Source organism: Nonomuraea turkmeniaca (assembly GCF_005889735.1).
GTDB classification, from domain to species: domain Bacteria; phylum Actinomycetota; class Actinomycetes; order Streptosporangiales; family Streptosporangiaceae; genus Nonomuraea; species Nonomuraea turkmeniaca.
The window spans coordinates 1-56,802 of record NZ_VCKY01000017.1 but is presented as its reverse complement, the minus strand read 5'-3'; the positions used below and the strand labels follow the sequence as shown (position 1 = coordinate 56,802).

Here is a 56,802-nt window from a genome sequence, read left to right as displayed (position 1 = left end):
TCATCCGCGAGGCCGTGGCGAACGAGCTCGGGGTGTCGCCCGAAAAGCTGTGACACCACTCTTCCCGAGTTATTGGACGCTTCGTACAATTGCTTGGCGAGGAGAGGAGTGCACGCGATGACACCTGCACCGAGCTCTACCGACGCCAGGGAAGGCGACCACCGGGTCGCCGGCCGCAGCGCCTACGAAGCGGTCATCGAACGCCTCTCGAAGGCGTCGGTCGACAAACACTGGGAGCCCTACCGGGACATCCCGTGGGACGACCCGGAGTTCCTGGTGGATCCGGCCGATCCGCGGTGGGAACTGCCCGAGGTGGACAAGCTGGGCGGCCATCCCTGGTACCGCAGCCGTCCCCCCGAGGTGCGCGCCGCGATCGGGTTGTGGCGAGTGGCCACCGCCATGAAGGTCGGGCTGCAGTTCGAGAACCTGCTCAAGCGCGGCCTGCTCAACTACGCCTACCGGCTGCCGAACGGCTCGCCGGAGTTCCGGTACGTCTACCACGAGACCATCGAAGAGGGACATCACGGGATGATGTTCCAGGAGTTCGTGAACCGTACCGGCATGCCGATCCGCGGCATGCCCGGGCCGCTGTCGGCGGTCGCCCAGGTCGCGCCGTGGATCCCGCTGATCTCGACCGAGCTGTTCTTCGTGTTCGTGCTGGGCGGCGAGGACCCGATCGACCACGTGCAGCGCAAGGTGCTGAAGGACGAGCGGGCGCACCACCCGCTGGAAGAGACGATCATGCGCATCCACATCGCCGAGGAGGCCAGGCACATCTCGTTCGCCCGGCACTACCTGCGTGACCGGGTGCCCAGGATGCCCGTGCACCGGCGTCTCATGCTCGGGTTCGCCGCGCCGATCATTCTCGGGGTGATGGCGCGCATCATGTTGGCACCACCACTGGCGATGATCAAGCACTTCAGGATTCCGTCGAACGTGGTGTCCGAGGTCTACCTGCGGAACACGGCCGCGAAGAACGAGATCCGCGACTCGGTCGGGAGGACGCGGGAGCTCTGTGCCGAGCTCGGGCTGGTCAACGCACTCACCCGGCGGATCTGGCGGGCCATGGGCATCTGGGCGGAACCGCGCTGACCGGCCTCAGGCGGGGGCGCGCCGGGCGATCAGGACCTCGGTCACCGTCACGTGCTCCCACCTGCCCGAGGGGTTGCTCGCCAGCAACGCGCTCCTGGCCGCCTGGACGAACGCCTCCAGCCGGTCGCCGAGGCGGGCCGGGGCGGTGTAGGAGTAGGACAGCTGCAGCCCGATGACGGCGTCCAAGTCGTAGGTGAGACGGCGTTCGTACAGGGTCGAGTCCAGGTCGGAGAAGGGCGAGGTCGCCAGCACGTCCTGGTGGTGCTCGCCGGTCGCCTGGAAGGAGTTCGTGGCCGTCATCGGGCCCATGGCGAACTCCTCGCGTACGCGCTGCATCGCTGATTCCCCCGGCTCCTCGGCGCCGTGGCGGCCGGGGCCGATGAGCGCCACGACGCCGTCGGGCGGGAGCAGCTCGTCCAGCTCGGCCAGCACCGTGCGGCGGTCCATCCAGTGGAACGACCTCCCCATGACGACGTGGTCGAACGGCGGGAACGTGCGCAGCATCGTGGAGTCGCCGCGCAACCAGCGGATGTTGGGGACATTCGCGGCCAGCTGCCTGCCCTCCGCCAGCATCTCCTCGTCCGGGTCGACGGCCGTGACCTCGCGGACGTGGCGGGCCAGCGGGATCGCCACCGTTCCCGGGCCGCAGCCGAGGTCGAGCACGCTGCTGCCCCGGCCGAACGTGGTGGCCAGGTGGTCGATGGCCTGGTCGCCGTGGTCCGGCCGGTATCTGGCGTAGTACGGCGCCGCGCCGCCGAACAGGTCCTTCATGAGTGGGACCATATACGGGTTCGGGACATGTCCTATGTCCTTGACGTTCGGATGTTCGTTCGATGGAAGGCTTCGAGGTTTTGAGGCGGCTACTTACGGTCCTGCTGCTCGCTTGCGCCGCGGTGGGGGTCCTCCCGCCGGCGGCGCAGGCACACAACGTGCTGATCGGCAGCGATCCCAAGGACGGGGCCACGCTGTCGGCCTCGCCCGAGCGGGTGACGCTGGTGTTCGACCAGGCGGTGCGGCAAGGGTACGCGCAGGTGGGGGTGACGGGGGCGGACGGGTCGTCGTGGGCCGACGGGGCGGCCGTGGTCGCCGCCGAGCGGGTGTCGGTGAAGGTCAAGCCGTTGCGGGCCGGGGGGTCGTACGTGGTGGGGTACCGCATCCTGTCGGCCGACGGACATCCGGTGACCGGGAAGATCACCTTCGGGCTGGCCGCAGACGCCTCCGGGGTCGCGGCCGGTCGGCCGGGTGCCGATGCCCCCGGAGCCGCCGCCGGGGAGACCGCCCAAGGCTCCAGCGCGGAGGCCGCCGAGGCGGCGGCGAACGGCGGGGCCGGGATGGCGGTGGTGTGGATCGTGGGCGCGCTGCTGGTGCTGGCCGCCGGCACGGCCGTGGCCCTCCGCCGCTCCGCCCCGGCCGGCGGACTCGGCGCGGCGGCCGACGTCCATGTGCCCGGGGATGAAAGGACGCGGTCGTGACGGTCAGCGCTCCGCCGCTCCCCCGGCAGCGCGTCGGCGGGCGGCTCGTGGCCGGCGCGTTCGGTGTGTGCGCGGTGGTCGCGGCCGTGGCGGCGAGCTCGTTCACGGGTCAGGAGCCGGTGCCCGGCATCCCCATGCCGAGCCCCATCGTGTCCGCCGGGCTGCCGATCGTGCGGGTGCTGCTGGACGTGGCCGCGGTGGCGGTGGTCGGGCTGAGTCTGCTGCCCAAGCTGCTCGGGTTCGACGATCCCGAGCGTACGGAACCGGTGCTGATCAGGGTGCGGCAGCTGGCCGTGACGGCCGCCTGGGCGTGGGCGATCTGCGCGTTGCTGACGATCGTGTTCCAGGCGGCCGAGCTGAACCCCGGCGGCGTGCCGACGTTCGGGATGATCGCCGCGTATGTCAGCGACGTCGGCACGGGTCAGGGGCTGCTGTTCAGCGCGGCGTGCGCGTTGGCGGCGGCCGGCATCGGGCTGATGGCGGTGCGGTTCGGCGAGAAGGTGCCGGCCGAGCTGCGGGTGATCGTGGCGTTGTTCGGGCTGCTGCCGATCCCGGTCACCGGGCACGCCGTCAACTCCGTCTGGCACGACCCCCTCATGGTCTCGATGGAGATCCACGTGATAGGCGCGGCGGCGTGGACGGGCGGGCTGGTGGCGACGGCCGTGTTCGTGGCGCCGCACAGGGAGCTCCTGGCCGTGGTCCTGCCGAAGTTCTCCAGGATGGCGACGGTGTGCCTGCTCATGGTGGGCCTGTCGGGTCTGATCACCGGGCTGGGCACGATGGCGCTGACGCCGGGCGTGACATTGCCCGGCGCGATCGTGACCAGCCCATACGGGGTGCTGCTCGTGGTCAAGACGCTGCTGATGGCGTCGCTGGTGCCGCTGGCCGCGCACATCCGCTTCCGTCTGCTGCCCGCCGTACGCCAGGGGCGGGCCACCGCCCTGGTGGGGTGGGCGGCGGCCGAGGTGGCCGTGATGGGCCTGGCCTACGGGGTGGCGGTGGCGATCACGCGGGCCTCGATCGGCTGAAGGTCGCGTTTCCCGGCGAGCCACTCGACGGCCAGCCAGACGGCCAGCAGGCCCAGCCCTGCCCAGAGGGCGGACGACGTGGCCAGGGGCGGCGCGCCCAGCAGCCCCTCCTGGCCCTTGATGGCGCCGTACACCGGGCCCATGATCGTGCTCTGCGCCACCAGCGTGCCGTAGGCGGCGGCGGTGGCGCCGGCGGCCCCCAGCACGGCGCGCGCCGCCGGCATCCGCACCAGGAACGCGACGTCCACCAGCAGCCCGGCCACGACCAGGAAGAACGGCACCGCCGACGGCGGGAACCCGGTGAACGTCAGCAGCGGCCAGATCAGCGTCCTGAACCCCACGTAACCGGCGGCGACGAGGGTGGCCGCGCCGAATCTGCCGATCAGTAACCGCGCCACCACCAGCACCGACAGCCCGGCCACCACCGCGTAGACCGGGTAGAGGAAGTCCGGGACGGGCAGGGCGAACCCGGTCATCATCGTCCGGTCCACCGGCCGCCCCATCTGGTCGGCGGCGAACTGGAGCAGGATCTGCTCGGCGTAGACGGCCTTGTTGTCCCAGGCGCCGATCGACAGGATCCCGTATTCCTGGTGCTGCTCGGGGAAATGCACGTTCTCCAGGAAGAACGCGAAGAACGCGCCCAGCACGACCGTGCGTTCCCGGCCCGGCCGCGCCCCTATGAACCAGCCGCGGATCACGCCGGCGATCATGAAGAACGTTCCAACATACAACATGATGTGCGACGGGCTCCACGAAGTGATGTCGAGCCCGTTGACGCGGTGGTTGATCAGGTCGAGCGGGACCGCGACGAGGAAGATCCCGGTGCCCCACTGGATCGTCCTGAGCGCCGCCTTGTCGACGCCGTAGCCGGTGTAGCCGTGGATGATCGTCAGCGCGAGGGCGAGGACCGTGCCGGCGGAGTTGAGCAGGTGCGGCGGGGCGAGGTCGTCGCGCAGCCACTTGAAGTGCCACGAGACGTCCCAGGCCGAGCCGAGCACCTTGAGCGTGAACGCCGCCAGCCAGCCGAGGTAGAGCACCCTGAACAGATCCTGCGGCGTCTCACGCCCCGCCGGGCCTCTGGTCCAGTACGGCAGGGCCCAGTCCGCGGCCTTCTTGAAAGATGCTGGAGACTTCACGGGAAGGAATCTTACGGTCATCGCCGGGGTCGCTACGCGCCCCCGCGTCATGCGGGGGCGGCCGCTCGCAACGAGTACATCAGAGGGATCTTGGGCGCCCCTTCCGGCAGGCGGTAGCCGGTGCCGTCGTCGGACAGGGTGGCGAAGCGGCGGAAGAGCGTGTGGTCGTGCTCGTGCACGAACTCCACCCGCAGGCCGGCCCCCGCCACCGCGCTGACGACCTCGCCGATGCCGTGCTGGAACTGCACGGAGGTGCGGTGCTCGGTCAGCTCGCCGCCGGTGTAGGTGTACGGCTCCTCCCAGACGTGCGGGCCGCGGGCGAAGTAGTCGTGGGTGACCGTGGTGCCGGTCTTGTCGTCCAGGATGTCGGCGAACGGGTGGAATTCGGCGAGGTAAAGGAATCCGCCCGGGTTGAGCAGCGCGGCGACCGCTTCGGCCCACCGGGTGAGGTCGGGCAGCCACACGAGGGCGCCGATGCCGGTGTAGACGATGTCGTACGTCTCGCCGAGCGCCTCGGCCGCGTCGTACACGTCGGCGGTGACGAACCTGGCCCGGATGCCGCAGCCGGCCGCGATCTCCCTGGCCTGCCGGATCGCGGCGGCCGAGAAGTCGAGCCCGGTCACTTCGGCGCCGAGCCTGGCCCAGGAGAGCGTGTCGAGGCCGATGTGGCACTGCAGATGCGCCAGGCTACGGCCGGACACCTCGCCCATCTCCGCCACCTCGAACGGCCTCACCACGCTCCGGCCGCTCGTCCTGAAGCCGTCGACGTCGTAGAAGTCGCTGCTGACGTGGAGGGGGACGCGTGCGTTCCAGTTGGCCCTGTTCGTCTCCAGGTAGTCCATGGCGGGTGATCGTAGAGGAGGCGTGGATCGGGGCGCCTCCGGTTTTTTGCCGGGGTCGCAGCCGTACGGGGAGGTGTTCGCGCCCGTTCTGGAAGTTGGACGTCAGGCGGCGTGGCGTGCCCGCGAGCTCGACGTCCCAGGAGAGCAGCTCCTTGAAGATCGCGCGGAACTGGGCGCGAGCCAGGTGGGCACTCAGGCAGAAGTGCGGACCGAAGCCGAAGCTGACGTGGTCGTTCGGGGCGCGGGCGATGTCCAAGCGGTCGGACCGTTTCCACGCGCCTCGCCCGGGCGGTCGGGCGTGCATGATGAGCGCGTGACTCCCGAAGACGTAGAGGCGATACTCCAGGACTACTTCGCCCCCTGGATCCAGCGGCTCGGACTCCGGGTGGAGGAGGTGGGCGAGCGCCATACGGTCGTGCGGCTGCCATGGTCCGACGACCTGGCCCGAGAGGGTGGCGGGTTGTCCGGTCAGGCGATGATGGCGGCCGCCGACACGGCCACGGCGCTCGCCATCTCCGCGGCTCGTGGCGGGTTCGTGCCGATGACCACGGTTCAGCAGTCCACGACGTTCCAGCGGCCGGTGGTGGGCAAGGACGTGCTGATCGACGTCCGCATCACGAAACTGGGCCGCACGCTGGCCTTCTCGGAGATCACACTCACGGCCGAGGGCGGCGCGGAGGCGGCCGCCCAGGCCACGACGGTCTACGCCATCCTCGGCTGAGATTCTTTGATCTCCGTGATTGCGCAGCTCAACGGCATCTTGCAGCACGCGGGCGATCCGGCGGTGCCCGCCGTCTCAGGGATCTCTCAGGTGCGGAAAGTAGGCTCCTCGTCATGAAGCGTGTGGCCGCGCTGGTGGCGGCACTCGCACTCATCGGGGTGACGACGTGGCTGGTGTGGCCGTCGGCTCCGAAGGTGCGGGCCCAGGACCAGAAGATAACCGTCGTCGATGGACCATCCGACGACCAACGGGTGGAGCTCGATACGACGTTCTTCCCGCCACCAGGGGGCGGGAAGGCCCCTGCCGTGCTGATCGGCCACGGTTTCGGCGGCAGCAAGCAGAGCGTGAGGCAGCAGGCGATCCGTGTCGCACAGGACGGCTACGCGGTGCTGACCTGGTCGGCGCGCGGCTTCGGCCGCTCGACCGGCGAGATCGCGCTCAACTCGCCGGACTACGAGGTCAAGGACGTCAAGCAGCTGATCGACTGGCTGGCCAAGCGTCCAGAGGTCCTGCTGGACGCCTCGGGCGACCCGCGCGTGGGCATCGTGGGCGGCTCGTACGGCGGCTCCATCGCCCTGATGACGGCGGCCCACGACCAGCGGGTCGACGCGATCGTGCCGCAGATCACCTGGTCCGACCTGGCCGACGCGCTCTTCCCCAACGCGGCCACCCAGACCCCGTCGGCGCCCACCACGGCGAGCCAGGGGACCGGCGCCTCTGACCAGGGCGGCGAGACCGCGACCGCGGCCTCCACCGGCGAAGGGGCGGGCGGCACGTCGTCCACCGCCGCCGGCCAGGAGACGGCGGGCGCCGGATTGGGCCAGCCTGAGAGCGGCGTGTTCAAGCGCATGTGGGCAGGCATCTTCTTCGGTCAGGGCGTCTCGCTGGAGAGCTTCGCGCTGCAGGGCCAGGGGCAGCAGCAGGCGGCCGAGCCGCTCACGCCGCAGCAGGCGCGCTGCGGCAGGTTCCTGCCCGCGATCTGCGACATCTACCAGCAGGTCGCCGAGGACGGTAAGGCCACGCCGGAGGCCGTCGCCCTGCTGCGCAAATCGAGCCCGATCACCGTGGCCGGCCAGATCAAGGCGCCCACCCTGCTCCTGCAGGGCCAGCGCGACTCGTTGTTCCCGCTCAGCCACGCCGACGCCAACGCCAAGGCGATCGCCGCCGCCGGCACCCCGGTCAGCCTGGCGTGGTTCGACGGCGGGCACGACGGCGGCAACGGCGAGGCCGACTGGCTCTTCGAGCAGTCCTCCGCCTGGTTCGCCCGCTACCTGAAGGGCGACGGCGCGGCTCAGACGGCACCGCCGGTCAGCGCGTTCACGGTGACGCGCGACGGCGGGCGCGACCCGGGCACCCGCCAGCGCATCCGCCTGCACCCCGAAGCCGCCTCCTACCCCGGCCTCGCGGGCACCGACACCACGACCGTGCAGCTGAGCGGTCCGGAGCAGAGCGTCGTCAACCCGCCCGGCGGCGCCCCCGCCTCCCTCTCGACGGTGCCGGGCATCGGCGGCCTGCTGGGCGGCCAGAACACCGCCGGAGTGTCGATCGACATGCCCGGCCAGAGCGCCGCGTTCGAGTCGCGGCCTTTGACGGCCCCGCTCCAGCTCACGGGCAGCACCACCGCCAAGATCAAGGTGACCGGCACGGGCGAGGCGACGCTGTTCGCGAAGCTCTACGACGTGGCCGACAACATGCAGCCGCCGGCCTTGCCAGCCGGGCTGGTGGCGCCGATCCGGGTGACGATCCCGGAGGGCGCGGGCAGCGTGGAGGCCACGATCACCCTGCCCGCCGTGGACCACCGCTTCGCCGTCGGTCACCGGCTGCGTCTGGTGGTGACCACGACGGACATGGGGTTCGCGACCGCCGCCGAGCCGGCCACGTACCAGGTGTCGCTCGCCTCCCCCACCCTGGCCGTCCCGACGGTGCGCACGCTCGCGGCGCCGCCGTCCGGGGTCGCGTGGTGGGTGTGGGCGATGCCGCTGGCCGCCGTGGTGATCGCCGCCGCCCTGCTGGCGACCGGCCGCACCTCGTCCCTCGCCCCGGCGGGTTCCAGGGTGCGGCGCCGGGCCGTGCCCACGGTGGCGGGCAACGGCGCGGCGCACGACGCGGCGGCAGCCGTACAGAGCGCTCACGATGCCTCGCCCGAGCAGGGCGGCAAGCCGGTGCCGCTGGAGATCAGGGGGCTGACGAAGGCGTACCGGAACGGGGAGCTGGCCGTCGACGGGCTGTCGTTCCGGGTCGAGCAGGGCCAGGTGCTGGGCCTGCTCGGGCCGAACGGCGCAGGCAAGACGACCACGATGCGGATGATGATGGGGCTCATCCGGCCGGACGACGGCGAGATCCGGATCTTCGGCGACCGCGTGACGCCCGGGGCGCCGGTGCTCTCCAGGCTCGGGTCCTTCGTCGAGGGCCCCGGTTTCCTGCCGCACCTGTCCGGCCGGGACAACATCGAGCTCTACTGGGCCGCCACCGGCCGCCCGGCCGCCGACGCCCACTTCGACGAGGCGCTGGAGATCGCGGGCCTGGGCAAGGCGCTGGAACGTGCCGTACGCACCTACTCCCAGGGCATGCGGCAGCGACTGGCGATCGCGCAGGCCATGCTGGGGCTGCCGGACCTGCTCGTGCTCGACGAGCCCACGAACGGTCTCGACCCACCCCAGATCAGGGAGATGCGCGAGGTGCTCAAGCGCTACGCGCGCGACGGCCGTACCGTGATCGTCTCCAGTCACATGCTCGCCGAGGTGGAGCAGACCTGCAGCCACGTCGTGGTGATGCATCGCGGCCGGCTGGTCTCCGCCGGGCCGGTGTCGCGGCTGCTCACGTCGGAGTCCGCTGGGGCCTCCACGGGCAACGGGCACGGACTGCGGCTGGAAGACGTGTTCCTCGACCTCATTGGAGACAAGTCATGACCGCCGCGCCGGGCTACGCGCCCCGCCGCACGCTGCCGCTGCGGGTGGAGATCATCAGGCAGTTCAAGCGGCGGCGGACGATGGTCATGTTCGGGCTGCTGCTGGCGCTGCCGTGGATCCTGGTGATCGCGTTCCAGTTCGGGCCGCAGTCCAGCGGGCCGCAGCAGGCGTCGCTGCGCATCTCCGACCTGGCGACCGAGAGCGGACTGAACTTCGCGGCGTTCGCCCTGTCGGTGTCGGCGACCTTCCTGCTGGTGGTGGCGGTCGCCCTGTTCTGCGGCGACACCGTGGCCAGCGAGGCCAACTGGTCGTCGCTGCGTTATCTGCTGGCCGCCCCGATCCCCCGGGACCGGCTGCTGCGGCAGAAGCTGGTCGTGGCGCTGGGCTACTCGGCGGCGGCGGTGATCTGCCTGCCGCTGATGGCGCTGCTGGCGGGCACGCTGGCTTTCGGGTGGAACGACATCCAGGTGCCCGGCACGGGTGAGACGATCCCGGCGTTCGACGTGCTGCCGCGCTTCGGCATCGTGATCGGGTACGCCCTGGTCAGCCAGCTCGTCGTCGCGGCGCTGGCGTTCTTCATCTCGACCGTCACCGACTCACCGCTGGGCGCGGTCGGCGGGGCGGTCGGGCTCTGGATCGTCTGCAACATCCTGCAGGCGGTCGAGGCGCTCGGGGTGCTGCGCGAGTTCCTGCCCACGTTCTGGAACAACGCCTGGGTCGATGCCCTGGCGCCGGAGCTGGACTGGAGCGGCATGGCCAAGGGAGCTTCGGTGTCGATCACGTACGCGGCCATCTTGATCGCGGTGGCCTTCCGGCGCTTCCGCCGCAAGGACGTGGTCAGCTAGCCGCCCGCTGTCCCGATGACGTGGGGAGGCCGTCGTAGGCGGCCAGGACGATGCCCAGGGCGCGTTCGTCGGTCATCTGGTTCATCACGTACGCCACCGGCATGCGGGCGTCGACATCCACCAAGACCATGGCTGGGGCCTGGCGGGTCCGTTCGTCTGTTCTCGTGAGCCGAACGGTTGTCAGATGGCGCGGGCGAAGGTGACCAGGCGCGTGCCAGGGCCGTTGTAGTCCGGGACCGGGTCACTCACCGTGAAGCCCATACGCCGGTGGAAGGCGATGGACGCCTCGTTGACCGGCGAGGTGATGGCCTTGACCAGATGCCGGTTGTGGGCGCGGGCCAAGGCGAAGAACCGCTCGTACATCGCCCGCGCCACTCCCCCGCCCCGTGCGGCGGGAGAGACACCGACGAAATGGATGTACGCCTCGTCCGCGGCCGACGGCGAGAGGAACCCGACGAGGAAGCCCGCCATGCCCTCGGGCCCCTCCGCGACCAGGCTCGTGCGATGGAAGTGGTCGAGGAAGAGCCGGGGCAGTGAGCCCATGACGGGACGGCCCCACCACTCGTCGACCACGGCCGCCATGGCGTCGTAGTCGGCCGGCGTGGCGGGGCGCACCGCGTGTCCGCTCAACGTGTCAGTCCCAATGCGGCGGCCGGTTCTCCACGAAGAAGTCGTCCGGGTCCTCGTCCGGGAGGTCGTCGCCCCAGCCCAGGTCCCTGTCGTCCGCCGTCTGCTCGGGGTAGAAATCTTCCACGGCTGACATGCTACCCAGACGGACAAACCAACACCCGGCGTGTCCGCAGGTCCAGGGACATGTCGCGGTCGCGGCGGTACGATGCGGGAGCAGGTGTCACCTACCCCCCGGAAGGCTGCTCATGGCCACCCCGACAGGCCGGCCTCGAGAAGGCAATCTGCCGGCGGAGCTCACGAGCTTCATCGGCCGGACGCGTCTCCTGGCCAACCTCAAACGACACCTCGGCGAGTCACGCCTGGTGACCGTCACGGGCATCGGGGGTGTGGGCAAGTCGCGCACAGTGCTGCGGATGGCTCACCAGGTGCGCTCCCACTATCCCGACGGCGTCTGGTTCGCCGATCTCGCCCGGCTGCAGGACACGGGCATGGTCAAGCACACCATCGCCTCCGCGCTGCGCATCGCCGACCAGTCGACCCGCGCGGAGTCCGAGACGCTGTCGGAGTGGGTGGGCGAGCGGGACATGCTGCTCATCATCGACACGTGCGACCGCGTCGTGCAGGGGGCCGCGGAGCTGGTGCAGGAGCTGCTCGAGGCGGCGCCCAACCTCAAGGTCATGGCCACCAGCCGGCAGTCACTGAACCTGCCGTACGAGCATGTCGTTCCCGTCCCGCCGCTGCAGGTGCCCGGCGAGGACCCGGCGGAGACCTATTTCGTCAATGAGTCCGTACAGCTGTTCGCGGCCCGGGCCGGGGCGAGTGTGCCCGACTTCCGCCTGGACGAGGACAACATCAACGCGGTGGCCGAGCTGTGCCGGCGGCTCGACGGCATCCCGCTGGCGATCGAGCTGGCCGCGGTGCGGCTGCGGGCGTTGTCGGTGGAGCAGATCCTGGGCCTGCTGGCCGACCGGTTCAGCCTGCTCGCCGGCGCCAGCCGCACGGCGCTGCCGCGGCACCAGACGTTGCGCGCGGCCATCGGCTGGAGCCACGAGCTGTGCGAGCCGGCCGAGCGGCTGCTGTGGGCGCGGTTGTCGGTGTTCGCGAACGACTTCGAGCTCGACGCCGCCCGCTTCGTCTGCTCGGACGCGCGGCTGCCGGCCGAGCAGATCACCGACCTGGTCACGGGCCTGGTCGAGAAGTCGATCCTGATGATCAGGAGCCACCACGCCGGGGTCAGATACAAGCTGATCGACACCTTGGCGGACTACGGCGACGAGTGGCTGGACAAGCTCGGCCAGAAGGGGCAGATGCGCCAGCGCCATCTGGAGTACTACCTGAGCCTGGCCCAGCGTAGTGAGGACGCCTGGTCGGGACCGCGGCAGATCTACTGGTTCGTCCGCATGCGCCAGGAGCACGACAACGTGCGGGTGGCGCTGGAGCATGCGCTCAAGACGCCCGGTAAGGAGATCCTGGCGCTGATCCTGCTGTCGTCGTTGTGGTTCATGTGGGTGTGCTGCGGCTTCGCCCGCGAAGGCCGCCTGTATCTGGAGCGGGCGCTCGAGGTCAACCCCGACCTGAGCAAGGAACGATGCAAGGCGCTGTGGGTGCTGTCCTACGTGAAGAGCGCCCAGGGCGACAGCGTGGGCGCACAGGTCGCGGCCGAGCAGTGCAGCACCGAAGCGGTCCGGGTGGGCGACTCCAAGGCCGTGATCCTGGCCTCGAAGATGCAGGGCACGGCCGCGATGTTGCAGGGCGACCTCCAGAAGGCCAGCGCCCTGCTCGGCGTGGCGATCGAGTTCAACACCGACAACAAGGAGCTCAACCCGGGGCTGCTCCCGGCCATCGTGGAGCTGTCCATCGTCCTGACCACCCAACAGGAGCTGTACGAGGCCGAGTCGCTGCTGCAGGACTGCCTCCAGGTCTGCCGCGAGCGCGGCGAGTTGTGGCTGAGCTCGTACGCGCACTGGGCGCTGTCGCTGCCGATGCTGGCGATGGGCAGGGCGGACGAGGCGTTGCGCACCGCCCTGGAGGGGTTGCGGATCAAGCGTCACTTCCACGACACCGTCGGCACGCTCATGGTGCTCGAGACCGTCGCCAAGATCTACTCGTCTCTGGGCCAGACCGAGCGCGCCTCCCGGCTGCTCGGGGCGCTGCACCAGAACTGGCGTACCTCCGGCCTGCCCATGCTGGGCGCTCCTTTCCTGACGGCAGATCACGAACGATGCGTCCTGGAGTGCAAGAGGGCTCTCGGCGAGGACGGCTACAAACTGGAGTTTGAGGCGGGTGCAAAACTAGACCTGGACGAAGCGGTCACTCTTGCACAGGAGGAGTTCGACACCCCTTAACTCCCCGACCGCAATACTTTCGGCTTCCAACCCGTAAATACGTAAACGATTGGGCAAATTCCGCACCGGGTACTCCCCACGAGAACAACATCTGTCCCAATGAAGGGGCATTTACCACGGTTTTTCATGGGGAGGCTGCGCACCCATGCCCGAAATCCCACCTGTATCCCTGCCTGACCCTTCCATCCCGTACGCGTCAAAGATCAACCCCTTCGAGGCTGTGGTGGCCGAGCACACCATCGCCTGGGCGCGGACGCTGAAGCTCATCGAAGACGAGACCGCGACCTCGCGCTTCGCAGGGGAGTCCTACTCCCGGCTCGTCGCCAGGCTCTACCCGGAGGCCTCGGTGCCGGTGCTCGCGCTGGCGGCCGACCTCAACAGCTGGTTCCACGTCTACGACGACCAGTTCGAGCTCGCCGAGGTGGGCTCAGACCCGGACCTGGCGCGGCGCATGGCCGACAAGTTCCGCGCGGTGCTGGACGGCGCACCGCTCGACGCCACCGCGGGACCGATCCTCCACGGCCTGGCCGACATCCGCGACCGCATGCGTCTGCACGCCGGCGCTCAGTGGTGGCACCGCTTCGCCACCCACCTCCAGGACTGTTTCGAGACCGCCCAGTGGGAGGTGGACAACCGCACGAGAGGACGGATCCCCGACCCCGACAGCTATGTCGAGCACAAGCTCAACATCGCCTACGTCCCGCCCTCGTTCGACCTCATCGAGCTCGCCGAGCAGTTCGAGGTGCCGGACGAGATCCGCGCCTCGGCCGCGTACCGCACCCTCGTCCACGAGGCAGGGCACGTGGTCGTCTGCACCAACGATCTCATCGGACTGCGGCGCGAGCTGCTGCAGGGCGAGTTCCACAACCTCGTCATCGTCTACTGGAAGGCCCTGAGCTGCCCCCTCCAGGAGGCCGTCGAGATGGTCGACCAGAAGATCTCCGAGCGCGTCGGCGTCTTCGAGGCGGCCAAGGTGGACCTCCTGCGCGTCTTCGACGAGCTCGGCACCGACCAGAACCGGCGGCACGGCACCCTGCGCTGCGTCACGGGGCTCGAGAACTGGATGCGCGGCTACCTCGACTGGGCCAAGGAGACGCGCCGCTTCGCCGACCCGGTGCTGCGGGGCCAGGTCACCGGCTTCCAGCGCGAGTTAGTCGACTAGAACAACCCCCAGGCGACTAGAACAACTCATCCATGCCGAACATGCGGGCCGTGTCCACAGCCGAGGGCACGCCCGCATGGGGGTCGGCGCCCGCGTCGACGAGCGCTCTGACCACCTCCAGCTCCTTCTTGAAGACCGCTCCGGCCAGGGGCGTCTGGCCGCGGTCGTTGGACCGGTCGACATCGGCGCCCAGCTCGATGAGCATCCGCACGGTCGGCGCATGACCGTGATAAGCCGCCAGCATCAGCAAAGTGTCACCTTTGCCGTTGGTCAGGTTGACCGGCAGCCCAGCCTCGACGTACGCGCGTAGGGTCTCGGTGTCGCCCGCCCTGGCCAGGTCGAACATCCTGGCGGCGAACTCTTCCAGCTCCGGCTCCCCGTCCATGCACTCCATTGTGCCCCGATAGGGTTTCCCCCCAACGGAAGCGTTCCGCCCCACCACGGGCGCGGAATCGTTCTGGCTCGCCATAGGTTCTGGGAAAGAGTACCTACGGAAAGGCTGTCCAACGTGTTCGACCCGAAGGATCTCTACAAGCTCGCAGATGACGCGCCCGAGCTGCATGATCCGGTGTTGCTGTACCACTTCGACGGCTTCGTCGACGCGGGCGGCGCCGGACGTCTCGCGCTGGGCCACCTGCTGGCAGAGCTGGAGCACCGGGTCGTGGCGACGTTCGACGTGGACCGGTTGCTCGACTACCGGTCACGCCGGCCCATCATGACCTTCGACACCGACCGCTGGGTCGAGTGCGAGAGCCCGGAGCTGGCCGTTCATGTCATGAGCGACTCGACGGGGACGCAGTTCCTGGTGATGAGCGGGCCTGAGCCCGATCGGGAGTGGGAGCTGTTCACCAAGGCTGTGGGGGCGCTGGTGGCGCGGCTGGGGGTGAGCAAGCTGGTGACGATGCACGGCATCCCCATGGCGGTGCCGCACACCCGGCCGCTGGGTCTGACGATGCATGCGAGCAGGCCCGAGCTGATAAATTCGCAAACGAGCGCGTTCGGGCGTGTCCAGGTGCCGGGGAGCGTGGCCGCCCTGATCGAGTTCCGGCTCGGGGCGGAGGGGCATGACGCGTTGGGGTATGCCGTGCACGTTCCGCACTACCTGTCCCAGGCCGAGTACCCGACCGCCTCGGTGGCCGCGCTGGAGGCCGTGACGCGGGGGACGGGGTTGGTGTTCCCGATGGAAACGCTCCACGAAGCGGCCCAGCGGACGAACGTGGAGATCGAGGAGCAGATCCAGGCCTCCGCCGAGCTCTCCACCGCCATCAAGGGGCTGGAGCAGCAGTACGACGCGTTCGCCGGCGGCGCTGAGCGCGAAAACCTCATCGCCGAGTCGACCCCGATGCCGACAGGAGATGAGCTCGCTGCTCAGTTCGAGCGGTTTCTTGCCGAGCGGGACGATCCTCAAAGCCCATAAACCTTTTTTCCTGTACGGCGGTGCCGGGTGGGCCGCTACACGGCGTGCTTCGGCAGGCCCTCCAGGACACGGCCTCTGAGCCCTTCACGGGCGGGGCGCCGTTACGGAGCGTGTTCTGGGCCGGCTAGGTGGTTTCGATAGCCTGGGCCGATGAGTGAGATCCGGGTGGGGCTTGTTGGATATGGCGTTGCGGGGGCCTACTTCCATGCGCCCTTGATCCATGCCACGCCGGGGTTGTCGTTGGCCGCTGTGGTGACCCGGAATGCCGAGCGGCAGGCCGAGGTCGGTGCTCGGTACGGGGCTGCGGGGGTTTCGGAGGTCGAGGAACTGTGGGGGCGGTGCGATCTTGTCGTGGTCGCGTCGCCCAACAGGACGCATGTTTCCCTGGCCGCGGCGGCCATCGACCGGGGGTTGCCTGTTGTCGTGGACAAGCCGCTGGCGCGGACCGCTGAGGAAGGGCGGGGCCTCGTGCGGCTGGCCAAGGAGCGTGGGGTCATGCTCACCGTCTTCCAGAACCGGCGGTGGGACGGCGACTTTCTCACCGTGCGGCGGTTGGCCGGTGAGGGGGCGCTGGGGGAGGTGCGGCGGTTCGAGTCGCGGTTCGAGCGGTGGCGGCCGCTGCCCAAGGGCGGATGGCGAGAGACCGGCGGGCCCGAGGAGGTCGGTGGGCTGCTCTACGACCTCGGGAGTCATCTCGTCGACCAGGCCGTGCAGCTACTGGGGCCGGTGCGGGAGGTCTACTGCGAGAGTGACGTCCGGCGTGAAGGAGTGGCCGCGGATGACGACACGTTCGTCGCGTTGACGCATGCCGATGGGGTGCGGTCGCATCTGTGGGTCAGCTCCGTGGCGGCGCGGCTCGGGCCGCGGTTTCGGGTGCTGGGGTCCGAGGCGGCGTATGTGAAGTACGGGCTGGATGTGCAGGAGGAGCGACTGCGGGCCGGGGTCTCGCCCGACGCGCCGGGGTTCGGGGAGGACGAGGAGGCTCGGTGGGGGGTGCTCGGCACGGACGACGAGCACCGGGTCGTGCGCACCGAGGCGGGGGCGTACCTGGACTTCTACCGCGGGGTCGTGGCGGCCTTGCGGGACGGGGCCGCGCCGCCCGTGGATCCGGAGAGCGTCGTCGAGGCGCTCTCCGTCATCGAGGCGGCGCGGTCGTCGGCCGATCGGCGGATCGTCGTCCGCCTGCCCTGAACCTGCGATGCCCCGGACGTCAGGCGACCTGACGTCCGTCCCGAACGTCAGTCGCGCAGGCGGGAGCGGAGGGACTCCGTGTCGGTGGTCGTCCAGCCGTGCTGGGTCAGCCAGCCCATCGGGCCGCCGAAGCGGTCGTCCAGGACACCCAGGAACTGCTCGATGTACTTCGCCCGGGGCTTGTGGTCGTCCGCCGGCCTGGAGTCCAGGTCGCCGCGGTAGGTGTCGCTGCCCCGCAGCCGCTCGAGAACCAGCTCCAGCCGCTCGCCCGTGGCGACGTAGTCCTCCACGATGGCCTCCCTGGTGGCGCCGGCCACCTCCAGCGCCAGTGCCGACAACACGCCCGTGCGGTCCTTGCCCGCCGCGCAGTGCACCAGCGCCGCCCCGTCGTCCAGCGCCATCGCGCGCAGGGCCGACACCACCGCGGACGGGCGATCACGCAGGTAGCCGAAGTAGAAGCCGGTCACCCTCAGCTCCTCGTCCAGCACCCGCTCCGCCCACGGCAGCACCCGGTCGCCGTCGATGGTGCCAGGAGCGGTATCCGCCTCGACGTCGGTGTGCCTGCCGCCCTCGGCGAACAACGTCAAATGGTGATGCCGCACCTCCGGCACCAGAGTCAGCGGGCCCGGGCCCTCCAGCGAGACCTCCGCGTTGGAGCGGAGGTCCACGACGTGCCGCAGCTTCAGCTCGCCCACCAGGAGGTCCACGTCCCGGGGCGTGAGCCCCTGCAGATTGTCGGCGCGGAGGATCCGCCCACGCCGAGTGACGCCTCCGTCACGCGTGGGAAGCCCGCCCAGGTCACGCGCGTTGACCGCGCCTTCTAGATCGATCCACCTCATCATTTCGCTCATTATCTCGACCCTATATGTCCACCAAATATGAGCAGATTCGAGGTTCATAACGCAGCATGAACGTATGGATCCACGAGCTCTGCCTCCACGGCTGGTGATCGATCCCTCGCTGCCCCCGGAGATCTCGGTAGAGCTGCGGTCGAGCCCGCACATCCTGCGCATGGCTCGAACCGGCAAGCGAATGGACACCACGTACAACCCCGCCCTGCTGTTCGTGCTCCCCGGCTTCCTCTTGCTGATCTTCATGGTGACCGATTGGCCGGGAGTCCTCGTGGCGAGTCTCGGCATCGGCATGATCGTGCTGCTCCGGTGGATGGCGTTGGACAGCTCCCATCGCACGACCAAACGAAGACTCCGGCTGGCGCAGACGTACGCCGAGCACTACATCCTGGGCGAGGACCTCGACTATCCCTGCCAGATGTTGCTGCGCCGAGCGCAGAACGCGGTCGAGGCGATACTCAACTCCAAGGTGCACCGCGCGGGTCTGATCGACAGCATCGACAACCAGGTGACGCTGCCGGAGGAGATCTGGCAGATCGCGCAGCGGCTGCGGAAGTTGTCGTCCATGCACGCCGAGCACGGCAAGATCATCCCCCGGGAGTTGCCTGCTGGGATGGAGGACGCGTTCAAGCCGTACACGAGTGCGCTGGACGCGGCCTGGACGTCGTTGTCGCAGCGGGTGCGGCACCTGGAGAAGTACGCCAAGCAGGTGATCAAGGCGGACAAGGTGTACCACACGCACAAGCGGCTGGAGGCGCTGGCCGCCAAGACCCCGGAGTATCAGCAGCTGATCGCCGAGACCGTCCACGACCAGCTGGCGCGCCAGCACATCAAGGAGCTGGCCGATCAGGCGGCGCACGCGCGGAGGATGTTCGAGGAGAGCATCTCCCAGGCCAGGCTGGCGGCCGGGGAGCTGCTCAGGACCCCGCTCACCTAGCCTCGGTCTCCGTCTCACGCACCGCACTTCGGCACAGGTCCTTCGGGGAAGGGTGGGAGCGGAGGCGTCCACGACCCACCGCACTTCGGCACAGGTCCCTTCGGGGAAGGGTGGGGAGCGGAGGCTTCACGGCCCACCGCACTTCGGCACAGGGTGGAGACGGGGCCGGTCATGCCGATGGGGCCGCACGTCTGAGGAGTTCGAGCGTGCGGCGCATGCCGGCCTCGTTGCCGAGGCTGCGGTAGATGTCCCTGGCCTGCTCCAGCGGCTCCACGGCCGCCTGGCGCCCGCCCGCGTCCAGGTGCGCCTCACCCAGATAACGCAGGCTCCGAGCCATCCACCACCGGTCCTCCAGCTCCTCGAACCTCTGGACGGCGCGGCGCAGCTCCGCCTCCGACTCCTCGGTCCGCCCAAGACGGGCCAGCCCCCGGCCCGCCGACACGGCGGTGCGGGCCACCCCCCACGAGTCGCCCAGGGCGACGAGGATCTCCTCGGCCCGCCGGACGTACTCCAGCTCGCGCAGCCCGTTGGCCGGGTCGCCGACCTCACCGGCTGCCCGCAGGCAGCGGGCCTCCTCCCACAACTCGCCCCGTTGCCGGAACATCTCGGCCGCCCGGTCCAGGCTGAACCCCGCCCGGGTGAAGAGGTGGGTGGCGGCCCGGTGGTCGCCCGCCGCCAGCTCGCCCCGGGCCTGCGCGGCCAGCACCTCACCGTAGACACGCAGCGTCTGGGCCTCGGAGTAGCGGTTGCCCTCGCGTTTGAAGATCTCCAGCGCGTCCTCGAGCAGGTCCCTGGCCTCCTCGGGCCGCCGCTCGGCCATCCGCATCTCGGCCAGGTTGCGCTGGGTGCGGGCCATCCACCACAGGTCCTCCTCGCCCCTGAACGCGGTGATCGCCCCGATCAGGTAGTCCTGCGCCCGGTCCAGGTGGCCGTCGCTGTACAACGTCATCCCGATCCCGCGCATGCACCTGGCCGCCCACCAGGACTCGCCCAGCTCGGTGAAGATCTCCAGCGCCCGCTCGGCCTCCTCCAGGGCCCGCCCGCGCAGGCCGAGGCCGCCGTGCACGGAGGCGCTGTCGAGCAGGGCGATGGCCAAGGAGCGGCGGTCGCCGGTCCGCTCGGCGGCCGCGCAGCCGATCTCCGCGACGGCCTTCCAGTCCGCCCAGTAGGCACGCAGCGAGTGGCACAGCGAGCAGAACGCCCTGGCCAGGCCCCACGTCAGCTCCCACAGCTCCAGCTGCCTGGCCAGGTTGATCATGGCGAGCAACGAGAGGCGCTCGGCGTTGAGCCAGTCACCGGCCCGCAGCTGCCCGTCGGCGCCGGCCCGGCGCCCGCCCCGGCTCCAATCCTGCGGCCAGCGGTTCTGCGCGGCCTCCTCGGCGCGGCGGCGGTAACCGTGGAGCACCCGCTCGATCGCGGCCCTGCGCCGCTCGGCCTCGTCCTGCCCGGCCAGCTCCGCGGCGAACACCCGGACCAGGTCGTGCAGCCGGTAACGCATGGCGCCGGTCTGGTCGGTGCCCGAGCACTCGGCGAGCTGGGCGTCGATGAGCGCCTCCAGCTGGTCGGCGCCGTCGAGGCCGGAGACGTCGAGCAGCTCGCCGGCCACCCAGCCCGGCACGTCGGGCGCGGGCAGCGCGCTGAGCAGGCGCAGCAGGCGGCGCTGCGCGCCGGTGCAGTCGTCGTAGCTGAGCTGCACCGACGCGCGCACGCTCTTGTCGACGGTCGGGGCCAGCTCCAGCTGGTCGAGGATGCGGCGGGTGTCGGCCAGCCGGCCGGCCATCTCGCGTAACGTCCACTGCTCACGGGTGGCGAGCCGGCCGCCCGAGATGTTGATCGCCAGCGGCAGGTAGTCGCAGAGCCGGACGATCTCTTTGGCGGATTCGAGGTCGTCGACGATCCGGGCGCCGCCGCTGAGCCTGGCCAGCAACTCCACGCCGTGCGCCTCGCTGAACACGCCGAGCCGCGTGTCGTGCGTGCCGTTCAGGAACAGCGGCGATCGGGACGTCACCAGCACCGCGCACCCCGACTCGGCCGGGATCAGGGGTTTGACCTGGGCGGCGTCATGGGCGTTGTCCAGGCCGATGAGGATCTTGCGGCCCTTGGTCCAGGTCAGCCAGAGCTTGCGCAGCTCCTCCAGGCCTCCGGGGTCGGTGGTCAGGCGCACGTCCAGGGCGCGGAGGAAGCCGATGAGGACCTCGTCGGGGCGTACCGGGGCGTCGACGCCGCCACGCAGGTCGGCGTAGAGCCGGCCGTCCGGGAACCACTCCGCGACCTCCTGCCCGAACCTGGTCATGAGCGCCGACTTGCCGACGCCGCCGCGGCCGTACACGGAGACGACGAGGGGCGGCGCGAGGTCCGTGGCCTTGCGCCGGGCGGCGAAGACCGCACGCAGCTCGCTCAGGGCTTCGGCGCGGCCGGTGAAGTGCTCGGGAACGGGGGGCCACTGGTCGGGCGCGACGCCGCCGTCGTCGCCGTTGACCTCCTGGCGCCTGGGCCGCGACTCGGTGGTGGCCCATGTGGTGAGCCCGACGAGGACGGCCGCCGTCACGGTCACACCGACCTTGGCGAGCGGCGGGAGCTCCCACTCGACGGACGCCGCCAGGACGCTCGCCGCTGCCGCCGCCAGGCCCGCGGAGACGGACGCGGCCCACGGCACCTTTCTTCGGCGTCTCTGCGGCTTCTCTGGAAGGTTGTCTGTTTTGTCGGGCAGGTCCCCGGTCAATGAACACCCCCTTTACGGGGGTGATTCAACCGAATGGGGTACGGCCCGCGCCAGCCGTACCCCAAGGCTTTCCGCTACAGACCGATCACGTGGCAGGTGGCGGTCATGGTCTTGGTCGGATCGCTCTCCGAGGTGGCGGTGAGCTTGACCCTGGCCAGCCGGTCACCGCCGGCCTCGCGGACCGCGTTCACGGTCACGAGCGCCTGCTTGCCGGACGCGACGGAGGCGAGGGCGTTCGGCACCTGGCTGGTCCAGCCCTTGCCTTGGACCTCGGCCTTGAGCCGGTAGACGTCGGAGTCGAGGTAGGCGCTGACGTCCTCCGGGTGCTGCCCCTGCGCCGGGGCCGCCTTGCCGGTGTTGAACAGCGGGAACTTGCAGGAGGAGATGTTCTTGCCGGCGGGGATGCCGGCCGCGGGGAGCAGCTTGACGCCGCGCTGCTGCGGTCCCGCGCCGTCGAGGGAGCGCACGGCGACCGTGTAGGACAGCTCGCCGTCGCGGTTCCGCTTCAGGTCGGTGACGTAGAAGTGCAGGCGGTTGGCCTCGTCGACGAACTCGTACTCGCTGCCCGAGTCGGTGCCCGCGTGGAAGAGGGCGTCGGACAGCTGCCGGTAGTCGCCGATCGTGATCGGCACCTTGGTGCCGTCGGGGAGCACGTAGTCCGTCATGCCGATGTCCTGCGGGTTTGCGTCGACCACCCACTCGAACGGGGGACTGTCCTGGTTCTTGGTCTTGGCCAGGAGCACGCCGGAGTCGGGGGTGAAGGAGTCGGTGCCCATGCGGTCCACGACCTCGACCGTGTAGTTCTCGTAGCCGCCGCCGTCGCAGAGCGGGTCGGCCTCTTCGCACTTGCTCTTGTCGCCGGTGTCGAAGGAGATGTTGATCCCGGCCAGCTCGTTCTGGCCCGGCTGCACGGCCCGGGCGAGGACCTTGGCGGTGACCAGGCCGGACTCGTCCAGCGCCTCCCGCGACAGGCGCAGGACGTTCTGCTCGTCCACCATCTCCAGCTTGATCTTGTTGCGCAGCATGTGCTGGGCGCCCATGGACGCGCCACCCGTGGGCGGGATCAGCCAGCGCGAGTGCGGGCCGCCGGGTCCGTTGAAGCTGCCGCGGCTGAGCATCTCCCAGATGCCGGTGTACGCCCGTTTGGGCGGCACGGCGTATGGGTTGTTGTAGTTGTCGGCGATGCCCATGATGTGGCTCAGCTCATGGGCGTACACCGCCATGCCGGAGCTCTCGGCCTGGACCGAGTCGACGCCGAAGCGGGCGTTGGGCCAGAAGTTGGAGCCGGCCTGCCAGGAGGTCCACGCGACGTAGCGGGTCCTGGACCAGTTGGTCAGGTTGGGGTCGGGCGGGCCCCACTCGTCGGTCACGTCCTCCTTGGTGGGAAACTTCATCATTCCGAACTCCTGCCATGTGGACGATTCGTCCTGGCCGGCGCTCAGGTAGAAGACGAAGTCGAACTGCGCGGCCACGTCCGGGCCCACGGCCGCGAGCCAGGCGGCGTTGCCGTCGGTACGCAGGTTCTTGGTGCAGGTGTCACCAGCCGGGCAGGCGTCCCGCTGGTACTCCATGGCGTACTCGTGGTCCTTGCCCGGCATCGTGTACGGGCCGAACCCGGTGAGCTCCACGCCGATGCGGCCACCCGAATCCTCCATCCAGTACTCGTGGATGGTGTGCCCCTTGTTGAGGTCGTTCGGGGTGTTGAGGAAGTCCTGGTAGAACTTCGCGACCTGGTCACGGGGGATGTCGTGGGCCTCGGCGCTCGGGTTGGCGTAGATCGTCGAGCCCTTGGGCTGGGTGACGACGAACGGCTGGTTGGGGTAGTCGAGCAGCACGAGCGCGCCCTTGAAGGTGCGCTTCGACCCCTTCACGGCGGGGTCGTTCCAGGAGGTGCCGGGCGGTTTCTTGTAGTCCGCCCACGTCATGTGGTCGGGATTCTCCCAGTTCTGCGGGTCGATGGGCTGGATGCCGGCCGGCGGACGACCGCGTAACGTCTGGGCGTCGTCGAGGGGGGTGTCGCGTTGCCACGGCTGGGTTTGCGGCCAGTGGTCGCGCCGCCACGGGTGCTCAGGATCGGTGGGGGGTGCTGCGGAAGCAGGGGTCGCCAGCAGGCTCACCGGGATCAGCACGATGGCCGCCAGTAAACCCCTCAGCAGCTTCTTCGGGGCGTTCACGGATCGACGGTATAGACGTTATTGACGGAGATCACCGAACAGTTGTAGGGAAGACCTGTAGCTCGATGTCCTACAAATGTTGAAATATGCACGTGAGGGGGTGGTTGTGGCGGATCTCCAGCGGGCCGTTGACGAGCTCGCCGCCCGTCTCGGCCGCCCCTTGTTGCTCGAGGACCGCGTGCAACGCGTCGTGGCCTACAGCGAGCAGAACGGCGCCATGGACGACATCCGCCGCGACTCGATCCTGCGCAGGCACACCACCCCCGACGTACGCCAGTGGTTACGCGCGGCCGGCGTGCACGAGGCGCCCGGCCCCATCCGCACCCCGGGTGCGCCCCACCTGGGGCTGCTGCCGCGCGTGTGCGTACCGGTGCGGCACGCCGACGGGCTGCACGGCTTCCTGTGGTTCATCGACGCGGAGCCGGCCATGTCGGACGCGCAGGTCAGCGAGGCCGCGGCCGCCGCCCCAGGGCTGGGACTGGCGTTGTTCCACGAGAGCCTGGCCAGCGGGCTCGCCTCACACCGGGAGCTGGAGGCGGTCACCGGGCTGCTGCTCGGCGAGCCGGACGCGGCCAGGCAGCTGATCGAGGCAGGCGCGTTCCCGCAGGCCGAGGTGGTGACCGTGCAGGTGGCCAGGCCGCTGGCCGCGGAGCCGTCCGACCCGCTCCGGCTGGCGCTGGAGCAGGGACTGCTGGCGCTGCGGCGGCGACTGAGCGGGCACCATCCGCTGCATCTGGTCCGCTACGACCACGCCGTGCTGCTCACCGCCGGGGCGCCGGTCTCGCCGGACGAGCTGCACGCGGCCATGCCGGTCCCCGTGGTGGTCGGGGTGGGGCGGGCCAAGACCGCGCTGACGGAGGCGGCGAGGTCGTACCAGGAGGCCAGGCACGCGGCGGAGGTGGCCGCTCGCGTGCCGGGGCTCGGCGGGACCGCGGAGTGGGCACGGCTGGGCGTGTACCGCCTGCTCACCCACCTGCCCGATCAGGAGCTGCATCCTGGGCTCGAAGGGCTGTTCGCGGACGCGCAGTACCTGCCGCTGCTGGAGACGCTGGAGACGTACCTGGACCTGGCGGGGAGCGCGGTCGCCACGTCCCGGGCGCTGCGGCTGCACCGCACGTCGTTGTACTACCGGCTGCAGCGGGTGGAGGAGCTCGCCCGTACGGACCTGAAGGACGGCAATGAGCGGCTCGCCCTGCACCTGAGCCTGAAGCTGGCCCGGCTGTCCGGACGCTACCTACCTCGGGATTTGCCTGGTTCGACCTAATTGATTCCATGGCGTCACTCACGTTTAATGCCCTGAAGGGGAAATCCGACGGGAGTGCTGATGCCCTCTGCTGCGACGCGTGCTGGACCTACGGCAAGTCGGCCTGCCCGGCCGATCACAGGACGGGGCGCCGGAGCTCGGCCCGCGCCGGTCGTACTCCACTCCGCGCCGCTCGTCCTGCCCGTCTGCGACGACCCCCTTCGCGACGGCGCCGTGGTGATCAGAGGCGATCGGGTGCTCCAGGTGGGCTTGCGGGCCGAGCTGCTGTCGTGTTTTCCCGTCAGCGAGGAGCGCCGGTGGCCGGGAATGATCGTGGCGGGGCCGGTCGACGCCTGCTCGGCCGGGCCCTCGACCGTGCCCGGGGTGACCGCGCGGGCGAGCGTGGTGCGCGACATGGCCGATCACTCGGTGGCGCCCGGCATCACGTACGTCGAGGTGCGCGCCGCCAGCGAGGAGGAGTGGGAAGAACGCGAGCGCGACGCCGTCATCACGGCCATCCGGGAGGTCGACCGGCCGTGCGCGGTGGGGATCGCGGCACGCACCAGGAACCCGCAGGTGCTGGAGGATGTGGCCGTGCTGGCCAGGACGTTCGGGTTGCGGCTGCTGGCCGACCTGGACCGGCACTCCCCCACCGAGCTGGACGAGGCAGGAGTGCTGGGGCCGCTGTGCCACGTCATCTGCACGCGGCCGCTCGATCCCGGCGAGCGAAAGCTGCTCCGGCTGCGCGAGACCGTGGTGGCCCTGTGCCTGTCGGGTACGCCCCCCGTGACCGACGTGCTGGCCCTGCTGGACGAGGGCAACCCGCTCGCCCTCGGCACGGGCGGCTCGCCCACCGGCTCCGGGACGCCGGCCACTGAGGCGGCATCCGAGCCGGCACCCACGGGGTCCGCCCCAGGGCCGCTCGGGCTGGCGAGCGCCGTCAGACGGCACGCACGCGAGCTCGGACTGCGGCCGCGAGGGCTGGATCGGCGGCTGGTCGAGGCGGCCACGATGGGCGGCGCCAGGGCGCTGGGCATGGATCGCGGGCCGGGCCGGATCGGATCGCTGGGCCCGGGCGCCCGCGCGGACTTCGCCGTCTTCGACGCACGCGGCCGCTACCCGTACGCCGCGCTCCTGGCCGGGCCGCCCTGCGTCGGCACGGTCGTCGGCGGCGTAGAACGTTGAGACCTACCTGAACTGGTCGTCCACCACGGTCAGCAGCTCACTCAACTGCTCGCGCTGTTCCTCCGACAACACCGCGAACAGCTCCTCGCCGGCCTGCCTGCGCGCGTCCCGCGCCAGCCCGGCGGCGGCGCGCCCCTCAGGGGTGATGACGACCAGCGTCGAGCGGCGATTGCCGGGATCGACCTGCCGGCTCACCAGCCCCGCCTCCTCCAGCGCGTCCACGACCGGCGTGAGGGAACGCGGCACGATCCGCAGCTCCTCGGCCAGTCGCACCATCCGCAGCGGCCGCTCGGGCTCGGCGTCGGCGAGCACGCGTAGCGCTCGCGCCTGGCTCGGGCTGAGCCCGAGCGGCACCAGCCGCCGCACGTACCCATGCCGCAGCCGCCGGCTGACCAGGTGCAAGAGCTCGGCGAGCTCCTTCTCCTCCATGCCCGCAAGTTTAGCCGGAACAAATATGAGTTAACCTCTGTTTGAGTGGACATCTGAAAGGAGCACCCACTTGGAGGAGGAACCCCGGGCGCCGCTGCGGCGCATCATCACGCTGTTCCGCGCCTACCGCGGCCGCCTGGCCCTGGTGGGCTCACTCATCCTGCTCGCCTCTCTCGTGTCGCTCGCGCAGCCGTTCCTGCTGCGCGAGGTGCTGGACGTGGCGATCCCGGCCAGGGACGCCGGACTGCTCGCGCTGCTCGCCATAGGCATGATCGCGGTCGCGGTCACGACCAGCGTCTTCGACGTGCTGCAGACGCTGATCTCCACCACGGTCGGCCAGCGGGTCATGCACGACCTGCGCATCTCGGTGTACGCGCACCTGCAGCGCATGTCGCTGGCGTTCTTCACCCGTACCAAGACCGGTGAGGTGCAGTCCCGCATCGCCAACGACATCGGCGGCATGCAGCAGGTCGTCACCTCGACCGCCTCCTCCCTCGTCTCGAACCTCACCACCGTGATCGCCACCATCGCCGCCATGGTCGCGCTCGAGTGGCGGCTCACCGTGATCTCGCTCCTGCTGCTGCCGGTGTTCGTGTGGATCAGTCGCAAGGTGGGCGCGGAGCGCAAGCGCATCACCGCCGAGCGGCAGCGCAAGCTGGCGAAGATCGCCTCGATGGTGCAGGAGTCACTGTCGATCAGCGGCATCCTGCTGGGCCGCACGATGGGCCAGGCCGCCGGGCTGACCGGGCGCTTCGGCCGGGCCTCGGACGAGCTGGCCGATCTCGGCGTGCGCATGAGCATGGCCGGGCGCTGGCGTCAGGCGTCCATCCAGATCGTCATGGCGGCCATGCCCGCGATGATCTACTGGGCCGTCGGCTACACCGGCACGATCTCGGTCGGCACGCTGGTGGCGTTCACGACCTTGCAGACGAGCCTGTTCCGGCCGGCGGTGTCGCTGCTGCGGCTGGGCGTCGAGGTGCAGAGCTCGCTGGCGCTGTTCGGCCGCATCTTCGAGTACCTGGACCTGCCGGTGGACATCCACCCCGGCACCCGCACGCTCGAGCGCGTACGCGGCGAGGTGCGTTTCGAGGACGTCGGCTTCTCCTACGGCGAGACCCCCACGCTCACGGGCGTGGACCTCGTCGTTCCCGCCGGCACGAGCCTGGCCGTGGTGGGCGAGACGGGCGCGGGCAAGACCACGCTCAGCTACCTGCCGCCCCGGTTGTACGACGTCACGAGCGGGCGGGTGACGATCGACGGCGTGGACGTGCGGGAGCTGACGTACGAGACGCTGAGCGCGACGGTCGGCGTGGTCTCGCAGGAGACGTACCTGTTCCATGCCTCGATCGCGGACAACCTGCGCTTCGCCCGGCCGGAGGCCACGGACGAGGAGCTGGAGGCGGCGGCGCGGGCCGCGCGCATCCACGATCACATCACGTCGCTGCCCGACGGCTACGACACGCTGGTGGGCGAGCGCGGCTACCGCTTCTCCGGCGGCGAGAAGCAACGCCTGGCCATCGCCCGCACGCTGCTGCGCGATCCTCCGGTGCTGATCCTCGACGAGGCCACCAGCGCGCTGGACACGCAGACCGAACGGGCCGTGCAGGAGGCGCTCGACACGCTGGCGCGGGGACGTACCACGATCACCATCGCGCACCGCCTGTCCACCGTGCGCGACGCGGATCAGATCGTCGTGCTCGACCGCGGGAGGATCGTCGAGCGCGGCACCCACGACGAGCTGATGGCGCGGCGCGGCCACTACGCGGCGCTCGTGAGCCGGGACCATCCCGTCGAACTGGTCTGATGCCTTTTTAAACGTGTATTGCCTCACATTCCGGCTGGACCGGAATCCCTTCGCCGGGAGAGCACGTTGGATCCCCCGGCGAATCTCCAAGGCAAGGACACGTTTTGTTCTCGACTTCCTCCACGTTCAGAGCCCTGCGTCATCACAATTTCCGGCTCTGGGCGGGAGCGGACATCATCTCGGTGACCGGCACGTGGATGCAGGTGCTCGGGCTCAACTGGCTCATCCTCGAGATGACGGGCTCGGCGGCCAGCGTCGGGCTCAGCCTGGTCATGCAGGCGCTGCCGACGTTGCTGCTGGGCATGTGGGGCGGAGCACTGGCGGACCGGCTGCCGAGCCGTCCCGTCGTGGTCGCGGCGCAGCTCGCGCAGGCGGCGCTCGCGGCCGTGCTCGCGGCCATCGTCGTGACGGGCGTGGACTCCGTGACCCCGATCTACGCGGTGGCGCTGGCCGGCGGCGTGGTGACCGCGCTGGGCGGACCGGCGCTCGGCCGGTTCGGGGCCCAGGTCGTGCCGCCCGCGGACCTGTCGAACGCGATGGCGCTCGGCTCGCTGCTGAGCTCGGCCGGCCGCATCCTGGGCATGAGCCTGGCCGGCGCGCTGCTGCCGGTGACGGGGAACGCCGGCCTGTTCGTCATCAACGCGGCCAGCTTCTTCGTGGTGATCGCGGGGGTGGCGGCCATGCGGCGCGAGGAGTTCCACCAGCTCGCCGCCGCCGAGCAGCAGCCGGGCGCCGTGCTCGAAGGTCTCCGGTACGTCGTCCGCACCCCATGGCTGCTCGTGGTGCTGGCGTTGTGGTTCGTCTCGGGCAGCGTCGGCCGTAACTACCAGGTCACCATGGCCGCCATGAGCGCCGGCCCCCTGGAGGCGGGCGCCGGCGGGTACGGCCTGCTGTCCACGGTCTTCGCCGTCGGCACCGTGCTCGGCGGCTTCCTGGTCGCCTCCAGGCCGCAGCTGACCATCCGGCTGCTGCTGATCACCGCGTTCGCGATCGGGGTGGCACAGGCGCTGAGCGGGCTGATGCCGGGGTTGTGGTCGTTCGCGGCGTTGATGCTGCCGATCGCGGCGGGCGCGGTGGCTCTCGACACCACCGTCTCGGCACGCGCGCAACTCGACAGCCCCGAACCGATGCGTGGCCGGGTCATCGCCGCGCTGTCCATCGTGAGCGCGGCCTCGGGCGCGCTCGGCGGGCCCCTGCTGGGCTGGCTCAGCGACACACTCGGGCCGCGGATCGCGCTGGAGATCGGCGGCGTGGCCTGCGTGACAGCGGCCCTGGTCGCGGCCATGGCGCTGGCCAGGCTCTCCGGCCGGACGATCAGGCAGGCCGCCCGGCTCCGCCCTCGCCTGGAGCAGGCCTGACTAGGGGGTGAGGAGCTTCTTACCGTACTTGCTTGCATTCCTCTCTACAGGTAACCTACAAATGAAGTTAGAGGTTAGCTGCAGAACCACGAGCAGCAAGGAGGTTTGGAGATGCTCTTGACCTCGATCGATCCGTTCTTCCAGGAGTTCGAGCGCCAGTTCAACCGTCTGGCTCAGCAGACCTTCGACGCCGGCGGGTCGGTCATGCCCATGGACGGGCTGCGCCGCGACGACGACGTGCTTCTTCGCTTCGACCTGCCCGGCATCGACCCCGACTCCATCGAGGTCACGGTCGACCGCGGCGTGCTCAGCGTCAGCGCGCGCCGTGAGCAGGAGATCGCCGAGAATGAGCGCCTGTTCGTGCGGGAGCGTCCCATGGGCACGTTCACGCGGCGCGTCTACCTCTCCGAGCACCTGGACAGCGACAAGATCGACGCCGGCTACGCCAACGGCGTGCTGACCGTCCGCATCCCGGTGCTGGAGCGCGCCAAACCGCGCAAGGTGGAGATCCAACGAGGCGAGTCGAAGGCCATCAGGGCCTGACCGCGACAGTCGGTACGGGGGGCGGACACGCCGGGTCCGCCCCCCGTACCATGAGGAGGCCATGATGGCCGATCTGCCCTTCGACGACGAGCACGCCGCCCTCTACTCCCTTGGGCAGGTGGCGGAGATGCTCCAGGTGCAGCAGGCCTACCTTCGGCGGCTGGACCGGCACGACATCATCAGCCCGAGCCGGTCGAGCGGCGGCCAGCGGCGCTACTCCCGCCGTGACATCATGACCGTCCAGCACGTCACGCGGATGACCGAGGAAGGCATGACGCTCATCGCCATCCGGCGCATCCTGGAGCTGGAGCGAGAGCTCGCCGCGCTGCGCGAGGAGCTGAAGGAGGCCCGGGCGCGGCTCGGCGAGTCCGAATGAACCCCGAGCCGCCGGGTAGCAGTGGCCACCATGGCAACCGACGTCATCACCCTGATCACCAAGGACCACAGGACCGTTGAGTCCCTCTTCGAGAGGCTGAAGAAGCAGGAGGGCGACCAGAAGGCCACCGTGGCCGAGCTGCACGCGCTCCTCATCGCCCACGCCCGCGCCGAGGAGGACCGGGTCTACCCCGGCCTCGACGCGCATCACAGCGTCGAGGAGCACAAGGAGGCCGAAATCCTCCTCGACGCTCTGGTCAGGTCGCAGCCCGGGACGGCGGAGTTCCGCAAGACCCTGGAGCAGCTGATCGAGTCCGTCACGCACCATGTCGAAGAGGAGGAGAGCAAGATCCTCCCCGCCCTGGCCAAGAAGGCCGGCGACAAGGGGCTGAAGGAGCTGGGCAAGGCGTTCCAGGAGCGCAGGGCGGAGGAGCTTAAGGCGCTCAGCGTCCCCAAGCAGGCCGGCGCCAGCAAGGCGGAGTTGTACGAGCAGGCACAGAAGGCCGACATCCCCGGCCGGTCCCACATGGGCAAGGAAGAGTTGGCCGAGGCCCTAAGGCACGCCAAGTCGTAGGATTCCGGGCCGCTCCCTGGGTAGGGGGCGCATATGACCGAAAAACCTCCGAACCGGCACGGCATGAGCGATGAGCAAGCGATCGAGGTCGCTGAGTGGACCGACGATCTCGGGCTCCATCATGAGGTCGTGGAGGACGACCCGCGGCGCAGGGACACTCTCGACGAGCGCCTGCGCCGCGAGGCCCCAGATCGGCTCCGCGAGCCTCGTTCCCAACACCGGCTGACACAGCCGGACGAGGGCCTGGAACCGGACACTGAGGACGAGGAGATCGGCGAGGACTGGGGCGACGACGACTCCTCGGACCTGTCCGCAGAGGAGCGGGCGGTCCGCATCGATCCCGGCGAGAACCTCAGGTGATCCTCCGCGCGGCGGCCAGGAGGGCATGCAGGTCGTCGGCGATCACGTCGGCGCCCGCCGCTTCCGGGCGCGCGGCGTGCAGGTAGCCCCACGGGCCGCGGCGCAACAACGCGGTACGCATGCCCGCCCGCGCCGCCGGGAGCACGTCGTTGTCGAGCCTGTCCCCCACGTAGAGGATCTCGGCGGGCTCCCTGCCCGCGACCGCGGCCACCTTGGCGAAGAACTCCGGCTGCGGCTTCTCCACGCCCCATCCCTCAGAGGTGTGGATGGAATCGGCCGGCAGGTCCATCGCGACCAGAGCCTCGTAGGCGCGGCGGGGCTGGTTGCCGGCGATGATCACCTGGTACCCGGCCGCGCGGAGCTCGGCAAGCGCTGCGCGCACGTCCGGGTAGAGGTCGTCGGCGTCAAAGTGGTTACGCAGGCCGCCGGGGTCGTCGCGCTCCCAGGCGGCCTCCTCCGCGCGCAGGTCGAAGCCGGGCCGAACGAGCTCGAACGCCTCCACGTGCGGGCGATCGAGCGCGGCCATGCCGCCGAGCGCGCCCATCAGCACGAAGCCGCTCACGCCCAGCCGATCGGCCCAGCGCGACCAGATGCGCGTCTCGTCGATGAGCGTCTCCCCGACGTCGAACACCACAGCCTTGACCATCAGTCCCCCAGCTCCACCCTGTTTCAGCTCAGTCATGTGGGCACGTGACGAACGCCCGACAAATAACCATAAGGGGGATTTTTCATGCAACCGGAGCGTGACGCGAAAGACCGCCGGCTCGACGCCGACCGCGTGCCACTGGACGACCGCAATCTGACCACGGACCAGGGCATCCCGGTCGACGACACCGACAACTCGCTGAAGGCGGGCACCCGCGGCCACACGCTCATGGAGGACTTCCACGTCCGCGAGAAGCTCACCCACTTCGACCACGAGCGCATCCCCGAGCGCGTCGTCCACGCCAGGGGCGCGGGCGCGTACGGGATGTCGAAGGCCCCGAACACCCGTGGATCGGCGAACACGACATTGCGCGACACCCGCCCACCGGCGACCGTGAAGACCTGCAAGGTGTGCAGCCGATGCCCACCGCCGGGCTCCGGCGCGTACGCGGCGAGCGCGGGCTGCCCGTTGGCGGTGAGCTCCTTCGTCCGCCAGCCCGTCCCGCGCATGTCGAACACCCGCCGCATGAACAGACCGTAGTCGCGGCCGCCTCGATACCACAGCGGCACCGGCGGCATCTCCAGGGCCGCGTCATCGGTGAGAAGCCGGACGAGCGCCGGGACGTCGGCCGCCTCGAACGCCCGTACGTACCGTTGGATCACCGCGCGGACCGCGGGATCGCCCGGCTCCGCGACCTCGCCCACGTCTCCCGCCTCGGCGAGGGCGGCGCGGGCCCGTTGCAGGGCGCTGTTGACGGCCGGGACCGTGGTCCCCAGCTGCGCGGCGACCTCCGCGGCACTGAACTCCAGCACCTCGCGGAGCACGAGCACGGCCCGCTGCCGCGGCGGCAGCACCTGCATCGCCGCCACCAGCGCGAGCCGCAGGTCGGCCCGCAACCCCGTGTCGAACCGCGCGTCGGGAAACGGCTGCAGCCAGGGAACGTCCAGCGCCGGGGTCAGCGGCGCCCCGGGGTCGTCGCTCGGGGCGCCCAGCCCGGACGGCAACGGCCGCCGCGCACGCCCCTCCAGCGCGGTCAGGCACACGTTGGTCGCGATGCGGTACAGCCACGTCCGCACGGACGCCCGTGTGGGGTCGTACCGGTCCCGGGCCTTCCACGCGCGCAGCATGGTCTCCTGCACCAGGTCCTCGGCCTCGTGGAACGAGCCCAGCATCCGGTAGCAGTACGCCACCAGCTCACCCCGGTAGGTCTCGAAGTCCACAGGCCCATCATGGCGGATGAGTGCGGGGGTGCTCATGCGCCCCTCGGCGGCGTTCCTGCCGTCAGCCGTATGCGAGCACCCATCCTCTCCGTCGGGCACGGGAGCCGGCCGGGTCGCCACGCCGATCTTCGATATATGGGATACTCAGAGTGCCCGTTCGAATACGAAGGGACAGATTCGATGGTAGCCATGGCAACCGAACCTCCAGCGACCAAGCCGGACAAGCCCAGCAAGCGCCTGCCACGAACCGTAAGAGAGCTGTTCGATGCCCTACCCCCCCTCCCCGGCCTCCGGGTTGAGGTCATCGAAGGGAATCTGATCGTGAGCCCAGCGGGCAGCCCCGAGCACTTCCGCAGGATCAAGGCGTTGGACCGTGCCCTCATTCCGCTGTGCGACGAGCATGGCTGGGAGGGCACGCAACATGGGCCAAGCTTGTGCATCGAAGGGCCTCGAGACTCGCTCTGCCCCGACTACGTGGTGTGGTCACCCGACTGCAAACGATGGGGCGATGAGCTGCTGTCGTATGAGGTGATCATGGCTGCCGAGGTGGTCTCACCCAGCAGCGTACGCATCGACCGCGAGGACAAGGTGCGCCTCTACGCGGTGGGCAAGCTGCCGATCTACCTGCTGATCGATCCGATCGCGAAGTCCCCGACCGCCACCGTCCACAGCGACATCAAGGACGGCGAATACCGCACGGTCACCTCCGTGGCCATCGGAAAGCCGCTCTACCTGCCCGCCCCTCTTGACTTCGAGCTCGACACCTCGATCTTCACGGTGTGAGCTTCTCCATCGCCTTCGCGATCCGCTTCTCGGAAACCGGCGTAGGCGTCCCCAGCGTCTGCGCGAAGAAGCTCACCCTCAGCTCCTCGATCATCCACCGGATCTCCGCGACGTCCGGATCCCCGCGTCGCGCCGGATGCAGCTTCTCCAGCAGGTCGTGATAATCGTCCTCGACCTTGTGCACCCGATCCATCCACTCCTGATCCCGCCACGGCTCCTCAGGCAGCTTCGCGAGGCGGCGGTCGATCGCCCGGATGTAGCGCAAGATGTCGGACAGCCGCCGGTAGCCGGTGGCAGTCACGAAGCCTGGATAGATGAGTTTGCCCAGCTGGTCCCGGATGTCGTCCGTCGCGGCGCTCGGGCGCAGGGCGTCGAGGCGAGCCCCGGCCTCGTGCCAGACCACCAGAATCTGCTCCACCCTGCCGAGCACGTCCGCCGCCGTGTCGTACGCATGAGCGCGCACGTGCTGGTAGAGGCGGTCGAAGGCGACCGGGTCCCAGGCGGGGCCTCCGGCGTCGAGCATGAGCTTGTCCACGGCCGCGTTGACCACGTCGTCGAACAACGCCACCGCCCCGCCGTGGGGGCTGCGGGACAGGGCCAGCTTGGCCTGGTTGGACAGGCCGCCGAGCAGGGACTTGGCCGGGTTGGTGACGTTGAGGAGCACCAGCCGGCGGACACCGGGCCAGTGGGAGCGACGCTGCTCGGCCTCCGTCTCGAAGATCTTGATCGAGACCGAGTCGCCGGCGTCGACCAGGGCCGGGTAGCCCTTCATGCGGCCCTGCTCGAAGACCTTCGGCAGCCTGCCGAAGCTCCACGTGTGCAGGCCGGTCTGCTCCAGGTCGTCGCCGGCCTGCGACAGCGTCTGGCGCAGCCGCGGGGCCAGGCGGCGCTTGAGCGCGTCGAGATCCTTGTCCTCGGCCACCGTGCGCCTGCGTTCGTCGATCACCCGGTACGTGATCCGCAGGTGATCCGGGACCTGGTCCAGCTGCCAGGCCTCGCGCGGCACGCGGACCCCGGTGAGCCGCAGCAGCTCGCGCTCCACGGCCGCCAGCAGCGGCTCCCCGCCCTGCTCGACCCCGGCCAGCACCTGCTTGGCGTAGTTGGGGGCGGGCACGAAGTTGCGGCGCAGGTTCTTCGGCAGTGACCGGATCAACGCGGTGATCAGCTCTTCCCGCAGCCCCGGGATCTGCCAGTCGAAACCATCGGCGCTGACCTGGTTGAGCACCTGCAGCGGCACGTGCACGGTCACGCCGTCGGCGTCCGCGCCCGGCTCGAACTGGTAGGTCAGCCTCATCCGCTGACCCAGCTGCTTCCAGGTGTCGGGGTAGTCGCGAGCGCTGACGTCGGCGCCCTCGTTGACCAGCATCTCCGGCGAGAACGTCAGCAGGTCGGGCGTCTCCCGCCCGGCCTTCTTCCACCAGGAGTCGAAGTGCCGGGCGGAGACCACGTCGGCGGGAACTCGCTGGTCGTAGAAGTCGAACAGCGCCTCGTCGTCCACCATGATGTCGCGGCGGCGGGCGCGGTTCTCCAGCTCCTCGACCTCCTCCAGGAGTTTGCGGTTCTCCTTCAGGAAGCGGTGGTGGGTGTCCCAGTCGCCCTCGACCAGCGCGTGCCGGATGAACAGCTCGCGTGACAGGTCGGGGTCGATGCGGCCGTAGTTGACCTTGCGGCCGACGACGAGCGGCACGCCGTACAGCGTGACCTTCTCCAGCGCGATCACCGCGCCCTGGTTCTTCTCCCAGTGCGGCTCGGAGTAGGTGCGCTTGACCAGGTGCTGGGCGAGCGGCTCGACCCAGTCCGGCTCGATCTTGGCGTTGACCCGGGCCCAGAGGCGGGAGGTCTCGACCAGCTCGGCCGACATGACCCACTGCGGCTGCTTCTTGGCCAGCGTGGAGCCGGGGAAGATGGCGAAGCGGGCGTTGCGGGCGCCGATGTACTCCTGGATGGGGCGGCGGCCGTCGGCGCCGCGCTTCTCCATGACGTCCTTGACGCCGATGTGCGACAGGAGCCCGACCAGCAGGGACGCGTGCACGTGGTGCGGCTCGGCCAGGCCGCTGTTGAGCTGGGCGCCGAGCGTCTGGCGGAGCTGGCTGTAGATGTCCTGCCACTCGCGGACGCGCAGGTAGTTGAGGAACTCCGCCTTGCACAGCCGTCTGAACGCGCTGGAGGAGAGCTCCTTCTGCTTGTCGCGCAGGTAGTTCCACAGGTTGAGGTAGGCCAGGAAGTCGGACTCGGGGTCGGCGAAGCGGCGGTGTTTCTCGTCGGCCTGCTGCTGCTTCTCGGCAGGGCGCTCGCGCGGGTCCTGGATGGACAGGGCTGCGGCGATCACCATGACCTCGCGCAGGCAGCCGTTCTTCTCGGCCTCCAGCACCATGCGGCCCAGACGGGGGTCCACCGGCAGGTTCGCCAGCTTGCGGCCGACGGGGGTGAGCTTGCCGTGCGCGTCGAAGGCGCCCAGCTCGTGCAGCAGGCTGACGCCGTCCTTGACCTGGCGGCGGTCCGGTGGCTCGACGAACGGGAACGCCTCGATGTCGCCGAGCCCGATGGAGGTCATCTGCAGGATGACGGAGGCCAGGTTGGTCCGCAGGATCTCCGGGTCGGTGAACTCCGGCCGGTTGAGGAAGTCCTCCTCCTCGTACAGCCGGATGCAGATGCCGTCGGAGGTGCGCCCCGAGCGGCCCTTGCGCTGGTTGGCGCTGGCCTGCGAGACGGCCTCGATCGGCAGGCGCTGCACCTTGGTGCGGTGGCTGTAGCGGGAGATGCGGGCGTAGCCGGGGTCGACGACGTATTTGATGCCGGGGACCGTGAGCGAGGTCTCGGCCACGTTGGTGGCCAGGACGATGCGGCGGCCGGTGTGACGCTGGAAGACGCGGTGTTGCTCGGCGGCGCTGAGGCGGGCGTAGAGCGGGAGGATCTCGGTGTTGCGGAAGTCGGCCTTGGTCAGGGCGTCGGCGGCGTCGCGGATCTCCCGCTCGCCGGACAGGAAGACGAGGATGTCGCCGGGGCCCTCGGTGACGAGCTCCTGGCAGGCGTTCACGATGCCCTGGGTCTGGTCGTCGTCCTCGTCGAGCGGCCGGTACCGCACCTCGACGGGGTACGTGCGGCCGGAGACCTCGATGATCGGCGCGTCGCCGAAGTGGCGGGAGAACCGCTCGGGGTCGATCGTGGCGCTGGTGATGACGACCTTGAGGTCCGGGCGTTTGGGCAGGAGCTGTTTCAGGTAGCCGAGGATGAAGTCGATGTTGAGGCTGCGCTCGTGGGCCTCGTCGATGATCAGCGTGTCGTACTGGTCGAGCATGCGGTCGTTCTGCAGCTCGGCCAGCAGGATGCCGTCGGTCATCAGCTTGACCAGGGTGCGGTCGCTCGCCTGGTCGGTGAAGCGGACCTTGTAGCCGACCACCTCGCCCAGCTGGGTGCCGAGCTCCTCGGCGATGCGCTCGGCGACCGTGCGGGCGGCGATGCGGCGGGGCTGGGTGTGGCCGATCAGCCCGCGTACGCCACGGCCCAGCTCCAGGCAGATCTTGGGGATCTGCGTCGTCTTGCCCGACCCCGTCTCGCCGGCGATGATCACGACCTGGTGGTCGCGGATGGCCTCGAGGATGTCGTCCTTGCGCTGGGCGACCGGCAGGTTCTCCGGATAGGTGACCCGCGGTACGGCTTCACGGCGGCGTGCCAGTCGCTGCTCGGCCCGCTCCACGTCGGCGAGGATCTCCGCGACGATCTTGTCTCGGGTGTCGCGGGAGCGTACCCGGCGCATGCCGTCGAGCCTGCGCCGCAACCGCCGCTGGTCGCGCGGCATGAGCTCGGGCAGGCGTGATTGGAGCTCGGCGAGTGGAGAGGACAACGAAGGCGTTCCCATATCGCTTTCAGGATATTTGAGCTCCGCTTCCCCGGAGCCAACGGCCCATCGTGCCGCACCGGCCGCGCGGCGCGCATCCCAATATCAGGGACGGGCCGCCAGGGCCGCGCCGATGATGCCCGCCTCGTTCTGCAGGGCGGCGGGGACGACCGGCGTGCGGAGCGTGATGTGCGGCAGGAACTTGTCGGCTTTCCTGCTCGCTCCCCCGCCGATCACGATCAGCGACGGTGAGAACAACATCTCGACGTGCTCCAGGTACTCCTGCACCCGCTCCGCCCAGTGCTCCCAGCTCAGGTCGTGCTCCTCCCGGGCCCGTGCCGAGGCGCGGTGCTCGGCGTCCTTGCCGTGCAGCTGCAGGTGCCCCAGCTCGGTGTTGCGTACGAGCGTCCCGTCGGTGAACAGCGCGCTGCCGATCCCCGTGCCGAACGTCAGCACGAGCACGGTCCCTCGCACCTCGCGGCCCCGGCCGAACGTCATCTCGGCCACGCCGGCCGCGTCGGCGTCGTTGACCACGCTCGCGCCGCCGAACAACGCCGCCGCGTCCACGCCGATCCAGGAACGGTCGACGTTGGCGGCCGACATCACGACCCCGTCCGCGACCACACCGGGAAACGTCACACCGACCGGACCGTTCCAGTGGAAGTGCCGGACGATCGTCGCCACCACCTCGGCCACGTCGTCCGGGCCTGACGGCTGAGGTGTGGGAACGCGCAGGCGCTCCTCGCTCAACCGGCCCGCGCCGGTGTCCACGGGGGCGCCTTTGATCCCCGAACCGCCGATGTCAATGCCCAACACGTTCATTTTCTTCCTTCCCGAATTGCTGAACCGCTCTCCCGCCCTCCGCGTATCTCGCGTCACAAGCGCTAACTAGGAGGCAACGGATGCGGCCACGCATCATCACACTCTGCGCTGTTGCGGTCGTCTTGGGAGCGACTCTCACCACTCCCGCACACGCCACCACCAGGACTCGTTTCGACGTCATCCCCCTTGTGTCGGACGTCCAGGGCAAAGCCCCGGTCACCGACCCCAAGGTCGTCAACCCGTGGGGCCTGGCCATGGGCAAGACTCTGTGGGTCTCCAACACCGGCACGGGCACCGCCACCGTCTACTCCGGCACGGGCAAGAAGGAGCAGACCGAGGTGGCCATCCCGGGCGGAGCCCCAACTGGCCAGGTGTTCAACCCCGGCGAAGGCTTCACCGTGAAGGGCAAGCCTGCCACATTCATCTTCTCCAGCCCGAGCGGGGCCATCACCGGATGGAACGCTGAGGTCGACCCGAAGAACGCGATCATAGCCGCGTTCACCCGCGGGGCCGACTACAAGGGCCTGGAGCTCGTCCAGACCGAGGACGAGGCATTCCTGCTGGCCGCCGACTTCGCGAACGGCCGCATCCACGCCTTCGACGAGGACTTCCGGCGCATCCGCCTGGCCCGCTGGCAGTTCCATGACGGTGCCCTGCCCGACGGCTACCACGCCTACAACGTCGCGGTGGCCAACGGCAACATTTGGGTGTCCTACGCGCTGCGTGACCCGGCCACCGGCAAGCCGGTCTTCGGCAGGGGCAAGGGCTTCGTCAGCCGCTTCAACGCCTCCGGCCGCCTGACCGGCCGTATCTCCCGGACCGGGCTGAACGCCCCTTGGGGCATCACCGCCGCGCCGCAGGGCTGGGGTCCGTACTCCGGCTCGCTGCTGGTCGGCAACTTCGGCGACGGCACCGTGCACGCGTACAAGCAGGGTCGTCACCTGGGCTCGCTGCGGGACTCCGGCGGCAAGCAGATCGTGCTGCCGGGCCTGTGGGACCTCGAGCGGGGCACCGCGGCCACCGGCGGCGAGAAGTCGTTGTGGTTCTCCGCCGGCATCGACGGCACCAAGCACGGCCTGATCGGCGTCATCGCCCCCCAGGGCACGAAGCCGACGTCCACCGGTACGGGAACCGGAGCCAGCCCGTCGGCCTCGCCGACGCACCCGGCCGGCCACAAGTCGAGCGCCCCAGCTACCCAGCCGCCCTCCCAGAACAACCCCTACGGCGGGTACTGACCGGCGCTCTCGCGCCGCCGCCCCCAGCCTGGCGAGGAGCGCAGCTCGCCGACAGCAGGCCGGGGGCGGCGGTCGACCTGACGTTTCCGGCGCGGTTGGCGCGAGCCGCGCCGGAAACAACCACCTGCGCATCGCGTCAGCCCAGCACCGCCGCCAGGTCCTGAACCGTCCGGTAGTGGATGCCGGTCATGCCGAGCGCCCTGGCCGCCTCCACGTTCGGGAGCCGGTCGTCGACGAACAGGCAGCGCTCGGGCGCGACCCCGGCGCGTTCGGCGGCGATCTCGTAAATCCGCCGGTCCGGCTTGGCCACGCCGACCCTGGCGCTGCTGACCAGGTCGTCGGCGAAGTACGTGAGCCCCAGCCGGTCGAGGTGCTCCTCCACCGTGTCCATCGCGTTGGTCACGATGATCACCGGAACGTGCTGCTGCGCCCGGGCCAGCAACTGCTTGACCTGCTCGTCCACCCAGAACCCGATCCCCGCGAACTCGGTGACGGCCTGCCGCGCCCGATCGTCCCCGCCGAGTGCGGCGATGATCGACTCCAGCCACTGCGCCTCGGTGACCTGTCCGAGCGTGGGCGGCAACATCAGCTCCGGGTCGAAGGCGGTCTTCATGAGGGGCAGGCCGTAGCGGACCTCGATGTCGGTCTGGGCGGCGTGGTCGAAGTGGCGCAACACGCCATCAAGGTCGGTCAGAACCGCGGCAAAGGGCATCACAGCCCAAGATTCTCGCAGCACTGAGCTTTTCGCGTACCGGTGACGGTGCCGGGGCGATCTGCCGCACTACCATCTCCGAGACAGGATTCGGTAGCGGAACGGTAGGGCATGAACGATCAGCGGCTGCCACGTGAGCTGTGCCAGCTGTTCCCCGACGGCGGCAGGGGCCGCGTGCTGCCCGCCCCCTTGCCCGCGGGCGACGTGGTCTGGCCCGATCCCGGGTACACGCGGCAGGGCGAGGCGGCCCGGCCGGCGTTCTGGATGAGCGCGGAGCCGGCGGGCGGCGAGGACTGGGCACGCCTGCGCGAGTGTCACCCGCACAGCGGGTTGTGGCCGCTGCTGCTGGACGAGTCCGCGCAGCCGTGGGGGCTCGGGCAGGTCGTGCCGGACGATCCCCGCCAGATCGACCACTTCACCGCCGAGGGTTTCATGACCGAGGTGTGGCAGGAGTGGGTGTCGCAGATGCCCCACGACGCGCTCGACGAGCTGGAACCGTACGGGGCGATCTGCCCGGGCCCCGCGCCGCCCGGCGTGCTGAAGGCCGACCCCGAGGCGGTCGCCGACTGGTACGCGGGCGAGCTGGTGGCCAAGGGCATGCCGCTCGGCCTGGTCGCAGCCGCCAGGGGCTCCGACGCGCTGGCGGTCATGGGCTGGCAGGGCGCGCTGCACCACAACGAGTGGATGGTGCCGCTGGCGGCCGTGGTGCGCAGCTGGGAGGACCGGTTCGGGGCGCGGGTGGTGAGCGTCGGGTTCAACACGCTGGAGCTGAGCGTGGCCGCGCCGCCGGTCGACCTCGAGCACGCGTCGCACGTGGCGGCCGAGCACTGGACGTTCTGCCCGGACAACGTCGTCCAGGGACCCGGCGACCTGCAAAGGTACGCCGAGCAGATCATCGGCGGGCACACCTGGTCGTTCTGGTGGGACTGAGGGTCCGGCCGGCGACCGGCCGAACCCTTTTCCCCTCACGGAATACAGGCCACGGCGCCGTAATTCCCCGACGCGCTCGGCTGATCAAGGCATGAGGTGTCGTGGCCGTTCGGCCGCCATTCCGGGACCCACACCAATCCCGGATCCACCAGCACCAGACCCTCGAGCAACGCCTCAACCTCCTCCCGGGTGCGAATAGCGTGCCCAGGGAGTGTCATCGCCAGCAGATCGTGAATGGCCGGCAACAACTCCGGGGGAATCGCGTCGAACGTGGTCTGCAGCAATGACAGGTAACTGCCTTCCGGCACCGCCTGCCTGATCCGCTTGATCACGTAATGGAAGTATTCCTCGTCGTTCAGGCTATGGGCCGACAGCAGCAGCACCGCCACGGGCCGGTCCCACTCCAGGAATGTCTGGACGACCCTGTCATCGAGAATGTCGTCGATCTCGCGCACGTCGCCCTCTACAACGCGTACGAGGTCGGTGACGGGCTCGATGGTCGCCCGCGCCCCGGCCAGCACCATGGGGTCGCTCTCCACGTATACGACTCGGGGGACCACCCGGGGCACGGAGGCGCCCAGGGCGTCACGGGCCACGTCATGCAGCTGCCTGCCCGCGGGCAGGCCACTGGGGACGCCGCTGCCGACGATCACGAACTGGTCCACACCCCTGGTCGCCAGATGACGCACCACGCGGCACAGATATTGGAGCACGGCCCGCGCGGCCGTCGTCGTGACGGGGGCGGCCACGTCGTAGCGGCGCAACACGTCTCTGTCCGCTACGAAGTTGTTCTTCCCACCCGCCGCGGCGTCGAGAATCCGGGTGACACTTGCTTGGGTCATCTCCAGCTTCGCCAGGTTTCGGATGGCACGCTGACGCATTGAGTGTTGCCCCTTTCCCCTCGCCCACTATCTCGGGAAAAGCTGATCCTTGCGGACCCCACTCGATGACCCAGACCATATGATCCTCGCTACTCGCGAGAACACAACACGAAATGCCATTAGTTTTGGGTATGTGTGGATAACCGAAGCGCGCGCGTAACGATCATTTACCAGGGAAAGAGATCACTTTCCGAGCGAACGCGAGAGCCTTTCGCGGTGATAATTCAACACCTCGATGGTCTCCTCGCGGGTGGTCGTCGTCACCGACAACTTCGTGAACGCCTGGTGGTACGCCTCCACCGCGCCGGTCTCGGTGATCAGCTCGTCGCCCTCGATGCCGTGCCGGCACGCGATGTCGGGTTCGAACGCCTCGGCGAAGCGCCAGAGCGTGAACGGACCGGTGCGCGGCACGTACGCGGGGTCCTCCATCGGCACCACATGCAGGGATACGTTGGGCCGCTTGGCGTGCTGCAGCAGCGTCTCCAGCTGGCGTAGCTGCACGTGCCCGCCGACGATCGAGCGCATCAGCACGCTCTCGTCGATCACCGCCCACACCACGATCCCGGTGTCCCTGGCCACGGCCTCCTGCCGGGCCAGCACCAGGGCCAGCGCCTCCTCGACCGTCAGCTGGCCCAGGGTGGCGGGCCCGGCCGCGGTGATCGCGGCCCTGGCGTAGTCCTCGGTCTGCAGCAGCGGCGGGACGAACTGGGTGTGGAAGGTGCGGATGAGCGTGGCGCGCTGTTCCAGCGCGTAGGTGGTGGCCAGCCAGACCGGGATCGACTGCGCGTCGTACCAGGCGGCCTGGCGCTCGCCGCGGGCGAGCGACAACACGTATTCGCGGATGGGCGGCGAGGCGATGCCGTAGACGGTGAGCAGGCGCTCCACGGTGATCGGAGCTGGGGCGATGCGGCCTTCCTCAATGGCGGGGATCGCCGCCGCGCCCTTGCCGATCGCGGTCTCGACCTGCTCCTCCGTCAGTTGCGCGGCCAGGCGCAGGCTGTGCAGCCGGCGGCCCAGGGCCCGGCGCTGCGGCCCGCTCAGCGGCGCGGCGGCGTCGGGGATGTCAGAGGTGGGCTCGGGCTCGTCGGGCAGGCCCTCGGCCTTGCGGGCGAGCTCGACCACGCCGCGCAGGACAGCCAGGGAGCTCTCCGACAACCCGGAGGCGGACAGCCCGATGGTCGCCGCCCGCAGTTGCAGGTCCTCCACGGCGCCCGACTCCAGGTGGTCGTCGCCGACCAGCCAGCCGACGCTCACCTGCAGGCAGGAGGCCAGCGCCCGCAACACCTGGAGCGTCGGGTTGGTCTGCTTGCCGGTGCGCAACTGGCTGACGTAGGCACGGGTGATGGGGATGCCTGCCTCCGTCAGGGCGGAGGCGACCTGCGCGCCGGTGAAGCCGCGCTTGGTCAGCGCGAGATCGAGGCGCTCGGCGAAGTTCGCCACGGCACACCTCCTACTGCCCGGAACTTTTCCAGCGTAAGGGACGCGAGCCCCACTGTCCCCTGCCATGCGGGCAAGCTCTGCCACGCGGGCAGGTATCAACTTATGCGGAAACTGTCAGTTGACATAGCCCCTGGAGGAAGCGGACTATCGGAGCGTGTGGTAACTGAGGCTTAACAGCAAGACGGTTCTGGAGAGTTCCCGTCGAGGAGGTGGCCGGACATGACCATGGATCACTCGGGTGGATCCTGGTTCCTCAGCGATCCGGTCCCCCTCGGGCAGGAGCAGGTGGTCCAGCGGATCTGCGCACGCGTGGCCGGTCCGCTGATCGGGCCGGACGTGCGCGTCGCGAGCCTGCCACTCGGCGGAGTCCAGGTCTGGCTGGAGAGCCCCCGTCACCGTTGGCGCTTCTACCACCGGATGGCCCGCGAGCTGCGGCTGGCCGGCTGGCACACGGAGACGGGCCCGGATCGGCTGCTGTTGCTCGGGTGGAGTTCGGTGTGCCTGACCCACCGCGCCAGGATGCTGAGCGCGGCCCTCGCGGGACGGCTGTCCCACTTCGACAAGACGGCGTTCATGGCCGTCATGATCGCCACCCGGCTGCGGCACACGGGCTTCCCGGTAGAGGAGCTCCCGGCCGAGGTGGAATCCCGTTGCGGCGACGCGTTGAGCTGGCCTGCCCGGCTGGCCGACCTCGACGGCCTCGAACGCCGGTCGTCACTGGAACCGCTGAGGCTCAGGCTGGCCCAGGTGGCCGGCCTGGAGGCCAAGGTGGCCCGCCGCTGCGGCGAACATCTCGCGCTCGCCTCGAAGGTCGCGCGCACGGTGGCCGGTGGTGCGATGCCGGCCAGGTCCCGTGCGACCGGACCAGGAGCGGGACTGACGGAGCGCATGGTGTGCGTCAGCGTGCCCAACGTGGCCATGAGCGCGGGATCGGCGCTATGACGCCGGCCCTCCTTCGCGACCACCCGGTCCCGGCGGCACGGCCGTCGGGTCCCCTTCCGGGTGCCGCGATGATGTACGCGCCGCCGCCGGCCGACTGCGGTCGACGCGGCCTGCTCGTCCCCTGCGCGGGACTGGTGGCGGCGCCCTTGGCGCTGGCCCCGGCGCTTCCCCGCCCCTCCGGCACCGTGCGGCACGTGCCCGACCTAGTCGGCGCGGTGCTGTTGGCCAGCGCGGTAGCGGCTGGCGTGCTGGCCAAACCGAGGGGTAGCGCCTGGGGCTGGCTTTATGCCCTGGGCGGAGGCGGGCCGGCTCGGCCCGCCTCCGCGATCGGAGCCATCAGCACTGGGGTGGTGCTCGGTGGGGCGATCGGCGTGACGGGCGCCACGGTGCTGATCGGCCGGTTCCTGCGGGAGCCGGCGCCTGTGCACGCCTCCTTGCTGGTGGCCTTCCCGGCCGCCGTTTTGCTCGCCGCCGCGGCGCTGGTGCGGGTCGCCGAGGCGTCGGGCCGTGAGACCGGCCTTCGATCTCAATGCGCGGCGGAAGAGGAGCCGGCCGTTCCCGGCCGGCTCCTCGCCGGACTGCGCGAACGATCCGACAACGTTCGGAGCGCGGCCGTGGAGCAGCCGGCCCGCTTCGCCGCAAGCGACTCTCGAGTCGTCAACCCGCGATAGACAGGAGCGATCATGCTCGCCGACGAGATGCGCAGGTCACAACCCCACGAAGTCCCCACGCGCGGCGCCAGGTCCGGCATGCCGCCGCAGGACCGGGACGAGTCGACATCAGCGCGCACCGTGCATCGGCTGCGCCGTATCCGCCAGGTGTCCGTGCAGGCCATCACCGAGATCGACCAGGCGCTGCGGCACCGCGCCTCCTGACCCCCCTCTGGAGGACACCCCATGCGCACCGGTTCGGTGAGCCGCGGCCGGGTGGGCGTGATCGTCGCGCCCGCGAACCCGTCGGCGGAGCCAGAGCTGACCCGCCTGCTCGGGTCGCGGGCCGACATGCACGTCGCCCGCCTCCCCGTACGGCCCACGCTGCCTCTGGCCGAACGGCTGGAGGGCTACAACGACGATCTGCCCCTCATGGTCTCCGCGTTCGACGGCCTGCCGCTCAGCGCCCTGGTCATGGCCTGCAGCGAGCCTCGCTACCTGCTCGGCCCCGATGAGGACCGCGACCAGTGCGCCGAGCTGAGCGCCGTGGCCGGGGTCCCGTTCGCCTCGGCCACGCTGGCCACGCGCGAGGCGATGGAGCACGTCGGGGTGGGCGACATCGTGCTGGTGTCTCCGTACCAGCCGTGGCTGACCGAGTTGGCCGAACGGTTCTGGAAGACCTCAGGGCTGAACGTCACCCAGGTCGTCCAGGTACGGGCCAAGGACGGCTACTCGTCGTACGCGGTCACCCCGGCCGAGCTGATCACCCAGGTCGAGCTGGCCGAGGTGCCGGGGGACGCGGTGCTGCTGTTCACCGGCACCGGCATGGCCACGCTGCCCGTGCTCGGACCGCTCAGCACCGGCAACGACCGGACGCTGCTCACCTCCAACCTCTGCACGGCCTGGTGGGCCCTGTCCCACGCCGTCGGGCAGCACGTGAAGCTGGGCCGCGTGCCGTACCGCCGCTTCATGGCGGCGCAGGGGAGGCGCCCGGCATGAACGGCGTCATCGTGGTGGGAGCGGGTCCCGCAGGGCTGACAGCGGCGCTCTCCCTCGCCAGGGCGGGGATCCCGGTCACCGTCCTGGAACGCGAGAGCGAGCCGATCCGGCAGCCACGGGCCTGCACGTTCCATCCGGCCACGCTGGACCTGCTCGACGAGCTGGGCGTGGCCGCGCAGCTCGTCGCCAAGGGCCGCGTGGTCGACCGGGTGCAGTGGCGGGACCGGTCGGGGATCGTGCTGGCCGAGATGGGCATGAACCGGCTGGACGGCCTGACCAGGCATCCGTTCAGGATCCACGCCGACCAGACCGCGCTCACGCCGCTGCTGCTGGCGGCACTGAAGGTCTACCCCGGCGTCGACGTACGGTTCGGCACCCGCGTGGACGGCGTGGCGGAAGGCGGCACAGGGATCCGGGTCCGCGTCGGCCACACCTGGACGCGGGCCCGGTACATGATCGCCGCCGACGGCGCGCACAGCACGGTGCGGGGCTCGCTCGGGCTGCCGTTCCCCAGGTCCGGGTACCCGACGCAGGCGCTGCGGGTGTTCACCGACTCGCCGCTGGACCGGCTGCTGCCGAGCATGGCGCCGCTGACGTACGTGCGGGACGTGCAGCAGTCGTGCACGCTGCTCGCGCTGCCGGACCACTGGCGGATCATCTTCAAGATCCCTGTCGACTCGCACGAGCCGCTGTCGCCGGCGAACCTGTCGCTGCTCGTCCGCCGGGCCCTGCCGGGGGCCAGCGAGCCGATCCACGTGACGGGCGCGGACCGGTTCGGCCTGTCGAGGGGCGTGCTGACGTCGTACCGGTGCGGGCGGGTCATGTTCGTCGACGACGCCGCGCACCTGACGTCCACCGTCGGCGGCCTGAACATGAACGCGGGCATCCACGACGCGGCCGAGGTCGGCCAGGTGATCGCCGCGGTGCTCGGCGGCTTCGCGCCGCCGGCGGCGCTGGAGGCGTGGGCCTGGCGGCGGCGGTCGGTGCTGATGCAGCGGGTGGTGCCACGCGGCGAGACCCGGCTGGCGGGCGTGCGCGAGCACGACAGCGCCAGGCTGGCCGCCGCCATGGCGGGGCTGCGGGCGATCGCCGGCGACCCCGACGCCACGCGGGCCTACCTGGCGCAGGCGTCCCTGCTGGACATGACGGTGCCGGAGAAGACCTGAGCCGGAGAAGACCTGAGCCGGAGAAGACCTGGGAGGAGGTACGCCGGATGTGGCGAACTCTGTCTGACGAGTCTCGCCAGGCCATTCGCGACCTGTGCGACAAGCATGGAGCCCGGCTCTACGACTACTGCCGCACCGAGCTCGCCGCGGGCGACGCGGAGCAGGCCGTCGCCGGCGCGCTGCTGACGGCGCACCAGTACGGCGACCGCGTGATCGATCTGGCCCTGCGCCGCCCCTGGCTGTACGGGCTGGCCAGGGCACATCGCGCGATCGTGGCCAAGCCCGCCAGCATCGGCTCCTGGTCGCGCCCCGGCCGCATGTCGGAGCTGCTGCCCGAGGCCCTGCTGTCCCTGGACCGCCCGCAGCGGGAGCTGCTCGACCTGTCGGTACGGCACGGCCTGTCGGACGCCGAGCTGGCGGTGATCTTCGAGCTGGACGCCGCCCAAGTGCGGACCGTCGTGACGCAGGCCGCGGCCGGACTCGAGGAGTGGTTCGCCGCGATCATGGCCGCCCGCGGCCACGACGGCTGCCCCGACCTGACGGCGCGGGTGTCGGAGTGGGTCGCGGCGCCCGGCCGGCGGGCCAGGGCCAGGATCGGCCGCCACATCCTGTCCTGCGCGACCTGCCGGGCCGCGCCCAGGACCATGACGGCGGGCGCCCTGCTGCGCCGCCTGCCGATCACGACGTTGCCCGGCACGCTTCCGAACCGGCTGGCGTCGGCGCAGCCACTGCCCGGCGAGGGGCCTCTTTGGCGGGCGGACGGCTTTCCCGCGCAGGCCCGCCTGCTGGTGGAGACCGGCCCAAGAGAGACCGGCCCAGTGGACACTGGCACAGCGGCGGTTCCGCCGGTCGCCGGCGCCACGCCGCACGTCCCGGTCGCCGACCCCACGACGGCGACTTCGGGAGAGCCCTGGTCGGCGGCGGGCGCGGCTGCCGCCGACCAGGAGCATCTTGCGGCGCCCGCCGTGCGCGGGCGGCACCCGTTCACGCCGCCGAGCCGCACGCGGGCCTTCCGCGGGGGCGCCTACGGCGACAAGCTCGTCTACAGCGCCGCGGTGAAGGGCGAGAGCAACGGGTTCCACAAGCCCCCCGGAGAGATCATCCGGTACGGCGGGATCACGCTGAGCGGCGAGCTGGCCGAGCTCCAGGGCCAGCAGTGGCAGGAGTACTGGCGCGACCGCTCCAACGACGACGATCCCGAGGCCGGGACACCCGTCAGGGCGGTGGTCAGGCTCGCTCTGATCCTCGGCGTCGGCCTGCTGGCCGCCGGGCTGGTGTGGGCGATGCTGAACGCCCGCGAGCACCCGGCCACGATCACCAAGGCCGCCGCGCAGACGAACGTGCTGCTCGAGGAGCCGTCCCGGTGGGTGGCCGAGGTCACCACCGCCGCCAAGTCCGGCCTGACGAGCGTGCCGAGGAAGGCGGAGCTGCCCCAACCCGCGCCGCCGGTGGCACGGCTGTCGCCGGCGTCGGCGTGGCTGGGCTCGCAGCGCACCGGGTCGTTCGCGCTGTCGTGCACGGGACGCTGCGCCATCACCTCGGCCGCCGGCACGGACGGGATCGCGGTGTCGGGCACGAGGTTCCGGGTGACGGAGCCGGCCTCCAGGCCGGGTTGCGGTGACCGGGCGACCGTCCGGCGCGGGAAGATCGTCGTCCAGTGGGCCGGCAAGGCCACCGGTGACGGCACCCGTACCGGCGGGACGACCGCCGCGAAGGGGACCTTGACCCTCAACGTGACGTGGACCGTCGCCAAGGACCAGGGCGTGCGGTTGCTCGACGCGGACGGCTTGCGCTGGAGCAACTGCCGGTAAGGGGCCTCGGGCTCCGCGAAGCCCGAGGCCGGGGCGGTTTAGAAGAACTGGAACTCGGGCTCGGGCTTCGGCAGCTCGATCCGGTCGGGGCCGTGGAACCTGGCCTTGTCCTGCGGCATGTCACCCAGCGGCGCGGCCAGTGCGAACGGCACGACGACGCTGCTCTTGGCCAGGTCGACGGTGACGTTGGCGCCGGTTCCGGTCTCGCCGCTGTAGGTGGAGTCGGTGCCCGCGATCACCAGGCCGATCCTGTGGCCCTTCTTGAACGTGTAGTCCTGCGGCAACGTCAGCCACTTGACCGTGCCGTACGTGCCGACGGGCAGCGGCGCGGCCTGGCTGAGCGAGTAACGGTTCTGCACGTCGATCCAGCCGCGGGCGACGATCTCCAGCGGGCGGGTGGCCACGTTCGTGACGACCTTCTTGTAGCAGGCGTCGTCGGCCGCGGTGCTCTCGCCGTGGCAGTCCTCCTCGGTGAGCGTGGTGATGCCCTGGCCGCGCCGCCAGTCGACGCGGGTGTCCTCGCCGAAGTCGACGAGCAGGGCGGTCAGGTTGGAGGTGGGCTTGTCCAGCTTGACCCGCAGGTCCGCGGTGGGCGTGCCGGACAGGCGCAGGTCGAGCGGGAGCGCGCCGGTGGTGAACGCCACCCGCCCCGCGTTGGGGGTGCCCACGTCGGCCACCATGGCGGTCTCACTCATGGCCACGTCGGTGAACGACGCGGTGCTGTCCTTGGCGGCGGGATCGAGGCCGAGCGAGCCGTCGGGCGCCGGGCGCAGCGTCGCCTTCATCGCGAACGGCGCCGGCCAGTCGCGCTGGGTGATCCACCGGGCCGGGCCGACCTCGACGTCGGCGCGGGGCTCCTGCGTGATCCCGTTGCGTACGCCGTGCAGCCAGTAGTCGAACCAGCGGTGCAGGGTGTCGACCCAGAGCCCTCTGCGACCCTCGAAGTCGAACGGGTCCACGTGCTGGGTCTGGCCGACCCAGATCTTGCGCGGCACACCCCTGTCGGCCAGGGCCTTCCACCAAGCGGAGAAGTTGTCCGGCTTGACGTTGAGGTCGTTGACCGTGTGGATAACGAAGACGCTGGCCTTGACCTTGGAGGCGTCGCCGAGCAGGCCCTTGATGTAGTCGCGCTCGGCCCAGAACGGGTTGTAGTTGCCGGTGTCGTCGCCGTCCTCGGCGTCCATCTTGTCGCGTACCGGCTGGCACTTGGCCTCGGGGTCGGTGTCCACGTAGTTGGCCAGCCAGGAGGCGTAGTCGTAGTTGTAGATCACGCCGTTCGAGCGCTGGTACTTGTACCAGGAGCTGATCGCCGAGATCGGGACGATCGTCTTCAGGCCCTCCACACCGGTGGCGGCGACGGCGTTGGCCAGGGTGCCGTCGTACGACTTGCCGATCATGGCGGACTTGCCGGTCGTCCAGTCGGCCACGGCCGGGGTGCCGTCGGCCTTGACCGCCTTGGCGCGGCCGTTCAGCCAGTCGATGACGGCCTTGCCGCCCAGCACGTCGGCCTTGCCGCCGATGTCGGGGCAGCCCTCCGACCTGGTGGTGCCGAGCATGTCGACGTTGAGGACGGCGTAGCCGCGGGGGACGAAGTAGTTGTCGTAGAAGAGGGGGAATTTGACGACATTTCCGGCGGCGTCGTAGACCTTCCGTTCTGCCTCGTTGCCGCGGCCCGAGTTGTCGTAGTACGGGCTCTCGTCGATGATGACGGGCACCTTGAGCCCGGGGCCGGACTCCTTGGGCCTGATGATGTCCACGCGTACCTTGTCGAGCTTGCCGTCCAGGTCGCTGTCGACGGTGGACTCGACGTACACGTGCTCGCGGATCGCGTCCGCGTAGGAGAAGACCGGCTGCGTACGGTCGTTCTCTATGGTGATGGCAGGTCCGGCAGTAGCCTGCGCTGGGGTCGCGATCGCCAGGGTGAGGGCGAGGGCGATGAGGGCCGGGCGTAATTGTGGCACGCGTGACCTCCGTGCGAGTTAGCGAAAATACATGGCAATCTCTCAGACCGCTCCCGACCTGACAAGATCCTGGGTATGGATGGTCAGGATCGAGTCCGGGGATGCCTCCTCGGCGGCGGGGTCGGTGACGCGCTCGGCGCACCGATCGAGTTCGCGTCGTTGCGGGAAATCCGCAAGCATCATGGCCCAGACGGCATTTCCGGATATGTCGCCGATTGGCGCGGCAAGACCGGGCTCATCACCGACGACACCCAAATGACGCTCTTCACCGTCGAGGGTCTCATCCGCGCCGACCACGCCGGCGGATCATCGGCCGCGGGGCCGGGTGGCGCGCCGGTGGTCGAGGCCGTGCGGCAGGCCTACCAGCGCTGGCTCGACACCCAGAGACACCACGACGCTCCCCCGCCCGCCGGCCTGCCGCATCGCACGGGGTGGCTGCGGGAAGAGGACTGGCTGTACTCGCGCCGGGCGCCCGGCAACACCTGCCTGTCGGGGTTGCACCGGCCCTTCCCCGGCCCGTCGCCGCTGGGCGCGCCGGGGCCGGTGAACGCGCACTCGAAGGGCTGCGGCACCGTGATGCGCTCGGCGCCGTTCGGTCTGGTCGGGTGGAGCAGGGCAACGACCCCCGATCCACGAGGCGCCTTCGAGCTGGCGGCGGCGTGTGCGCAGATCACCCACGGCCATCCCACCGGCTACCTGGCGGCGGGGGCGTTCGCGGCGATCATCGCGTACCTCATGGCCGGCGAGGCTCTGGAACCCGCCGTCCACCGTTCCATGGAGTTGCTGGTCGGCTACCCGGCGCACGAGGAGACCACGGCGGCACTCCGGGCGGCGCTGGAGCTCGGCGGTCCGCCCTCCCCCGAGCGGGTGGAGTCGCTGGGCGGCGCTTGGGTGGCCGAGGAGGCGCTGGCCATCGGCGTGTACTGCGCCCTGGCCGAGACCTCCGTCGAACGTGCGCTGCTCCTGTCGGTCAACCACTCCGGCGACAGCGACTCGACCGGCTCGGTGTGCGGCAACCTGCTGGGCACGCTGCACGGCGTCGCCGCTCTCCCGGCCGCCTGGCTGGACCCGCTCGAGGGCCGGGACACGATCGAGCGCCTGGCCGCCGAGCTGGCCTGATCAGCGCTTAGGGTGGGACTCCCCAGCCGGAATGGGAAGAGGATTGCATGCGAAACGTCGCTCGGACCTCGCTCGTCGACGCCGCGATCGACGAGCTCCGCCGGGAGATCGCCCGCGGGGCGTGGCCGGTCGGCACGAAGATCCCGTCCGAGAGCCAGCTCGCGCAGAGCCTGGGCATGAGCCGGTTGTCCGTACGTGAGGCGGTCCGGGTCCTGGCTCACGCCGGGTTGCTGCACACGCGGCAGGGCGACGGCACGTATGTGACCGCCACCGACGAGTCCAAGGTCGCACTGCGCCGGCGGCTGGACACGGCGGCCGCCATGGACATCATCGACGTACGCCGCGGGCTCGACCTCGTAGCGGCCCGTCTGGCGGCCGGGCGGCGGACCGAGGAGGACCTGGTCGCGCTCCGCGAGACGCTGGCCCGCAGGGACGCGGCGGGGCGGGCGGGCGACCTGGACGGCTTCGCGGACGCGGACGTCTCCTTCCATGTGTCAGTGGCGGACGCGGCGCACAACGCGCTCCTCGCCGACCTGTACCGGAGCATGAGCGACGCGTTGCGCGACAGCGTGCGGGATCAGGAGGAGGCGGCGCTGGAGCCGGACCTCTCGCACGAGGAGTTGCTGCGGGCGATCGAGGACGGGGATCCGGCGCGGGCCGTCGCGGTGTCGGTGGCCATCTTGGACCAGCAGGAACGCGAGCTCTGACGCGGCGTCTGGCTGGCGGCTTCCGTCACGAGCGGATAGCGGCTTTTCTGATTACCAGACAAAGCGTTATTTCGTACGACAAGGTCGTGGACGACCCGATCTTCGGGAGGTTCACGGAATGGACCGGACGACGCCCACCTGTCCCGGCTGCGGGGCCATGCTGCCCGGGCTCGACCCTGCCTTACCCGGCCTCCGCACCATCCCGCCCAGGCCCGCCGGCACCGCCCTACCGGGAACCGGCACCGCCCTACCGGGAACCGGCACTACCCTGCCCGGGAACCCGCTGCCTGCCGCCTGTCCCGAGTGCCGGCTGCTCCTGCGCGGCCCCGCCGCCGACGCCTATCTCGCCGCCGTGGCCGCGCTCGCCGAGTGGGAGGAGCGCCGGGCGGAGCTGGTGACGCGCCACGACGAGGCCCTCGCCGCCCTGCGCACCGCCGGCCGAGCGCCCGCACCCGTCCACGCGGACGGGACGCGCGCCACAGACATCGGGACGCCTACCGCCGCCAACGGGACCGGCACCGCCACAACGACCGCCGACGAGCAGACCGGCACAGGCCCGCAGGGCGGCACAGGCCCGCAGGGCGGCACAGGCCCGCAGGGCGGCACAGGCCCGCAAACCGGCACAGGCCCGCAAACCGGCACGGGGACGCGGCGCGGCGCGGGCGCGCGGGCCGCGACCGGCGGGAAAGCGCCTGGACGGGACCTGTCGCATCGGGCGGTGCAGAACCTGTTGCTGCTGCTCGGCGGCATGCTCCTGTCGATCGCGGCCGTCGTGTTCACCCTGGTCAGCTGGCAGGTCCCCACACTGCGCGCGCTGATCCTGAGCGTGTTCACCCTCGCCGTCCTGGCCGCCCCCTGGCTCCTGGTCCGCCGCCGGCTGGTCGCGACCGCCGAGACGGTGGCCCTGATCGGCCTCGTGCTGATCCCGCTGGACGGCGTCGCGGTCATGCAGGTCTTCGACGACGGCGGCCCTTCCGGCGGACCGGACCTGAACCCGCTGTGGGGATTCTCCCTGGGCGGCGCCGCGCTGGCCCTGGCGTGGACGCTGTACGGCCGGTGGGCCCCGCTGCGCCTCCCCGCCCCGGTCGCGATAGCGCTGGCGCAGGCCCCGCTCCCGCTGGCCGGGCTGGCCGTGGAGCCGGAGTACCCGGCGAAATGGGCCTGGCTGGCCGCCGCGCTGGTCGCCACCGCCGCCTTCGACCTGGTCCTGTGGCAGGCGGCCCGCCGGGCGCGAGCCGCCGTCGAGTACGTGACCGCGGGCGTCGCAGGCTCCCTCGCCTGGGTGCTCTGCACAGGCCTGATCCTGCTCCAGGAGATCGACAGCGGCGACCCCCCGATACCCCCACCGGTCTCGGCCCTCGTCCTGGCTACCGCCTCGCTCGTCGCCCTGCTGTGGGCGGTGGCGACCCGCGGCAAGGCGGCCCGCCGGCTGATCGCCACCTGCGGCTCCCTCGCCGCCGTGGGCGCGCTCTGCGTGGTGCCCGCCTCGCTGGTCCCCGCTCCGTGGCAGGCCGCCGTCGGCGCGTACGGCGCCTGCCTGGTCCTCGCCGTCACGCTCACGCTCCCGCTACGGCTGCGCGACGGCCTGCGTACCGGCGCCGTGCTGGCTCTGGCCATGCCGGTCATCTCGAAGACGCTTGCCGTGGTCACGGCCGCGGTCGCACCGGTGACCTGGCTGCGGTCCATCTGGTCGGGGACCGGCGGCCCCGCCGCGAGCGTGCTCGCGCCCCACGACTTCATCCTGTGGAACGACACGGCGGCCACACCTCTGGTGATGGGGGCGGCGGCGCTGGCAGTGACGCTGTTGCCGGCCCGGGGCCAGACGTGGACCTCCGAGCTCCGCCGCACCGTCCGTCTGGTGTTCGGTTCCCTGGCCGTGCTCACCGCCCCGGTGGCGACGGACCTGCCGTACGAGGCGGCGCTGGCGGTGCTCCTGGCCTTGGCCGCGGCCCTGTTCCTGACGGCGGCCCGCCCGGGCGACGCGCCCGGCATGACGGGGCCCAGCAGGAGGGCGCTGTGGCTGGGCGGATACGTGGCCGCGCTGGCGATGTGCTGGGCTCTGGCCGATCGGCAGGCCACCATCGGGGTGGCGGCCGGGCTCATGGTGATCCTGCTCGCCTGTGCCGTCGCCGCCCGTCCGCAGGCCGTGCGGGCGGTGGGCGGGGCCGGGGCGACGTTGGCGGCGGGCCTGCTCGTCTGGGGACTGTTCGCGGACGGGCTCGGGGCGGCGTTCGCCCTGCTCGGCGTCCGGGCGGTGACGCTGGTCGTGACGCGGCCGTCACGCGAACTGGCCGCCGCCGTCGTACGGGCGCGCCGCACCACCGTCACCCTCGCGCTCGGCGGCGTGGACCGGCTCACCAGGACGATCAAGCCGGGCGGGCGGACGGCGGTGGAGGCCGCCGCTGTGGTCGTGGGGTTGTTCGCGCTCGGGCAGCAGGGTGTGCGCGGTGAATGGACGGCGCTCGTGCTGGCGATCGGCGCGGTGCTGGCGGCGGCCTCGGCGTGGCGGCGGCCCAGGGGCCGGTGGCGGACGGTGGCGGCGGTCGAGGCGTGCGTGCTGGCCGCACTCGCGCCGCTGGCGGTGAGCAGGGCCGTCGTGCCCGCGCTCGTGGGTCCGTACCAATGGGTGACGCACGCCTGGGCGGGCGCGGCGGAAGGGGCCAGGGAGGCGCTCAGCCCGGCGGGGGCGTGGCAGGTACAACCGCTGCTGCTGCCCGTGCTGGTGCTGGCCGGCACCGCCGGGACACTCGCCGCCTGGGCATGCTGGCGGAGGCCGGCGGGGATGGGCGTGGCGCGGATCGTGTTCCCGCTGGCGGCGACGACGCTGCCGGTGGCGGCGGACCTGCCGTACTGGACGGCGCTGGCCTTCCTCGTCGTGCTCACGGCCGGGCTGGCGCTCTGGTCGGCGGTGAGCCGGTCGGCCGCGGGCAGCGCGAGCCTGTGGACGGCGACGCTGGCCGTCTCGTGGTCGCTGGCGGACCGCACGGCGACGCTCGCGGTGCTGGCGGCGATCGTGGTGACCGGGGTGTTGTGCGCGATCCGGGGCAAGGGCTCGCCGGTCACGAGCGTGGCCTCGACGGTGACCGGGCTGGCGGTGGGGGCGGAGAGCGTGGCCGCGGCGCTCGGCGGCGGGCTCGGCCCGGGGAACGCGGCGCTGGTCCTGCTGCTGGTGGCGGTGCTGTTGTCGCGGGCCGCCGCGCTGCCCGTCCTGCCCGGCGCCGTCGCGGCGCCGGTGGGTGGGACGGCGCTGGCCTTGTGGCTGGTCGCCATGGTGCTGACCGGGGACGATCCGGCGCGGTTGTCGCTGGTGCTGGCGGTGGGCGCGCTCGCGCTGGCCGGCGCGGCGGGGCGGCTGCGGGACACCTCCAGGACGGGCGCGTACGTGCTGGCGGGGGCGGTGTCGGGAGCGGCCGTCCTGCCGCATCTGGCGGTCTGGAGCGCGGTGTTGCGGCGGCCGTACCTGGAGGTGGGCCATCCGTGGGGTGAGGAGTTCGGAGGATGGACTCGCGCGAGGGTGGATGTGGGGCCTCAAGATGAGCCGTTCGCGTTCGAGCCGGCCGGGTTCGAGTTGTCGGGGGCGGGGACGGCCTTGGGG

General features: G+C 70.5%; 49 protein-coding genes and 2 pseudogenes (1 of these 51 only partly in view). 33 read left to right on the top strand and 18 right to left on the bottom strand.

Translation table 11 applies throughout. From position 1 onward, the window contains the following. A protein-coding gene (locus ETD86_RS07500; protein WP_246147748.1) for a TetR/AcrR family transcriptional regulator crosses the window boundary here: on the top strand, positions 1–53 show its 3' portion. The gene continues 547 nt to the left of window position 1, outside the view; only the last 53 of its 600 coding nucleotides appear in the window; its start codon lies beyond the left edge, outside the window; its stop codon occupies positions 51–53. A 64-nt stretch (positions 54–117) separates the two neighbouring features. Then, complete coding sequence (locus ETD86_RS07495; RefSeq protein ID WP_138665365.1) at positions 118–1,092, top strand: AurF N-oxygenase family protein; 975 nt, start codon at positions 118–120, stop codon at positions 1,090–1,092. A gap of 6 nt (positions 1,093–1,098) precedes the next feature. Here ETD86_RS07495 and ETD86_RS07490 read toward each other — a convergent pair whose 3' ends face one another. Further along, positions 1,099–1,863: a class I SAM-dependent methyltransferase gene (locus tag ETD86_RS07490; RefSeq protein ID WP_170222931.1), complete on the bottom strand. Its 765-nt coding sequence runs from the start codon at positions 1,861–1,863 to the stop codon at positions 1,099–1,101. Positions 1,864–1,925: 62 nt separating this feature from the next. Here ETD86_RS07490 and ETD86_RS07485 point away from each other — a divergent pair, with 62 nt between their 5' ends. Continuing rightward, positions 1,926–2,564, top strand: a complete 639-nt coding sequence (locus ETD86_RS07485) for a copper resistance CopC family protein (RefSeq protein WP_246147743.1) — start codon at positions 1,926–1,928, stop codon at positions 2,562–2,564. Beyond that, entirely contained in the window at positions 2,561–3,592 is a 1,032-nt protein-coding gene (locus tag ETD86_RS59030; protein WP_138665363.1) for a copper resistance D family protein, read from the top strand. The genes ETD86_RS07485 and ETD86_RS59030 overlap by 4 nt, the downstream gene beginning before the upstream one ends. Here the strand turns inward: ETD86_RS59030 and ETD86_RS07475 are convergent. Both ETD86_RS07475 and ETD86_RS07470 read right to left on the bottom strand, forming a co-directional pair. Beyond that, positions 3,550–4,728, bottom strand: a complete 1,179-nt coding sequence (locus tag ETD86_RS07475) for a hypothetical protein (protein ID WP_246147741.1) — start codon at positions 4,726–4,728, stop codon at positions 3,550–3,552. The genes ETD86_RS59030 and ETD86_RS07475 overlap by 43 nt on opposite strands. A gap of 47 nt (positions 4,729–4,775) precedes the next feature. Continuing rightward, on the bottom strand, positions 4,776–5,570 hold the full coding sequence (locus tag ETD86_RS07470) for a class I SAM-dependent methyltransferase (protein ID WP_138665362.1): 795 nt from the start codon (positions 5,568–5,570) through the stop codon (positions 4,776–4,778). A gap of 313 nt (positions 5,571–5,883) precedes the next feature. Between ETD86_RS07470 and ETD86_RS07465 the strand changes: the two genes are divergently transcribed. The 3 genes from ETD86_RS07465 (at position 5,884) to ETD86_RS07455 (ending at position 10,045) form a co-directional block, all read left to right on the top strand. Beyond that, positions 5,884–6,291, top strand: coding sequence for a PaaI family thioesterase (locus tag ETD86_RS07465; RefSeq protein ID WP_138665361.1), 408 nt, complete (start codon positions 5,884–5,886; stop codon positions 6,289–6,291). Between the two features lie 113 nt (positions 6,292–6,404). Then, a complete protein-coding gene (locus ETD86_RS07460) occupies positions 6,405–9,200 on the top strand; it encodes an alpha/beta fold hydrolase (RefSeq protein ID WP_138665360.1) in 2,796 nt (931 codons plus the stop codon). Next, positions 9,197–10,045: an ABC transporter permease gene (locus ETD86_RS07455; RefSeq protein WP_138665359.1), complete on the top strand. Its 849-nt coding sequence runs from the start codon at positions 9,197–9,199 to the stop codon at positions 10,043–10,045. The genes ETD86_RS07460 and ETD86_RS07455 overlap by 4 nt, the downstream gene beginning before the upstream one ends. On the opposite strand, the gene ETD86_RS54895 is transcribed toward ETD86_RS07455, so the two are convergent. Both ETD86_RS54895 and ETD86_RS07450 read right to left on the bottom strand, forming a co-directional pair. Further along, complete coding sequence (locus tag ETD86_RS54895; RefSeq protein WP_170222930.1) at positions 10,038–10,175, bottom strand: hypothetical protein; 138 nt, start codon at positions 10,173–10,175, stop codon at positions 10,038–10,040. The two genes, ETD86_RS07455 and ETD86_RS54895, sit on opposite strands and share 8 nt — an antisense overlap. A gap of 50 nt (positions 10,176–10,225) precedes the next feature. Continuing rightward, complete coding sequence (locus ETD86_RS07450) at positions 10,226–10,675, bottom strand: GNAT family N-acetyltransferase (RefSeq protein WP_246147739.1); 450 nt, start codon at positions 10,673–10,675, stop codon at positions 10,226–10,228. A gap of 245 nt (positions 10,676–10,920) precedes the next feature. On the opposite strand from ETD86_RS07450, the gene ETD86_RS07445 reads away from it, so the two are divergent. Beyond that, on the top strand, positions 10,921–13,020 hold the full coding sequence (locus ETD86_RS07445; RefSeq protein ID WP_138665358.1) for an ATP-binding protein: 2,100 nt from the start codon (positions 10,921–10,923) through the stop codon (positions 13,018–13,020). Positions 13,021–13,165: 145 nt separating this feature from the next. Then, complete coding sequence (locus tag ETD86_RS07440; protein ID WP_138665357.1) at positions 13,166–14,182, top strand: terpene synthase family protein; 1,017 nt, start codon at positions 13,166–13,168, stop codon at positions 14,180–14,182. A 16-nt stretch (positions 14,183–14,198) separates the two neighbouring features. Here the strand turns inward: ETD86_RS07440 and ETD86_RS07435 are convergent, their stop codons facing one another. Further along, entirely contained in the window at positions 14,199–14,576 is a 378-nt protein-coding gene (locus ETD86_RS07435) for an ankyrin repeat domain-containing protein (protein WP_138665356.1), read from the bottom strand. Positions 14,577–14,690: 114 nt separating this feature from the next. On the opposite strand from ETD86_RS07435, the gene ETD86_RS07430 reads away from it, so the two are divergent. Beyond that, a complete protein-coding gene (locus ETD86_RS07430) occupies positions 14,691–15,599 on the top strand; it encodes a proteasome assembly chaperone family protein (RefSeq protein ID WP_138665355.1) in 909 nt (302 codons plus the stop codon). A 150-nt stretch (positions 15,600–15,749) separates the two neighbouring features. Next, positions 15,750–16,790, top strand: a complete 1,041-nt coding sequence (locus tag ETD86_RS07425; protein ID WP_138665354.1) for a Gfo/Idh/MocA family protein — start codon at positions 15,750–15,752, stop codon at positions 16,788–16,790. Positions 16,791–16,837: 47 nt separating this feature from the next. On the opposite strand, the gene ETD86_RS07420 is transcribed toward ETD86_RS07425, so the two are convergent. After that, a complete protein-coding gene (locus tag ETD86_RS07420; RefSeq protein ID WP_138665353.1) occupies positions 16,838–17,641 on the bottom strand; it encodes a tyrosine-protein phosphatase in 804 nt (267 codons plus the stop codon). Between the two features lie 64 nt (positions 17,642–17,705). Here ETD86_RS07420 and ETD86_RS07415 point away from each other — a divergent pair, with 64 nt between their 5' ends. Then, positions 17,706–18,578, top strand: a complete 873-nt coding sequence (locus tag ETD86_RS07415) for a hypothetical protein (protein WP_138665352.1) — start codon at positions 17,706–17,708, stop codon at positions 18,576–18,578. Positions 18,579–18,747: 169 nt separating this feature from the next. Here the strand turns inward: ETD86_RS07415 and ETD86_RS07410 are convergent, their stop codons facing one another. Both ETD86_RS07410 and ETD86_RS07405 read right to left on the bottom strand, forming a co-directional pair. Then, positions 18,748–21,234, bottom strand: coding sequence for a tetratricopeptide repeat protein (locus ETD86_RS07410; RefSeq protein ID WP_170222929.1), 2,487 nt, complete (start codon positions 21,232–21,234; stop codon positions 18,748–18,750). 140 nt (positions 21,235–21,374) lie between these two features. Further along, entirely contained in the window at positions 21,375–23,474 is a 2,100-nt protein-coding gene (locus ETD86_RS07405) for a M6 family metalloprotease domain-containing protein (protein ID WP_246147738.1), read from the bottom strand. A gap of 106 nt (positions 23,475–23,580) precedes the next feature. Here ETD86_RS07405 and ETD86_RS07400 point away from each other — a divergent pair, with 106 nt between their 5' ends. Both ETD86_RS07400 and ETD86_RS07395 read left to right on the top strand, forming a co-directional pair. Beyond that, the gene (locus ETD86_RS07400) at positions 23,581–24,738 is read left to right on the top strand and encodes a PucR family transcriptional regulator (protein WP_138665350.1); all 1,158 of its coding nucleotides are present in this window, start codon (positions 23,581–23,583) and stop codon (positions 24,736–24,738) included. 216 nt (positions 24,739–24,954) lie between these two features. Continuing rightward, positions 24,955–25,902, top strand: a complete 948-nt coding sequence (locus ETD86_RS07395; protein WP_170222928.1) for an amidohydrolase family protein — start codon at positions 24,955–24,957, stop codon at positions 25,900–25,902. Between the two features lie 3 nt (positions 25,903–25,905). Here the strand turns inward: ETD86_RS07395 and ETD86_RS07390 are convergent, their stop codons facing one another. Then, entirely contained in the window at positions 25,906–26,331 is a 426-nt protein-coding gene (locus ETD86_RS07390; protein ID WP_138665348.1) for a MarR family winged helix-turn-helix transcriptional regulator, read from the bottom strand. 70 nt (positions 26,332–26,401) lie between these two features. On the opposite strand from ETD86_RS07390, the gene ETD86_RS07385 reads away from it, so the two are divergent. The 6 genes from ETD86_RS07385 to ETD86_RS07360 all read left to right on the top strand — a co-directional run bounded on the left by ETD86_RS07385 (position 26,402) and on the right by ETD86_RS07360 (position 31,345). Next, a complete protein-coding gene (locus tag ETD86_RS07385) occupies positions 26,402–28,135 on the top strand; it encodes an ABC transporter ATP-binding protein (RefSeq protein ID WP_246147736.1) in 1,734 nt (577 codons plus the stop codon). Between the two features lie 104 nt (positions 28,136–28,239). Continuing rightward, complete coding sequence (locus ETD86_RS07380) at positions 28,240–29,493, top strand: MFS transporter (protein WP_138665346.1); 1,254 nt, start codon at positions 28,240–28,242, stop codon at positions 29,491–29,493. Positions 29,494–29,604: 111 nt separating this feature from the next. Beyond that, a complete protein-coding gene (locus ETD86_RS07375; RefSeq protein WP_138665345.1) occupies positions 29,605–30,036 on the top strand; it encodes an Hsp20/alpha crystallin family protein in 432 nt (143 codons plus the stop codon). Positions 30,037–30,097: 61 nt separating this feature from the next. After that, a complete protein-coding gene (locus tag ETD86_RS07370) occupies positions 30,098–30,412 on the top strand; it encodes a MerR family transcriptional regulator (protein ID WP_138665344.1) in 315 nt (104 codons plus the stop codon). Positions 30,413–30,442: 30 nt separating this feature from the next. Further along, positions 30,443–30,985, top strand: coding sequence for a hemerythrin domain-containing protein (locus ETD86_RS07365; RefSeq protein WP_138665343.1), 543 nt, complete (start codon positions 30,443–30,445; stop codon positions 30,983–30,985). A 63-nt stretch (positions 30,986–31,048) separates the two neighbouring features. After that, on the top strand, positions 31,049–31,345 hold the full coding sequence (locus tag ETD86_RS07360; RefSeq protein WP_138665342.1) for a DUF5709 domain-containing protein: 297 nt from the start codon (positions 31,049–31,051) through the stop codon (positions 31,343–31,345). On the opposite strand, the gene ETD86_RS07355 is transcribed toward ETD86_RS07360, so the two are convergent. Then, complete coding sequence (locus ETD86_RS07355; protein ID WP_246147734.1) at positions 31,338–32,027, bottom strand: HAD family hydrolase; 690 nt, start codon at positions 32,025–32,027, stop codon at positions 31,338–31,340. The two genes, ETD86_RS07360 and ETD86_RS07355, sit on opposite strands and share 8 nt — an antisense overlap. Before the next feature lie 48 nt (positions 32,028–32,075). On the opposite strand from ETD86_RS07355, the pseudogene ETD86_RS57990 reads away from it, so the two are divergent. Beyond that, positions 32,076–32,315, top strand: a pseudogene (locus ETD86_RS57990) (catalase); the annotation flags it as partial. Positions 32,316–32,365: 50 nt separating this feature from the next. Here ETD86_RS57990 and ETD86_RS07345 read toward each other — a convergent pair. Beyond that, positions 32,366–33,247 (bottom strand): annotated as a pseudogene (locus tag ETD86_RS07345) (RNA polymerase subunit sigma-70); the annotation flags it as partial. Between ETD86_RS07345 and ETD86_RS07340 the strand changes: the two are divergent. Then, the gene (locus ETD86_RS07340; protein WP_342779236.1) at positions 33,221–33,994 is read left to right on the top strand and encodes a Uma2 family endonuclease; all 774 of its coding nucleotides are present in this window, start codon (positions 33,221–33,223) and stop codon (positions 33,992–33,994) included. The pseudogene ETD86_RS07345 and the gene ETD86_RS07340 sit on opposite strands and share 27 nt — an antisense overlap. On the opposite strand, the gene hrpA is transcribed toward ETD86_RS07340, so the two are convergent. Beyond that, positions 33,984–37,853 (bottom strand): ATP-dependent RNA helicase HrpA, encoded by a 3,870-nt coding sequence (gene hrpA / locus ETD86_RS07335; RefSeq protein WP_138665340.1) that lies wholly within the window; start codon positions 37,851–37,853, stop codon positions 33,984–33,986. The two genes, ETD86_RS07340 and hrpA, sit on opposite strands and share 11 nt — an antisense overlap. 84 nt (positions 37,854–37,937) lie before the next feature. Beyond that, complete coding sequence (ppgK, locus tag ETD86_RS07330; protein WP_138665339.1) at positions 37,938–38,654, bottom strand: polyphosphate--glucose phosphotransferase; 717 nt, start codon at positions 38,652–38,654, stop codon at positions 37,938–37,940. 80 nt (positions 38,655–38,734) lie between these two features. Here ppgK and ETD86_RS07325 point away from each other — a divergent pair, with 80 nt between their 5' ends. Beyond that, entirely contained in the window at positions 38,735–39,889 is a 1,155-nt protein-coding gene (locus tag ETD86_RS07325) for a TIGR03118 family protein (RefSeq protein WP_138665338.1), read from the top strand. Positions 39,890–40,025: 136 nt separating this feature from the next. Here the strand turns inward: ETD86_RS07325 and ETD86_RS07320 are convergent, their stop codons facing one another. Next, complete coding sequence (locus ETD86_RS07320) at positions 40,026–40,601, bottom strand: HAD family hydrolase (RefSeq protein ID WP_138665337.1); 576 nt, start codon at positions 40,599–40,601, stop codon at positions 40,026–40,028. 111 nt (positions 40,602–40,712) lie between these two features. On the opposite strand from ETD86_RS07320, the gene ETD86_RS07315 reads away from it, so the two are divergent. Continuing rightward, positions 40,713–41,531, top strand: coding sequence for a DUF4253 domain-containing protein (locus ETD86_RS07315; RefSeq protein ID WP_138665336.1), 819 nt, complete (start codon positions 40,713–40,715; stop codon positions 41,529–41,531). A 35-nt stretch (positions 41,532–41,566) separates the two neighbouring features. On the opposite strand, the gene ETD86_RS07310 is transcribed toward ETD86_RS07315, so the two are convergent. Both ETD86_RS07310 and ETD86_RS07305 read right to left on the bottom strand, forming a co-directional pair. After that, positions 41,567–42,373: an SAM-dependent methyltransferase gene (locus tag ETD86_RS07310; protein WP_138665335.1), complete on the bottom strand. Its 807-nt coding sequence runs from the start codon at positions 42,371–42,373 to the stop codon at positions 41,567–41,569. Between the two features lie 222 nt (positions 42,374–42,595). Beyond that, entirely contained in the window at positions 42,596–43,852 is a 1,257-nt protein-coding gene (locus tag ETD86_RS07305) for a helix-turn-helix domain-containing protein (RefSeq protein WP_170222927.1), read from the bottom strand. Between the two features lie 219 nt (positions 43,853–44,071). On the opposite strand from ETD86_RS07305, the gene ETD86_RS07300 reads away from it, so the two are divergent. The 6 genes from ETD86_RS07300 (at position 44,072) to ETD86_RS07275 (ending at position 49,420) form a co-directional block, all read left to right on the top strand. After that, positions 44,072–44,794 carry a hypothetical protein gene (locus ETD86_RS07300; RefSeq protein ID WP_138665333.1) on the top strand — a complete coding sequence of 241 codons (723 nt, stop codon included), beginning with the start codon at positions 44,072–44,074 and terminating at the stop codon, positions 44,792–44,794. Positions 44,795–44,862: 68 nt separating this feature from the next. Next, the gene (locus tag ETD86_RS07295; protein ID WP_138665332.1) at positions 44,863–45,465 is read left to right on the top strand and encodes a hypothetical protein; all 603 of its coding nucleotides are present in this window, start codon (positions 44,863–44,865) and stop codon (positions 45,463–45,465) included. Between the two features lie 12 nt (positions 45,466–45,477). Then, positions 45,478–45,669, top strand: coding sequence for a hypothetical protein (locus ETD86_RS07290; RefSeq protein WP_138665331.1), 192 nt, complete (start codon positions 45,478–45,480; stop codon positions 45,667–45,669). Between the two features lie 21 nt (positions 45,670–45,690). Further along, entirely contained in the window at positions 45,691–46,443 is a 753-nt protein-coding gene (locus ETD86_RS07285) for a maleate cis-trans isomerase family protein (protein ID WP_138665330.1), read from the top strand. Then, on the top strand, positions 46,440–47,609 hold the full coding sequence (locus tag ETD86_RS07280) for an FAD-dependent oxidoreductase (RefSeq protein ID WP_138665329.1): 1,170 nt from the start codon (positions 46,440–46,442) through the stop codon (positions 47,607–47,609). The genes ETD86_RS07285 and ETD86_RS07280 overlap by 4 nt, the downstream gene beginning before the upstream one ends. Positions 47,610–47,656: 47 nt before the next feature. Continuing rightward, on the top strand, positions 47,657–49,420 hold the full coding sequence (locus ETD86_RS07275; RefSeq protein WP_138665328.1) for an RNA polymerase sigma factor: 1,764 nt from the start codon (positions 47,657–47,659) through the stop codon (positions 49,418–49,420). Positions 49,421–49,458: 38 nt separating this feature from the next. Here the strand turns inward: ETD86_RS07275 and ETD86_RS07270 are convergent, their stop codons facing one another. Continuing rightward, the gene (locus tag ETD86_RS07270; protein WP_138665327.1) at positions 49,459–51,381 is read right to left on the bottom strand and encodes a Xaa-Pro dipeptidyl-peptidase; all 1,923 of its coding nucleotides are present in this window, start codon (positions 51,379–51,381) and stop codon (positions 49,459–49,461) included. A gap of 75 nt (positions 51,382–51,456) precedes the next feature. On the opposite strand from ETD86_RS07270, the gene ETD86_RS07265 reads away from it, so the two are divergent. The 3 genes from ETD86_RS07265 to ETD86_RS07255 all read left to right on the top strand — a co-directional run. Then, positions 51,457–52,500 (top strand): ADP-ribosylglycohydrolase family protein, encoded by a 1,044-nt coding sequence (locus ETD86_RS07265; RefSeq protein ID WP_138665326.1) that lies wholly within the window; start codon positions 51,457–51,459, stop codon positions 52,498–52,500. A 47-nt stretch (positions 52,501–52,547) separates the two neighbouring features. Next, the gene (locus tag ETD86_RS07260) at positions 52,548–53,207 is read left to right on the top strand and encodes a FadR/GntR family transcriptional regulator (RefSeq protein ID WP_138665325.1); all 660 of its coding nucleotides are present in this window, start codon (positions 52,548–52,550) and stop codon (positions 53,205–53,207) included. 118 nt (positions 53,208–53,325) lie between these two features. Continuing rightward, positions 53,326–56,802: hypothetical protein (locus ETD86_RS07255; protein WP_138665324.1), on the top strand; the 3,477-nt coding region annotated here is incomplete at its 3' end.

What these genes read in the sequence shown, in the direction of transcription:
- ETD86_RS07325 (WP_138665338.1), top strand. Translation starts at nt 38,735, where the DNA reads ATGCGGCCACGCATCATCACACTCTGCGCTGTTGCGGTCGTCTTGGGA.
- ETD86_RS07455 (WP_138665359.1), top strand. Translation starts at nt 9,197, where the DNA reads ATGACCGCCGCGCCGGGCTACGCGCCCCGCCGCACGCTGCCGCTGCGG.
- ETD86_RS07445 (WP_138665358.1), top strand. Translation starts at nt 10,921, where the DNA reads ATGGCCACCCCGACAGGCCGGCCTCGAGAAGGCAATCTGCCGGCGGAG.
- ETD86_RS07260 (WP_138665325.1), top strand. Translation starts at nt 52,548, where the DNA reads ATGCGAAACGTCGCTCGGACCTCGCTCGTCGACGCCGCGATCGACGAG.
- ETD86_RS07315 (WP_138665336.1), top strand. Translation starts at nt 40,713, where the DNA reads ATGAACGATCAGCGGCTGCCACGTGAGCTGTGCCAGCTGTTCCCCGAC.
- ETD86_RS07460 (WP_138665360.1), top strand. Translation starts at nt 6,405, where the DNA reads ATGAAGCGTGTGGCCGCGCTGGTGGCGGCACTCGCACTCATCGGGGTG.
- ETD86_RS07290 (WP_138665331.1), top strand. Translation starts at nt 45,478, where the DNA reads ATGCTCGCCGACGAGATGCGCAGGTCACAACCCCACGAAGTCCCCACG.
- ETD86_RS07300 (WP_138665333.1), top strand. Translation starts at nt 44,072, where the DNA reads ATGACCATGGATCACTCGGGTGGATCCTGGTTCCTCAGCGATCCGGTC.
- ETD86_RS07280 (WP_138665329.1), top strand. Translation starts at nt 46,440, where the DNA reads ATGAACGGCGTCATCGTGGTGGGAGCGGGTCCCGCAGGGCTGACAGCG.
- ETD86_RS07375 (WP_138665345.1), top strand. Translation starts at nt 29,605, where the DNA reads ATGCTCTTGACCTCGATCGATCCGTTCTTCCAGGAGTTCGAGCGCCAG.
- ETD86_RS07275 (WP_138665328.1), top strand. Translation starts at nt 47,657, where the DNA reads ATGTGGCGAACTCTGTCTGACGAGTCTCGCCAGGCCATTCGCGACCTG.
- ETD86_RS07320 (WP_138665337.1), bottom strand. Translation starts at nt 40,601, where the DNA reads ATGCCCTTTGCCGCGGTTCTGACCGACCTTGATGGCGTGTTGCGCCAC.
- ETD86_RS07415 (WP_138665352.1), top strand. Translation starts at nt 17,706, where the DNA reads ATGGATCCACGAGCTCTGCCTCCACGGCTGGTGATCGATCCCTCGCTG.
- ETD86_RS07425 (WP_138665354.1), top strand. Translation starts at nt 15,750, where the DNA reads ATGAGTGAGATCCGGGTGGGGCTTGTTGGATATGGCGTTGCGGGGGCC.
- ETD86_RS07355 (WP_246147734.1), bottom strand. Translation starts at nt 32,027, where the DNA reads ATGACTGAGCTGAAACAGGGTGGAGCTGGGGGACTGATGGTCAAGGCT.
- ppgK (WP_138665339.1), bottom strand. Translation starts at nt 38,654, where the DNA reads ATGAACGTGTTGGGCATTGACATCGGCGGTTCGGGGATCAAAGGCGCC.
- ETD86_RS07490 (WP_170222931.1), bottom strand. Translation starts at nt 1,863, where the DNA reads ATGAAGGACCTGTTCGGCGGCGCGGCGCCGTACTACGCCAGATACCGG.
- ETD86_RS07390 (WP_138665348.1), bottom strand. Translation starts at nt 26,331, where the DNA reads ATGGAGGAGAAGGAGCTCGCCGAGCTCTTGCACCTGGTCAGCCGGCGG.
- ETD86_RS07370 (WP_138665344.1), top strand. Translation starts at nt 30,098, where the DNA reads ATGATGGCCGATCTGCCCTTCGACGACGAGCACGCCGCCCTCTACTCC.
- ETD86_RS07360 (WP_138665342.1), top strand. Translation starts at nt 31,049, where the DNA reads ATGAGCGATGAGCAAGCGATCGAGGTCGCTGAGTGGACCGACGATCTC.
- ETD86_RS07470 (WP_138665362.1), bottom strand. Translation starts at nt 5,570, where the DNA reads ATGGACTACCTGGAGACGAACAGGGCCAACTGGAACGCACGCGTCCCC.
- ETD86_RS07265 (WP_138665326.1), top strand. Translation starts at nt 51,457, where the DNA reads ATGGATGGTCAGGATCGAGTCCGGGGATGCCTCCTCGGCGGCGGGGTC.
- ETD86_RS07495 (WP_138665365.1), top strand. Translation starts at nt 118, where the DNA reads ATGACACCTGCACCGAGCTCTACCGACGCCAGGGAAGGCGACCACCGG.
- ETD86_RS07310 (WP_138665335.1), bottom strand. Translation starts at nt 42,373, where the DNA reads ATGACCCAAGCAAGTGTCACCCGGATTCTCGACGCCGCGGCGGGTGGG.
- ETD86_RS07285 (WP_138665330.1), top strand. Translation starts at nt 45,691, where the DNA reads ATGCGCACCGGTTCGGTGAGCCGCGGCCGGGTGGGCGTGATCGTCGCG.
- ETD86_RS07420 (WP_138665353.1), bottom strand. Translation starts at nt 17,641, where the DNA reads ATGAGCGAAATGATGAGGTGGATCGATCTAGAAGGCGCGGTCAACGCG.
- ETD86_RS07435 (WP_138665356.1), bottom strand. Translation starts at nt 14,576, where the DNA reads ATGGAGTGCATGGACGGGGAGCCGGAGCTGGAAGAGTTCGCCGCCAGG.
- ETD86_RS07340 (WP_342779236.1), top strand. Translation starts at nt 33,221, where the DNA reads ATGGCGGATGAGTGCGGGGGTGCTCATGCGCCCCTCGGCGGCGTTCCT.
- ETD86_RS07440 (WP_138665357.1), top strand. Translation starts at nt 13,166, where the DNA reads ATGCCCGAAATCCCACCTGTATCCCTGCCTGACCCTTCCATCCCGTAC.
- ETD86_RS54895 (WP_170222930.1), bottom strand. Translation starts at nt 10,175, where the DNA reads ATGGTCTTGGTGGATGTCGACGCCCGCATGCCGGTGGCGTACGTGATG.
- ETD86_RS07485 (WP_246147743.1), top strand. Translation starts at nt 1,926, where the DNA reads ATGGAAGGCTTCGAGGTTTTGAGGCGGCTACTTACGGTCCTGCTGCTC.
- hrpA (WP_138665340.1), bottom strand. Translation starts at nt 37,853, where the DNA reads ATGGGAACGCCTTCGTTGTCCTCTCCACTCGCCGAGCTCCAATCACGC.
- ETD86_RS07365 (WP_138665343.1), top strand. Translation starts at nt 30,443, where the DNA reads ATGGCAACCGACGTCATCACCCTGATCACCAAGGACCACAGGACCGTT.
- ETD86_RS07295 (WP_138665332.1), top strand. Translation starts at nt 44,863, where the DNA reads ATGATGTACGCGCCGCCGCCGGCCGACTGCGGTCGACGCGGCCTGCTC.